Below are 57,671 nucleotides of genomic sequence, written 5' to 3'. Positions count from 1 at the left end.
AGATATGATGCGAATGGTGAACCGAATCCTGAATTTGAATTAAACCAGCCTGTTTATCAAGGAGCTTCCATTTTAATAGCAGGAGAAAACTTCGGCTGTGGATCATCGCGCGAACACGCTCCGTGGGCGCTTGATGATTATGGGTTTAAAATTATCATTGCGCCGTCATTTGCTGATATTTTCCATCAGAACTGCTTTAAAAACGGGATGCTTCCAATCCGCATGCCATATGACAATTGGAAACAGCTAGTCAGCCAGTATGAAAACCAGTCATTGCAAATGACTGTTGACCTTGAAAATCAGCTGATTCATGACAGTGAAGGCAATCAAATTTCATTTGAAGTTGATCCGCATTGGAAAGAGATGCTCATCAACGGCTATGATGAAATTTCATTAACGCTGCTGCTTGAAGATGAAATCAAGCTATTTGAATCGAAAAGAAGCTCTTGGCTTCAAGCCTGAAGAAGCGGCCGGTCTTTGTCCGGCGGCTTTTTTTGCCTGGTGAAACCTTTCATTTCTTGTGTTTGTTCACAGGTGTTGATACACTTGAACAAAATAAATGCCTGAAAGGAATATAGGTATGACGCATGACAAGAAAAACGCAAAAATTATTCCTTTTCCTCATCTAAAAGACCGCCTCGTGGAAAAAGGGATGTCATCACTCAAGGAAAAAAAGTATCAAGAAGCGCTTGAGCTGTTTTCAGAAGCAATGAAATATGATGATACTGAATCTGATCTTCACTTAGGGATGGCCATCTGCTTTTTAGAGCTGGGCGAGCTGGAAGAGGCAAAAAGTGTGTGCGAGAAGATGCTCAAAGAAGGTTATGGCCATTATTTTACGGTTTTGCAGGTGTACATGACCATCTTAATTCAGCTTAAAAAATACGAAGAAGTCAAAAGCACTATTGAAGCCGTTTTGGAAGAAAATCAGCTGCCGGCAGAAAGCGCCGAGCAATTTTACAAGCTGCTTGATTTCAGCCGGAAAATGACCGATCCGGATCGAGAGGACGAGGCTTGGGCTGAAGAATACGAGGATACAATTGACACCGAGAAAGTGCTGGCAAGCCCTGAGGAGCAAATGAATCTCATTCATTCCTTAAAAGACCGTAACGTAGCAAAGTATACAGGATTGCTCAAAACAATCCTTCAAGACCCCTCAGCCCACCCGATTATCAAAACGATGATTGTCATGCTGTTGGCCGAGCATGAGTACAGCAAACCTGTGCACATTAGTAAATTTGGCGAGTCGTTGACAATTGACCCGTCTGAGATTGTCCCGCCTGATGCCGCTCCGATTCTGCACCGTGTTCTCAGGGTGCTGGATGAGACACTTGGAAATGAAAATCCAACCTTATATGCGGCCGTAGAAGAATTGTGGAGAAGACATTTATACGTTTTATATCCGTTCCAGCCGAAATTGCTGTCGGCTGATCTTTGGGCGGCTGCCCTGCATAAAGTCGGCTACGAGATGCACGGGATTGAAATTGAAAGAGAAGAACTTCATATGATGTATGAATTTACCGACAGAGAACTCGATGAAGCTTGCACAATGATAAAAGATATTGAAGAAATTTCTTATTTGTAAATCACGCCATATAGTTGAAAGCGCTATGTGTTATGTTATAATATAGTGGTTGTATTTGTGTATAACGGGTTATAAGAAATACGGTTGGACAGGCTTTGCAGTTCATTATTAACATCTATACATAATGATTCTGATCTTTGGCAGCTTTGTTTTTGTTGGACGAAGCCGAATGATTGCTTTAGAATGGAAGACCGACACAACCTGAATAGATTTTTGGAGGGAAACACATGTCTGTAAAATGGGAAAAACAAGAAGGCAACGAAGGCGTTTTAACGGTTGAAGTTGATGCTGAAACGTTTAAAACAGCACTTGATGATGCATTTAAAAAAGTAGTAAAACAAGTTTCAATTCCTGGATTCCGTAAAGGTAAAATTCCTCGCGGATTATTCGAACAGCGCTTTGGCGTAGAAGCTCTTTACCAAGATGCTTTGGATATTCTTCTTCCTGTAGAATACCCTAAAGCGGTTGAAGAAGCTGGAATCGAGCCTGTAGACCGTCCTGAAATCGATGTTGAAAAAATCGAAAAAGGCGAAAGCTTAATCTTCACTGCGAAAGTAACAGTAAAACCTGAAGTGAAGCTTGGCGACTACAAAGGCTTAGGCATTGAAAAAGACGACACAACTGTAACTGACGAAGATGTTCAAAACGAACTAAAAGCGCTTCAAGAGCGTCAAGCTGAGCTTGTTGTAAAAGAAGAAGGCGCTGTTGAAGAAGGAAACACAGTTGTTCTTGATTTCGAAGGATTCGTTGACGGCGAAGCATTCGAAGGCGGAAAAGCTGAAAACTATTCTCTAGAAGTAGGTTCTGGTTCATTCATCCCTGGCTTCGAAGATCAATTAGTTGGCCTTGAAGCAGGTGCGGAGAAGGATGTTGAAGTGACATTCCCTGAAGAGTACCATGCTGAAGATCTTGCAGGCAAACCAGCTGTGTTCAAAGTGAAAATTCACGAAATCAAAGCGAAAGAGCTTCCTGAGCTTGACGATGAATTCGCTAAAGATATCGATGAAGAAGTGGAAACACTCGCTGAATTAACTGAAAAAACTAAGAAACGTTTAGAAGAAGCGAAAGAAAACGAAGCTGACGCTAAATTGCGTGAAGAGCTTGTTCTGAAAGCTTCTGAAAATGCTGAAATCGATGTGCCGCAAGCAATGGTTGACACTGAGCTTGACCGCATGCTGAAAGAATTCGAACAGCGTCTGCAAATGCAAGGCATGAACCTTGAGCTTTACACTCAATTCTCAGGCCAAGATGAAGCTGCGTTAAAAGAGCAAATGAAAGAAGATGCTGAAAAACGCGTAAAATCTAACCTGACTCTTGAGGCGATTGCGAAAGCGGAAAACCTTGAAGTATCAGATGAGGAAGTTGATGCTGAGCTTACAAAAATGTCTGAAGCATACAACATGCCTGTTGAAAATATTAAACAAGCCATCGGTTCTACTGACGCGATGAAAGAAGATTTAAAAGTTCGCAAAGCAATTGATTTTCTTGTAGAAAACCGTTAATATGGTGCATAATAATAGTAATAATAAAACAGGGCGCGAATCATTCGTGCCTTGTTTTGTACAATTATGAGTTATCTCTTTTTCTTGGGGCAAGATAGTTAATGCAGGGCAGTTTTTTGTCATACATATAGAATGTGCAAGTCAGAAACACATTGTTACCGTCTTTTTGGAAAGTATGGTAAAATGCAATACATACTCGTTTCGTTTCAAGAATCATTTTCTTTTGCTCTGCCGGTAAAAGAAAAAGTGAGACAAGATTAAGGGGTGAAAGAATGTTTAAATTTAACGAGGAAAAAGGACAATTAAAATGCTCGTTCTGTGGAAAAACACAAGATCAGGTTCGTAAGCTTGTAGCTGGGCCTGGTGTATATATATGTGACGAATGTATCGAACTCTGCACTGAAATTGTAGAGGAAGAACTCGGAACAGAAGAAGAAGTAGAATTTAAAGACGTACCAAAGCCTCAGGAAATTCGTGAAATCTTGAATGAATATGTCATCGGCCAAGATCAAGCGAAGAAATCACTTGCTGTTGCTGTGTATAACCACTATAAGCGCATTAACTCCAACAGCAAAGTCGATGATGTTGAGCTTTCAAAAAGTAATATTTCATTAATCGGACCTACAGGAAGCGGTAAAACCCTTCTGGCGCAAACGTTGGCTCGCATTTTAAATGTGCCGTTTGCGATTGCAGACGCTACATCTTTGACTGAAGCTGGATACGTGGGTGAAGATGTAGAGAATATTCTCTTGAAACTCATTCAAGCTGCTGATTATGATGTGGAAAAAGCCGAAAAAGGCATTATCTATATTGATGAAATCGATAAAGTGGCTAGAAAATCTGAAAACCCGTCTATCACACGTGACGTGTCAGGTGAGGGCGTACAGCAGGCATTGCTTAAAATTCTTGAGGGTACAGTGGCGAGCGTGCCGCCTCAAGGAGGACGTAAGCATCCTCATCAAGAATTCATTCAAATTGACACAACAAATATTTTGTTCATCTGTGGCGGAGCTTTCGATGGTATCGAACAAATCATCAAACGCCGTTTAGGCCAAAAAGTGATTGGATTCGGTGCTGACAACAAAGCTGCTGATCTTGAAAAAGAAGATCTTCTTTCAAAAGTGCTTCCTGAAGATTTGCTCCGCTTCGGGTTAATTCCTGAGTTTATCGGACGTCTTCCGGTTATTGCAAGCCTTGAAAAGCTTGACGAAGAAGCTTTGGTTGCGATCTTAACAAAACCGAAAAACGCTCTTGTTAAGCAATTCAAGAAAATGCTTGAGCTTGACAACGTTGAGCTTGAGTTTGAAGAAGAAGCGCTTTCTGAAATCGCTAAAAAAGCGATTGAACGCAAGACTGGCGCACGCGGACTCCGTTCTATCATTGAAGGCATCATGCTTGATGTGATGTTTGAGCTGCCTTCTCGTGATGACATTGAAAAATGTGTGATTACCGGGGCAACTGTGACACACGGAGAGCCTCCTCGCCTTTTATTAAAAGACGGCACTGAGGTTAGCCAAGATAAAACATCTGCATAAAGATAAACACAAACCTCCTGAATGAATCATTCAGGAGGTTTTTTGCATGTAAACTCTTCCGGAAAAACGTTTATTCCCGCCTCCTATGGGAGATACTAGCAATCAGAGGAATGAATTGGATACATAAATTGTTTTTCAGGAGGGACCACCATGAGTTGGACAGGGATCGCGTTATTTATTCAGCTGTTTTTTGGGATCATCATTGGTTTGTATTTTTGGAATTTGCTTAAAAATCAAAGGACACAAAAGGTCACGATAGATAAAGAATCAAAGAAGGAAATGGAGCAGCTTCGGAAAATGCGCGCTATCAGCTTGTCCGAGCCATTATCTGAGAAGGTCCGCCCCAAAAGCTTTCAAGATATTGTCGGACAGGAAGACGGTATTAAAGCATTAAAGGCGGCTTTGTGCGGACCGAATCCTCAGCATGTCATTGTCTATGGACCGCCGGGAGTTGGAAAAACGGCTGCTGCGCGGCTTGTGTTGGAAGAAGCAAAAAAACATAAACAATCACCGTTTAAAGAGCAAGCTGTTTTTGTGGAACTCGATGCGACAACAGCCCGTTTTGATGAAAGAGGAATTGCCGATCCGCTCATCGGCTCTGTCCATGACCCGATATACCAAGGGGCCGGAGCAATGGGGCAGGCTGGGATACCGCAGCCGAAGCAGGGAGCTGTCACTCATGCCCATGGCGGTGTGCTGTTTATTGATGAAATAGGGGAGCTGCATCCTATTCAAATGAATAAAATGCTGAAGGTGCTTGAGGACAGAAAAGTCTTTTTAGACAGTGCGTATTACAGTGAGGAAAATACACAAATTCCGAATCACATTCATGATATTTTTCAAAATGGGCTGCCGGCTGATTTTCGCCTCATTGGCGCAACCACAAGAATGCCAAACGAAATTCCGCCAGCTATCAGGTCCCGCTGTTTGGAGGTTTTTTTCCGCGAGCTTGAAAAGGACGAACTGAAAACTGTTGCCAAAACAGCAGCGGATAAAATTGAAAAAAATATCTCTGAAGAAGGCCTCGATCTTTTGACCAGCTATACGAGGAACGGACGGGAAGCTGTCAATATGATTCAAATCGCAGCGGGGATGGCTGTTACGGAGAATCGGAAAGACATTACCATTGAGGATATTGAATGGGTCATCCACTCTAGTCAGCTTACACCGAAGCATGAGCAAAAAATCGGTGTTGAACCGCAGGTCGGCATTGTAAATGGGCTTGCAGTCTATGGGCCTAACAGCGGATCGCTTCTGGAAATCGAAGTGAGTGTAACCGCGGCTCAAGATAAAGGATCAATTAATATCACAGGAATAGCTGAAGAAGAAAGCATCGGCAGCCAATCAAAATCAATCAGGCGAAAAAGCATGGCGAAGGGTTCGGTTGAAAATGTGTTAACCGTGCTCCGGACAATGGGAATGAAGCCGTCTGATTATGATATTCATATCAATTTCCCAGGAGGGGTTCCGATTGATGGTCCGTCAGCGGGCATCGCGATGGCGGCGGGGATTTTCTCGGCGATACACAAAATTCCTATTGACAATACCGTTGCGATGACAGGCGAAATCAGCTTGAACGGCCTTGTGAAACCTATCGGAGGCGTTATACCGAAAATAAAAGCGGCCAAGCAGTCCGGTGCGAAAAAGGTGATTATCCCACATGAAAATCAGCAGGCGATCTTAAAGCAGATTGACGAAATCGAGATTATTGCAGTGAAGACGTTCCAAGAAGTGCTTGATGAAATTTTAGTGAATCCGCCAACGGAACAAAAACCGTTCCATATTGAAATTAATAAAGAATCCGTTTAAACCCTATTTTTATAATAGGGTTTTTTTCATGAAGGACATCTTTTCCTTTTTCATATCAGAAAGAAAGGGTATACTACGAGGAGACTGCTTTATAGAAAATGGAACCATGCCGTTTATTGTACAAGGATGAAAAAGTTGTATTATAATGGTTCATACTAAAGTCACGGAGGTGTCAGTCACATGGCAGAAGAATTAAAACGCAGCATCCCGCTCCTCCCTTTAAGAGGTTTATTAGTGTACCCGACGATGGTTTTGCATTTAGATGTAGGACGTGACAAGTCGGTTCAGGCTCTTGAACAGGCAATGATGCATGATCATATGATATTTTTAGCCACTCAGCAGGATATTTCGATAGACGAACCTGGTGAAGACGAGATTTTCACTGTCGGCACCTATACAAAAATTAAACAAATGCTGAAGCTTCCGAACGGTACGATTCGTGTGTTGGTGGAGGGCCTCAAGCGCGCCCAAATTGTTAAATATAATGAACACGAGGAATACACGTCGGTTGACATTCAACTCATTCATGAAGATGATTCAAAAGATACAGAAGACGAAGCGTTGATGCGGACTTTGCTAGACCACTTTGATCAGTACATAAAAATTTCTAAAAAAATCTCGGCCGAAACGTACGCCACGGTTACTGATATCGAAGAGCCGGGGAGAATGGCAGACATCGTTGCTTCTCATCTGCCCCTTAAACTAAAGGATAAGCAGGATATTTTAGAAACGGCAGATGTCAAAGACAGGCTGAACAAGGTCATTGATTTTATTAATAATGAAAAAGAAGTGCTGGAGATTGAGAAAAAAATCGGCCAGCGTGTCAAACGTTCAATGGAACGTACGCAGAAGGAATACTATTTGCGTGAACAGATGAAGGCGATCCAAAAAGAGCTTGGCGATAAAGAAGGCAAAACTGGCGAAGTTCAGACGCTGACTGAAAAAATTGAAGAAGCAGGCATGCCTGATCATGTGAAGGAAACAGCCCTTAAGGAATTGAACAGATATGAAAAAATTCCGTCAAGTTCTGCGGAAAGCTCCGTCATCCGCAGCTATATCGACTGGCTGATTGCTCTCCCGTGGACGGATGAAACAGATGATAAGCTTGATTTGAAAGAAGCAGGACGTCTCTTGGACGAAGAGCATCACGGACTTGAAAAAGTGAAAGAACGTATTTTAGAATATTTGGCTGTCCAGAAGCTGACAAAATCCCTGAAAGGCCCGATCCTCTGTTTGGCAGGACCTCCAGGTGTCGGAAAGACATCTTTAGCCAAATCAATTGCAAAAAGCTTGGGACGGAAATTCGTCAGAATCTCACTCGGAGGAGTACGGGATGAATCAGAGATCCGCGGACACAGACGAACCTATGTAGGAGCAATGCCAGGACGGATTATACAAGGGATGAAAAAAGCCGGCAAGCTGAATCCAGTTTTCTTATTAGATGAAATTGACAAAATGTCATCTGATTTTAGAGGAGACCCGTCATCTGCTATGCTTGAAGTGCTTGATCCAGAGCAAAACAGCAGCTTCAGTGATCACTATATTGAAGAAACCTTTGATTTATCAAAAGTGCTGTTTATCGCAACGGCGAACAATTTGGCTACAATTCCAGGGCCGCTCAGAGATAGAATGGAAATTATTAATATCGCAGGCTACACAGAAATAGAAAAACTCGAAATCGTAAAGGATCACTTGCTTCCAAAGCAGATCAAAGAACACGGGCTGAAGAAAAGCAACTTGCAGCTGCGTGATCAGGCGATTCTTGACATTATTCGTTACTATACGAGAGAAGCGGGTGTAAGAAGCCTTGAACGCCAGCTTGCCGCAATTTGCCGTAAAGCTGCAAAAGCCATTGTTGCTGAAGAGCGAAAACGAATTACGGTTACTGAGAAGAACCTTCAAGATTTTATCGGAAAACGCATTTTCAGATATGGACAAGCTGAAACAGAGGATCAAGTTGGTGTAGTGACAGGGCTTGCGTATACAACCGTTGGCGGAGATACGCTTTCGATTGAAGTATCGCTTTCACCGGGAAAAGGGAAATTAATCCTGACTGGAAAGCTCGGAGATGTAATGAGAGAGTCAGCTCAGGCAGCATTCAGCTATGTGCGATCCAAAACAGAAGAACTTGGCATTGAACCTGACTTTCATGAGAAGTATGATATTCATATACATGTACCAGAGGGTGCGGTGCCTAAGGATGGTCCGTCAGCCGGCATTACGATGGCAACAGCACTTGTTTCTGCTTTAACGGGGCGGGCAGTTTCTCGTGAAGTCGGCATGACTGGGGAAATTACGCTTCGCGGGCGCGTGCTGCCAATCGGCGGACTGAAGGAAAAAGCGCTTGGCGCACATAGAGCGGGATTGAAGACCATTATTGCGCCTAAAGAGAATGAAAAAGATATAGAGGATATTCCTGAAAGCGTCAGAGAGGGGCTGACATTTATATTGGCATCCCACCTAGACGAAGTTTTGGAACATGCCTTAGTAGGAGAGAAGAAATGAAAGTCACAAAGTCAGAAATCGTGATCAGTGCAGTAAAACCGGAACAGTACCCTGAAGGAGGGCTACCGGAAATTGCATTGGCCGGAAGATCAAACGTAGGAAAATCGTCTTTTATCAATTCATTAATCAATCGCAAAAATCTTGCGAGAACATCGTCAAAGCCTGGAAAAACACAAACGCTTAATTTCTACATTATCAATGATGAACTGCATTTTGTGGATGTGCCGGGGTACGGTTTTGCCAAAGTGTCAAAGTCTGAGCGTGAAGCTTGGGGCAGAATGATTGAAACCTATATCACGACACGCGAGGAATTAAAAGCAGTGGTACAGATCGTTGATTTGCGGCATGCGCCATCCAATGATGATGTACAGATGTATGAATTCTTAAAGTATTACGGCATTCCTGTTATTATTATCGCTACAAAGGCGGATAAGATCCCGAAAGGAAAATGGGACAAACACGCGAAGGTTGTCCGACAAACATTAAATATTGATCCGGAAGACGAGCTGATTCTCTTTTCCTCAGAAACGAAAAAGGGGAAAGACGAAGCTTGGGGAGCGATCAAAAAAATGATAAACCGGTAGAGAATCCTCTACCGGTTTTATTTATCGTATAGATTTTTTCCGTTTTATCAATAATAACAATAAACTGATTCCAATAAAGACAAACGGCCAATACTCCTTCAGAAGTGCTGTTGGAATATGCGCAGACTCAAGCCACGCCATAATTTGTTTGAAAAAGTACAAAAACAGGGAAAAACAAATCATCGACACAGCCTCATATACATATTCTTTTTTTTGAACGGTTGAAACGAGTAGTGAGAAGCCGATCATAAAGAGAAGCATTTCAAAATCATCCGGCCACCATACCCATTTCGGCTTGGCAAAAAAGTGTAAACCGATCCCGAAGAGAAGCAAACCGATAAAGAAATGGGGTGCAACGGCTTCTTTTTTTCCTTGATATACAAAGGCTGCGCCTAACAGCATGAGGAGAACAGGCCATTGATCCTGTCCTGAAAACAGTTCCGCTTGGCCGCTTTCAAGCCAAGCATATACAGAAGCGGCAAGCAGCAGACAAGGGAATAAAATTGATTTTTGTTTCATGCATATCACCTTCTTGTTTTTTAGAGCTGATGTGTAGTAAATTTCTGCTGTTTTTGGTATTGTCAATAGGAATGCTTCTTTTCCCTGAAGCTTTTTCTAATATAGCATAAGAATTTTAAAATCTGTTCACATTTTGTGAAAGAATCTATGTTATAATTATTATAAATAATGAGTTCTATGTTAGAATAATTATAAATTAAGATTGGGTGTTGGGGGTGTAATTAAAGCGATGCATATACTTGTTGTGGGAGTAGATTATAAATCCGCCCCTATTGAGATACGTGAAAAAGTAAGTTTTCAGCCGAATGAGCTGGCAGACGCAATGGTGCAGCTGAAAGAAGAGAAAAGCATTCTGGAAAACATCATTGTCTCCACCTGCAACCGCACTGAAATTTATGCGGTAGTCGACCAGCTCCATACCGGCCGTTATTATATAAAAAAGTTCTTAGCTGATTGGTTTCAATTAAGCAAAGAAGAGCTGTCACCGTTCTTAACGTTTTATGAGAGCGATGCAGCTGTTGAGCATTTATTCCGTGTAGCCTGCGGACTTGACTCTATGGTGATTGGCGAAACGCAGATTCTCGGACAGGTACGCGACAGCTTTAAAACAGCTCAGCAAGAAAAAACGATCGGGACTATTTTTAATGAGCTGTTTAAGCAGGCCGTTACAGTCGGCAAACGGACTCACGCCGAAACAGACATTGGCTCAAATGCGGTGTCTGTAAGCTATGCTGCAGTTGAACTTGCTAAAAAAATCTTCGGAAATCTCTCAAGCAAGCACATATTGATTCTCGGTGCGGGAAAAATGGGCGAGCTTGCTGCGGAAAACCTGCACGGACAAGGAATCGGCAAGGTCACTGTCATTAACCGAACATACTTGAAAGCGAAAGAGCTTGCTGACCGTTTCTCCGGTGAAGCGAGAAGCTTGAATCAGCTTGAAAGCGCGCTTGCGGAGGCTGATATTCTAATCAGTTCAACCGGTGCAAGTGAATTTGTCGTGTCCAAAGAGATGATGGAAAACGCGAATAAGCTTCGCAAGGGACGTCCGCTGTTTATGGTGGACATTGCCGTGCCTAGAGATCTTGATCCGGCGCTGAATGATCTTGAAGGTGTTTTTCTTTATGATATCGACGATCTGGAAGGCATTGTAGAAGCGAACATGAAAGAGCGGAGAGAAACCGCTGAAAAAGTTGAACTGTTAATTGAAGAAACCATTGTCGAATTTAAACAATGGATGAATACACTTGGTGTTGTGCCGGTTATTTCTGCATTGCGCGAAAAGGCGCTTGCCATCCAGTCAGAAACGATGGACAGCATCGAGCGTAAGCTGCCTCATTTAAGCACAAGAGAGAAAAAACTGTTGAACAAACACACCAAAAGTATCATTAACCAAATGCTGCGTGATCCGATTTTAAAGGTGAAAGAGCTTGCAGCAGATGTTGATTCTGAAGAAAAGCTCGCGTTGTTTATGCAGATTTTTGATATTGAAGAAGCTGCGGGACGTCAAATGATGAAAACCCTTGAAAGCAGCCAGAAGGTCCACTCTTTTAAAAAGGCTGAATCAAAAGCGGGCTTTAGCCCACTTGTAAGTGAGTGAAAGCTGAATGATTGATACTGCAATGGCAAGACTTAATGAGGGGACAATCGTCATTTACGCGTTAAGTGTACTCTTTTATTTTATAGATTTTCTTCAACACAACCGGAAGGCTGGAAAAATGGCCTTCTGGTTGCTTTCTATTGTCTGGACTCTGCAAACCGTGTATTTGGCCTATTTTATGTGGGTGACGGGGCGGTTTCCGGTATTAAATGTCACGGAGGCGCTTTATTTTTATGCCTGGGTGCTTGTCACGCTGTCACTTGTACTGACAAAGCTTTTACGTGTTGACTTTATTGTGTTTTTTACAAATGTTATAGGATTTTCTATGATCGCCATTCACACATTTTCACCGACAGAGCAGCAGTCAGCGGCTTTTTCCGGGCAGCTTGTGTCAGAACTTTTGGTGATTCATATTACAATGGCGATTCTTTCATACGGTGCTTTTTCCCTTTCTTTCGTTTTTTCTGTGTTGTACATGTTTCAATATCATCTGCTGAAAAAGAAAAAGTGGGGAAAATGGCTGTTGAGAATAGAAGATTTATCAAAGCTTGATTATATGGCGTATGTTTTAAATGTGATCGGGGTTCCGATGCTGCTGCTGAGTTTGATTCTCGGCGTCATTTGGGCGTATGTCTCACTAGAAACGCTGTATTGGTTTGACGCCAAAGTGCTTGGTTCGTTTGTCGTCCTGCTGCTGTACAGCTATTATCTTTATATCAGGCTGATTAAAGAGCTGCAAGGAAAGGTCGCTGCACTGTGGAATACGGCTTGTTTTCTCGTGCTGATGATCAATTATTTCCTGCTTGGAAGCCTGTCGCAATTCCATTGGTTCAGTTAAATGATGTCCCAAGCAGATTCGGGAGGAAAGAAATGATGAGAACGATTAAAGTAGGTTCCAGACGAAGCAAACTCGCTATGACTCAAACAAAATGGGTTATCCAAAAACTAAAAGAAATTAACCCTTCGTTTGCTTTTGAAATTAAAGAGATCGTGACAAAGGGTGACCGGATTGTCGATGTCACACTCTCAAAAGTGGGTGGAAAAGGGCTGTTTGTCAAAGAAATTGAACAAGCGCTTTTAAACGAAGAAATTGATATGGCAGTGCACAGCATGAAGGACATGCCTGCTGTTTTGCCTGAAGGCCTTGTGATCGGCTGTATTCCTGAACGGGAAGATCCTCGTGATGCCCTTATTTCAAAAAATCGCGTAAAGCTTTCAGAAATGAAGGAAGGCGCTGTCATTGGCACAAGCAGTTTAAGAAGAAGCGCACAGCTTTTGATTGAGCGGCCTGACCTTACAATTAAATGGATTAGAGGGAATATAGATACGAGACTTCAAAAGCTTGAAACAGAGGATTATGACGCGATTATTTTAGCCGCTGCCGGCCTTTCCAGAATGGGGTGGAAGCAGGATGTCGTAACCGAATTCCTTGAGCCTGAGCGTTGTTTGCCTGCTGTGGGGCAAGGAGCACTGGCGATTGAGTGCCGAGAATCGGATGAAGAGCTGTTGGCGTTGTTTTCTCAGTTTACAGATGAATATACAAAACGGACTGTTTTGGCAGAACGTGCTTTTTTAAATGCGATGGAGGGCGGCTGCCAGGTTCCGATCGCAGGCTACTCCGTGTTAAACGGACAGGATGAAATTGAAATGACAGGGCTTGTCGCTTCTCCTGACGGCAAAATCATTTTTAAAGAAACCGTCATCGGCAACGATCCGGAAGAAGTAGGAAAGCGCTGTGCCGCTCTTATGGCTGACAAAGGAGCAAAAGATTTAATTGATCGTGTAAAACGGGAGCTTGATGAGGATGGAAAATGATTTTCCCCTGAAAGGAAAAACAGTGCTTGTCACCCGGAATAAGGCACAGGCAACATCATTTCAGCACAAAGTGGAGGCGCTTGGCGGAAAAGCGGTTTTGACCTCTTTGATTACGTTTCGCCCCGCTTTGCCGAATGATGTTGCGGAACAGGTGAGAGAGGATCTTGCCGCGCCAGGCTGGCTTGTTTTTACAAGCGTGAATGGGGCAGACTTCTTTTTTTCTTATCTGAAGGAAAATCAGCTTATTCTCCCTGCACATAAAAAAATTGCGGCCGTCGGTGAAAAAACCGCCCGCCGTTTAAAAACGCATAACGTATCGGTTGATGTGATGCCGCAGGACTATATTGCTGAACAATTGGCTGCCGCTCTTAAGCAGCATGCTGAACCGGGAGAGCGGATTACCGTGATGAAGGGGAATTTGTCACGTGATGTGATAAAACAAGAGCTTGTTCCGCTCGGTTTTGAAGTGAAGGAATGGGTTCTCTACGAAACGATTCCGGACGAAGAAGGCATCAAAGCACTGAAGAAGGCTGCGGGTCAATATTCCTTTGACTATGTAACATTTACGAGTTCATCAACCGTACATACGTTTATGCATGTCTTGGGAGAAGAATTAAAAAAGTGGAAGGCGAATGAGACTGCCTGTATCACCATCGGACCTTTAACAAGGGACGCCCTTCTGACGTATGGCATTACATCGTATACACCAGATACATTTACAATAGATGGCATGCTTGAGTTAATGTGCAGCATGTCTAGAGAGGAAGAGAGAATATGAGTCAATCATTTAATAGACACCGCCGCCTGCGGACATCAAATGCAATGAGAGAGATGGTAAAGGAAACACGTTTGCATCCATCCGATTTTATCTATCCGATTTTTGTCGTTGAAGGGCTTGAAGGCAAAAAAGCTGTTCCGTCAATGCCTGATGTTTATCATGTATCATTAGATCTATTGAAGGATGAAGTAGCTGAGCTGGTCAAACTGGGAATTCAATCTGTTATCGTGTTCGGCATCCCGGAAGAAAAGGATGATTGCGGAACTCAAGCGTACCACGATCATGGTATCGTTCAAAAAGCCATCACGGAAATTAAAAAACACTTCCCTGAAATGGTGGTTGTCGCTGACACGTGCTTATGCGAATATACAGACCACGGCCATTGTGGACTTGTCAAAGACGGGGTCATCCTCAATGATGAATCGCTTGAGCTTTTGGCGCAGACAGCTGTCAGCCAAGCGAAGGCAGGTGCGGATATCATTGCGCCATCAAACATGATGGACGGATTTGTTACAGTGATCAGAGAAGCGCTCGATAAAGAAGGATTCGTCAATATTCCAATCATGTCTTACGCTGTAAAATATTCAAGTGAGTTTTACGGTCCGTTCCGTGACGCAGCAAACAGCACACCGCAATTTGGTGACCGCAAAACATATCAGATGGATCCTGCCAACCGTATGGAGGCACTCCGCGAAGCACAATCAGATGTCGAGGAAGGCGCGGACTTTTTGATTGTCAAACCTTCGCTTTCATATATGGATATCATGCGTGACGTGAAAAATGAGTTTACTTTGCCGCTCGTCGCTTATAATGTAAGCGGAGAGTATTCAATGGTGAAGGCTGCAGCTCAGAACGGCTGGATCAAGGAAAAAGAAATTGTGTTGGAAATTTTGACAAGCATGAAGCGCGCGGGTGCGGACCTGATTATTACGTATCATGCGAAAGACGCAGCGAAATGGCTTGCGGAGTAATTTTATTCAGTTGACAGGAGTTGAGGCAGATGAGAAGCTATGAAAAATCAAAATCGGCTTTTAAAGAAGCACAAAAACTCATGCCGGGTGGTGTGAACAGTCCCGTTCGCGCATTTAAATCGGTAGACATGGACCCGATTTTTATGGAGCGCGGAAAAGGCTCGAAAATCTTTGATATTGACGGGAATGAATATATTGACTACGTCTTGTCATGGGGGCCTTTAATTTTAGGACATACGAATGACCGCGTTGTTGAAAGCCTTAAAAAAGTGGCTGAATACGGGACAAGCTTCGGTGCTCCGACAGAAGTGGAAAATGAACTGGCAAAGCTCGTCATTGATCGTGTGCCATCTGTAGAAATTGTACGTATGGTCAGCTCCGGAACGGAGGCTACAATGAGCGCCCTCCGTTTGGCAAGGGGCTATACGGGCCGCAACAAGATTCTAAAATTTGAGGGCTGCTACCACGGACACGGCGATTCCCTCTTGATTAAAGCGGGTTCAGGTGTAGCCACTCTCGGTCTGCCTGACAGCCCTGGTGTGCCTGAAGGCATTGCAAAAAATACCATCACCGTTCCGTACAATGATTTAGAAAGTGTAAAGCTTGCTTTCCAGCAATTCGGTGAAGACATTGCGGGAGTCATCGTAGAGCCGGTTGCCGGAAATATGGGCGTTGTTCCGCCGCAAGAAGGCTTCCTGCAGGGTCTGCGTGATATCACTGAGCAATATGGCTCCCTACTGATTTTTGATGAAGTGATGACAGGCTTCCGCGTCGACTATAACTGCGCTCAAGGCTACTTCGGCGTAACGCCTGACCTGACTTGTTTAGGAAAAGTAATCGGGGGCGGACTTCCTGTCGGCGCTTATGGCGGAAAGGCAGAAATCATGGAACAGATCGCTCCGAGCGGTCCGATCTATCAAGCGGGTACATTGTCAGGCAACCCGCTTGCGATGACGGCTGGATTAGAGACATTGAAGCAGCTGACACCTGAATCCTACAAGAATTTCATCAAAAAAGGCGACAGGCTGGAAGAAGGAATTTCAAAAGCCGCCGAGGCACATGGCATTCCGCATACCTTTAACCGTGCAGGTTCCATGATTGGTTTCTTCTTTACAAACGAACCTGTCATCAATTATGAAACAGCGAAATCATCAGATTTGAAGCTGTTTGCAAGCTATTATAAAGGGATTGCAAATGAAGGGGTATTCCTTCCGCCATCACAATTCGAAGGACTGTTTCTCTCAACGGCCCATACTGATGAAGATATTGAAAACACAATCCAGGCAGCTGAGAACGTATTTGCTGAGATCAGCCGCAGATAAGAGTGAAAACCGGCCTCAAGGACTCCTTGTGCCGGTTTTTTCGTGCGCTCCCACTCATATTTTCTCCAGTTCATACATACACCTTTAGTGACATCTAATTTTAAGGATTAGATGAAAGGAGGATATGAACTTGCCGCAAAATCATCGATTGCAATTTTCTGTAGAAGAATCGATCTGTTTCCAAAAAGGACAGGAAGTTTCTGAACTGCTTTCAATTTCATTAGATCCTGATATCAGGGTTCAGGAAGTAAATGATTATGTATCAATCAGAGGATCGCTTGAACTTACAGGTGAGTACAACATAGATCAAAACAAACATACCGAAGAGATGTATACAGATAAGCGGTTTGTTGAGCAAGTCAGAAAGAGAGAGGATGGAAGTGCGGAACTGGCTCACTGTTTTCCTGTGGATATTACCATTCCAAAAAATAAAGTGAGCCATTTACAGGATGTCTTTGTTTTTATTGACGCATTTGACTATCAATTAACGGATTCGCGCATTTTAACAATTCAAGCTGATTTAGCGATCGAAGGTCTTTTGGATGATACGCAAGACAAAGAACCGGAGATACCTTTATATGAAGCTCCTGAGGCATTCAGGGAGGAAGAGCTTTCAGAGCCGCCGGCACATAATGTAGAAGAACCAGGTGCATCATCGGCAGAGAAAGCAGTTCTTCAGGATGAACCGCCAGAACTTTTTGTCTCAAAAGCAGGGCTCCGTGAAGAACTGGAGACAGAAAAAGCAGAATCTGAGCCGCCTGAATCGGTTGCTTCAGAACCAGAGGCCAGAGAAGATGGAAAAGAGGAAGACGAGGCTGAAGAGCCTGCAGTGATGGAAGCAGAGGTTCGTACAGAAAAAGCAGAATCGGAGCCAGAACCTGCTGCTTCAGAAATAGAGATTCAAGAGATCGTTAAAGCAAAAAAAGAAACGGCAGAGCCGGCAGCTGCAGCAGATGTTCGTGAAAAAGCAGACTCTCCAGCGGAGGATGAGCTTCGTGAACACGCTGGCGCAGAAGAATCGCCTGCATTGGAAGCTGAACTTCATTCAGAGACTGTGGTCAAAGAGGAAAAAGCAGAAACATCTATTCATGAATACGCATTGCGTCAAGAGGCTCAAAAAGAAGAGCCTCAATCGGATCAGGCTGGTACGGCGCTTTGTCAAGAAGAGCCGGAACCGGATGGAGCTTTGGAGAATGTACCAGAGGCCGCTCTCTCCATAGAAGATAGCAGAGAATCAGCTTCAGCTGTATATGCGGAGAATGACAAAGCCGATTTACATTTCCATTTCCATCAAAAAACAGGCTCAGAGGAGGATCAAGAAGAATCGCCTGAACCGGCCTATCGTACCTTCCTGCCCGAACAAGAAGAGGAGGATTCTTTTTATTCAGCGCCTAAGCTGCTGGAGGAGGAAGAACAAGAGGAAGAAAGCTTCGAAATTGAAGTGAGAAAAACACCACCGGCTGAAGAGCCTATGGAAGAAACACCTTTTCAATCCTTCCAGCTGCCTGAATCCTCTGAGACTGAAAGGAAGGAAACGAATGCTGTTCCTAGGGTTTCTCCTGCTGCTGAAACGAAGGAACCTCAAACAAAGGAAAGTGATAATTCTCTTTATCTAACGAAACTTTTTACAAGAGAAGAGGATGAGTTTTCGAGAATGAAAATCTGCATTGTGCAGCAGGAAGATACGATCGAACGTTTATGCGAACGGTATGAAATTACATCCCAGCAGCTGATCAGGATGAATTCTTTAGCCTTGGATGATGAATTAAAAGCAGGACAGATTCTCTATATTCCTCAATATAAAAATAGCCATGCATAAACCGTAAGCGATCGGAAAATGTGGTGAATGAAATGGAAGATACCCAATCGGTTCTTCAGGAATACGGACTGACTGCTCAATTTATTGAGCCTGTCAGTCCTCTTGTTTGGAAAGTGTATACAGACTACGGCGTATTCGCCCTGAAAAAGTTGAAAGAGGGTCGCGGCAGGCAATTTACAGATCATATGGTGGCGATTGAGGAAAAAGGTTTTCGTTCATTTGTTCCTGTATACAGAACAAATAGCGGTGAGTTTTTCTCAGCAGGCAGGCAATACGGAGATACCTACTATTTAATGCCTTGGCTCCAATTTGACCAAGAAGAAGAACGTGATCAGAAACATGCTTATTTATTTAGAGAGACAGCCCGCCTTCACGAAAGAACCATGCAGGAACTAAAGGTTAGGCGTGATGAGATTGAACGGTATTACGGTCAAACGAAAAAAAAGTGGGAACATGATAAGATCTTCTATGAACAGTTTGTGGATAGAGCAGAGAAGGAGTGGTACCTTTCTCCTTTTGAACTTCAGGCCATCACCTATTTTTCAGAAACCATCTCCGCGGTGAACTTTGCGCTGGAGCGGCTGGAGGACTGGTATGAGTCGGCAAAAGAAAAGGATGTTTCAAGGGTTGTAATGAACCACGGCAGCCTGTCTATACACCATTTTCTATATAATGATACCGGGACGGGATATTTTACAAACTTCGAAAGAGCTTCTGTCGGCCCGCCGCAAAACGACCTGCTCGGCTTTTTTACAAAAATGTTCAGAGGCTTTCCGAAAGCTTGTCCGGAATGCGTCGAATGGTTTTATGGATACACGAAATCATTTCCTTTACGTGAAGCGGAAGTCAGTCTATTTCTCAGCTATATGGCTTATCCGCAAGCCATGTACAAGGTGCTGAACGGTTATCAAGCCGGGAAAAGACAGCATGAAAAAGAAGAATGTACACAATTATTAAAGGCGTATTGGCAAATGAAAAATATAGAGCCGTTTGTGATGAAAATTCATCAGATTGAACAAGAGAAAAAATTTCAGGCTGAAAACGAGTCCACGTCTTAATGGCGCGGACTTGTTTGTTTATATCCATTCTAAATGAAGGGCGCAAGCTAAAAAGATTAGGATTGCGAGCAGCAAAACATCAAAGGTTGTCGGAAAGAAAATGGTTCTGATTCCTTGAAAAATCGTAATGGGAATAATCACTTGTGCGGATACAAGCCGAATTTGCCTGACCCATGGCGGCAGCGAATAAGAGCTGAAACGTTTCTTCACAGTGCATCCTCCTCTGCGCATTTACAAGCATCATATGTAAACTTGGGCAATAGGTGCCTGCCTATCTGTATAGAAAGCGGTGTTTTTGGAAAAGATGATTGACGAATCAAAAACACTTTTACTATAATAAAGAACATAAATAATGTATACAATGAGCTGATAAATACACCTGCTTAGAACGGGAAGAGTACAAAAAAGGCGCATGCAGAGAGAGAAGCCGTTTGCTGAAAGGCTTCTTATGCTGTCTGATTGGAAGGTCGCCCGGGAGCATAATTTCTTGAAGGAAGAGTAGAGAAATTCGGGAAACACCCGTTATCCGTTATAAGTGCATGAACTGATAGAGTTCATGAAAAAAGGTGGTACCGCGAAAGAGTTTTTCGTCCTTTTACAGGGATGAAGAGCTCTTTTTTCGTTCTCAGCCATTTTTAAACATGCTGGAGGGTTATGATGGAAACGAATGAACAAACAATGCCGACGAAATATGATCCGGCAGCGGTCGAAAAAGACCGATATGATTTTTGGCTAAAAGGCAAATTTTTTGAAGCGGGCAGTGACCAAGCAAAAGAGCCGTACTCTGTTGTTATCCCGCCGCCAAACGTAACTGGAAGACTACACCTTGGCCACGCATGGGATACAACGCTGCAAGACATTGTAACAAGAATGAAACGCATGCAGGGCTATGATGTGCTGTGGCTGCCTGGCATGGACCACGCCGGCATCGCGACACAGGCTAAAGTGGAGGCGAAACTTCGTGAAGAAGGCAAATCCCGCTACGATTTGGGCCGTGAAAAATTCCTCGAAGAAACGTGGAAGTGGAAGGAAGAGTATGCTGACTTTATTCGCAGCCAGTGGGCGAAATTAGGTCTTGGCCTTGATTATTCCCGGGAACGTTTTACGCTGGATGAGGGCTTAAGCAAAGCGGTACGGGAAGTATTCGTTAAGCTTTATGAAAAAGGCCTGATCTACAGAGGCGAATATATTATTAACTGGGACCCAGCGACAAAGACAGCCCTATCCGACATTGAGGTGATTTACAAGGATGTTCAAGGCGCGTTCTATCATATGAGCTATCCGCTTGCTGATGGGACAGGTTCAATTGAAATTGCGACGACACGTCCTGAAACGATGCTTGGTGATACAGCAGTTGCCGTGCACCCTGAAGACGAACGCTATAAACACCTTATTGGAAAAACGGTGATCCTGCCGATTGTAAATCGTGAAATTCCGATTGTCGGTGATGACTATGTTGATATGGAATTTGGTTCTGGTGCGGTGAAAATTACGCCTGCTCATGATCCGAACGACTTCGAGCTTGGCAACCGCCACAATTTAGAACGCATTCTTGTCATGAATGAAGATGGCACGATGAATGAAAATGCATTGCAATATCAAGGTATGGATCGTTTTGAATGCCGCAAAAAGCTCGTGAAAGATTTACAGGAAGCGGGAGTTCTCTTTAAAATCGAGGATCATATGCATTCTGTCGGCCATAGTGAACGAAGCGGGGCTGTTGTGGAGCCTTATCTTTCTACACAATGGTTCGTGCGCATGCAGCCGCTTGCTGATGCAGCGATTGAACTGCAAAAGAAAGAAGAAAAAGTCAATTTTGTGCCTGACCGTTTTGAAAAAACGTATTTACACTGGATGGAAAACATTCGCGATTGGTGTATCTCCCGTCAGTTGTGGTGGGGCCATCGTATTCCTGCCTGGTATCATAAAGAAACAGGAGAGCTATATGTCGGGCTTGAGGCGCCGGAGGATAGCGAAAATTGGGAACAGGATACAGACGTGCTGGATACATGGTTCAGTTCTGCGCTATGGCCTTTCTCCACAATGGGCTGGCCTGATGTAACAGCTGAAGACTTTAAACGTTACTATCCGACAGACGTTCTCGTGACAGGGTATGACATCATTTTCTTCTGGGTGTCACGCATGATTTTCCAAGGTATTGAATTTACAAACGAGCGCCCGTTCAAGGATGTTTTAATTCATGGCTTAATCCGTGACGAGCAAGGCCGGAAAATGAGTAAATCTCTTGGCAACGGTGTCGATCCGATGGATGTCATTGACAAGTACGGAGCTGATTCTCTGCGTTATTTCCTTGCGACTGGAAGCTCTCCTGGCCAGGATCTGCGCTTCAGCTATGAAAAAGTGGAATCGACATGGAATTTTGCCAATAAAATTTGGAACGCCTCTCGTTTTGCATTAATGAACATGGATGGCATGACGTACGATGAGCTTGATCTGTCAGGCGAAAAATCAGTCGCTGACAAGTGGATTTTAACGCGATTAAATGAAACGATCGAGCACGTGACTCAGCTTGCTGACCGATATGAATTTGGTGAAGTCGGACGCCATTTATATAACTTTATTTGGGATGATTTCTGTGACTGGTATATTGAAATGGCGAAGCTTCCGCTTTATGGAGAAGACGAAGCGGCTAAGAAAACTACCCGCTCCATCCTTGCTTACGTGCTTGATCAAACGATGCGTCTGCTCCATCCGTTTATGCCATTCTTAACGGAGGAAATTTGGCAGCACCTTCCTCACCAAGGGGAATCGATTACAGTAAGTCAATGGCCTGTTGTCGTGCCGGAGCATACCGATACTGAAGCGGCAGCTGACATGAAGCTTCTTGTTGAGCTGATCCGTTCTGTGCGTAATATCCGCAGTGAAGTCAATACGCCAATGAGCAAGCAGGTTGAACTGTATATTAAAACAAGCACAGACGAAATAGCAGCCCGCCTCGAAGCGAACCGTTCATATGTTGAACGCTTTACGAATCCGAGCGTGCTTAAAATCGGCACGGATATCGAGGCTGTTGATAAAGCGATGACGGCCGTTGTCTCAGGAGCAGAGGTTATTCTTCCGCTTGAAGGCTTAATTAATATTGATGAAGAAATTGCCCGTCTGCAAAAAGAATTCGATAAGCTGACGAAAGAAGTCGAGCGCGTCCAAAAGAAACTTGGAAATGAAGGATTTATGAAAAAAGCGCCTGCACACGTAATTGATGAAGAACGTGAAAAAGAAAAAGATTATGTGGCAAAGCGTGACGCTGTTCAAAAACGAATGGCTGAGCTGAAGGGCTAACGAAAAGCCGGGGCGGTTTCTAGAGAAACCGCCTTGTCTTATAAAAGAGGGGATTATCATTGTTTACTGCATATCAAGAAGCGCGCAGCTGGATTCACGGGCGGCTGAAATTCGGGGTGAAACCCGGGCTTGGCCGAATGGAGCAGCTGATGGCGCGTTTAGGACATCCTGAAAAAAAAATCCGCGCGCTCCACGTCGCAGGAACAAACGGTAAAGGATCAACTGTCGCTTTTATCCGTTCTATGCTGCAGGAAGCCGGATATACGGTAGGAACGTTTACATCGCCTTATATCATTACGTTTAATGAACGGATCAGCGTAAACGGGACACCGATTACAGATGAGGAATGGACAGCACTCGTTAATCAAATGAAACCGCACGTTGAAGCCCTTGATCAAACGGAACACGGGCAGCCGACAGAATTTGAAATTATGACGGCCTGTGCATTTTTATATTTTGCAGAATTTCATAAGGTTGATTTTGTTATTTTTGAAACAGGTTTGGGAGGCAGATTCGATTCTACGAATGTAGTAGAGCCGCTTTTAACTGTGATCACAAGCATCGGACACGATCATATGAACATTTTGGGAAACACCATTGAAGAAATTGCAGGAGAAAAGGCCGGTATTATTAAAGAAGGTATTCCAATCGTTACAGCAGTTACCCAGCCGGAAGCTTTACAGGTCATCCGCCATGAAGCTGAACAGCATGCTGCGCCGTTCCAGTCATTACATGATACCTGTGTTATTTTCAATGAAGAGGCTCTGCCTGCAGGAGAACAGTTTTCATTCAAAACGGGCGAAAAATGCTATGAAGATATTCGGACATCCTTGATTGGCACCCACCAAAGACAAAATGCTGCTTTATCCATTTTGGCTGCGGAGTGGCTCAATAAGGAGAGTATTGCCCATATCAGTGATGAAGCGTTAAGAAGCGGGCTTGTGAAGGCTGCTTGGCCGGGACGGTTAGAGCTTGTTCAAGAAGATCCTCCGGTTTACTTAGACGGTGCGCATAACGAAGAAGGTGTTGAAAAGCTGGCGGAAACGATGAAGCAGCGTTTCGCCAATTCACGCATTTCTGTGGTGTTTAGCGCATTAAAGGACAAACCGTATCAGAACATGATTAAAAGACTGGAAACCATAGCTGATGAGATTCATTTTGCTTCTTTTGATTTTCCCCGTGCTTCTCTTGCAAAAGATCTCTATGATGCAAGTGAAATCAGCAATAAAAGCTGGAGTGAAGATCCAGACGATGTGATCAAATTCATAGAAAGCAAAAAGGGCTCACATGAAATTGTGCTGATTACCGGATCTCTTTATTTTATTTCTGACATTCGCAAACGGTTGAAATAAACGCATCAGGTTCCGGCAGAATCGAAAAAAGATTCTGCCGGCTTTTTTATGTGTAAAATTGCATAATCCCGATTGGAGTTCAGGTTTCTCATTTTGCTACAATCAATACCATAACTCAGTGAGTAAAGGTGTGTTGTCTATGCTATTCATTCTTTTTATCTTCGGGCTTATCCTTGGTTCTTTTTACTATACGGCCGGACGCCGTATCCCCTTACATCTATCTATTATCGCGCCCCGTTCATCATGCTCGTTTTGCCGGCGGGCTTTGACCCCTGCAGAATTAATTCCCATCCTGTCATTCCTATTTCAAAAAGGTAAATGTAAAAGCTGCGGGCATAGGATTTCTTTTATGTATCCCGCGGCAGAGCTTGTGACAGCGTGTTTATTTGCCGCCGCAGGAATACGCTTTGGCATGTCGCTGGAATTGTTAACCGCTGTCGTGTTTCTCTCTCTTCTCATTATTGTTGCAGTGACAGATCTTCATTATATGCTGATTCCAAATCGAATATTGATTTTTTTCCTTCCCTTTTTGGTCGCTGCGAGATTGATTTCTCCGCTTGATTCCTGGTATGCAGGCCTGTTAGGTGCTGCAGCCGGATTTCTATTTCTGGCTTTAATTGCCGCAATCACTCATGGGGGAGTAGGGGGAGGAGATATTAAATTATTTGCGGTGATTGGCTTTGTGCTTGGTGTGAAAATGCTGGCGGCTGCCTTTTTCTTTTCTGTTTTGATAGGCGCATTGTACGGGTCGGCAGCTGTTCTGACTGGTAGACTCGCCAAAAAGCAGCCGCTTCCCTTTGCCCCTGCAATAGCGGCAGGGAGTATTTTAACCTATTTATATGGGAACTCTATCATTTCGTTTTATATCAAAATGGCATCGGGATGACTGCTGAAAAATTTGACGAACGTTTTTTGGACAAGACGACAAAAGTCTTGTTCTTTTTTTTTTCGCCTGTGCTAAAGTGTGTAGCATGAAAAGCCGACAAGAACGGTCAAGCAAATGAAGGGAGGAAGCGGAATTGAAAAAAAGAAAGAATAAAAAAAACAGTAAAGCCGCAGAAAAAGCCCTCAAGGTGACGATTAATGGAAAAGAAGAGACAGTTTACGAACAAGAGACGCAAGATACAGAGGCGGATAAAAGCATGACATTTTCAAATTGGGAGGAAAAAAGAAAGGCAGAACAAGAGGTTGCGGCATCCCAGGAACATCCTGATGAAGATGAATTTAATTGGGATTCCGAGGAGGACAAGGTGTTTAAAGAGGACCCTAAAGTTGTACCTCCTTATCAAAAGAAAAAATCAAAGTCTTATGCAAAAGGAAAGACCGGGACTGCCAAACCAGTAAAAAGAGTGGCTGCGACGATTGCCTTCGCGGCTGTCATTGGCACTGGATTAGGGCTATTCGCGTTAAGCATATCGGGGAATAAAGAAGCGTCAGCACCGGCCTCTTTAGAGGATTCTCTAGGCAGCCAAACGGCAAAAGCCGGAGATGCTTCTGCTGATAAACAAACCTCAGGCACAGAAAAACAAGCGGCACAAACTGAAGGTACATACAAAACATACGCTGTGCAAGCCGGGAAATTTTCAAATGAAAAGGGTGCCGAAACGTTAACAAAACAATTGACCGAAAAAGGTTATTCCGCCGTGTCACTGTCAAAGGATGATGGGTATACGTATGTTATTGCAGGCTTAGCAAGTGAAAAGGATGTCTCACAGCAGTTAGGACAGCTTTTAATCGACAGTGATTTTGAAGCTTGGGGAGGTAAGGAGCTTTCTTTATCAATAGAGTCGGATATGACAGATTCTTTTAAGGAAACAGCGGAGCTTGCGACAAAGGCGATTCTCGGCGAAGACATTGCAAAAGCGAGTGTAGAAAAAATAGAAAAGTCGCTTGGTGAAACAAAAGCGTCAGAAACAGGAGAGAAAAAAGCGATTCTGCAGGCATTAAAGGAGTTAGAGGAGCCAAGTGCTGCAGCCGGATGGAAGGCTCAGCAGCAGCTGTTAGCCGTCGTTAAATAAGAGAAAATGCGTGAGCCTTCGTCCTTTAGTGACAGGCTTTTTTTATTTTGTCATGAAAAAGTTATTTTTCTGAAATTGTGACAAGCCCCGTGATTTGGTAGGATAAACGAGTATCTTTTTTTCTTAAGCAAACCCTGAAAGGATGACGAACATGACAAAACCGCTAATACTTGCATCACAATCTCCGCGCAGGAAAGAACTCCTCGATCTTCTCCAGCTGCCCTACTCCATTATTGTCAGTGAAGTAGAAGAAAAATTAAATCGAAACCTTTCACCAGAAGAAAACGTCCAATGGTTGGCAAAACAAAAAGCTAAGGCTGTTGCTGATCTCCACCCGCATGCAATTGTTATCGGTGCTGATACAATGGTATGCCTTGACAGCGAATGCCTCGGAAAACCGCAGGATCAAGAAGAAGCTGCATCCATGCTGCGGAGGCTTTCAGGCCGAAGTCACTCAGTAATAACCGCGGTCAGCATTCAAGCTGAAAATCACAGCGAGACTTTTTATGATAAGACAGAAGTTGCGTTTTGGCCCCTCAGTGAAGAAGAGATTTGGACGTATATTGAAACAAAAGAGCCGATGGATAAAGCAGGTGCATACGGCATCCAAGGAAGAGGCGCGCTTTTTGTAAAGAAAATAGACGGAGATTATTATTCAGTCATGGGCCTTCCTATATCAAAAACAATGAGAGCTCTACGTCATTTTGATATAAAGGCATGATGATTTTATAAACGGGAAGGGAAAGAAAAGGAGTGCTTGGTCATACACGATCTGCCATTAAAACTCAGAGATTTCCCAACGAAAGAAAAGCCAAGAGAACGGCTCCTGAAAGTCGGAGCCGAGAACTTAGCGAATCATGAACTTTTGGCTATATTATTGCGGACAGGGACTAAACACGAATCTGTTTTGGAGCTGTCAAACCGGCTGCTGCGCTCTTTTGACGGGCTGCGTCTGCTGAAGGAAGCATCGGTTGAAGAGCTGTCAAGCATCCCGGGAATCGGTATGGTAAAAGCGATTCAAATACTGGCAGCAGTTGAGCTCGGAAGCCGGATTCATAAATTAGCCAACGAAGAACATTTCGTCATTCGCTCCCCGGAAGACGGCGCTAATCTTGTCATGGAGGATATGCGCTTTTTAACCCAGGAGCATTTTGTCTGTTTATACTTAAATACAAAAAATCAAGTCATCCATAAACGCACCGTATTTATCGGAAGCCTGAATTCATCTATTGTCCACCCGCGAGAGGTGTTTAAAGAAGCGTTTAAACGATCTGCCGCTTCCTTTATCTGTGTTCATAATCATCCTTCTGGAGATCCGACGCCGAGCAGGGAAGATATTGAAGTGACAAGACGGCTGTTTGAATGCGGAAACCTGATTGGCATCGAGCTGCTCGACCATTTGGTGATCGGGGACAAAAAATTTGTGAGTTTAAAGGAAAAAGGATATTTGTAACACTTTTTTTTTCGTCGAATTAAGCTATAATAGAGTTTATGAGTTTTTCCCTTTAGGGTATTTTTGCTTTAAGAAAGGAAGATACATACATATGTTTGGAATTGGTGCAAGAGACCTTGGTATAGATCTTGGAACTGCGAATACGCTTGTTTTTGTAAAAGGAAAAGGAATTGTTGTGAGAGAGCCGTCAGTTGTCGCTTTGCAGACGGATACGAAATCGATTGTTGCTGTCGGAAATGATGCGAAAAATATGATTGGACGGACACCGGGCAACGTGGTGGCTCTGCGCCCGATGAAAGACGGCGTTATCGCTGATTATGAAACAACGGCGACGATGATGAAATATTACATCAATCAGGCCATTAAAAATAAAGGCATGTTTGCCAGAAAACCATATGTAATGGTATGTGTTCCATCAGGTATTACAGCTGTTGAAGAACGCGCTGTTATCGATGCGACAAGACAGGCGGGAGCGCGTGACGCGTATCCGATTGAAGAGCCATTTGCTGCAGCAATCGGAGCCAATCTGCCAGTTTGGGAACCGACTGGAAGCATGGTTGTTGATATCGGAGGCGGTACGACAGAAGTTGCGATTATTTCCCTCGGAGGCATCGTAACGTCTCAATCAATCCGCGTAGCCGGTGATGAGATGGATGACGCGATTATCAACTACATCAGAAAAACATACAACCTGATGATCGGTGACCGTACGGCTGAAGCGATTAAAATGGAAATCGGATCTGCAGAAGCTCCTGAAGAGTCCGATAACATGGAAATCCGCGGACGCGATCTGCTGACAGGTCTGCCGAAAACAATCGAAATTACAGGAAAAGAGATTTCTAACGCTCTACGCGACACTGTATCTACAATTGTTGAAGCCGTGAAGAGCACACTCGAAAAAACACCGCCTGAGCTTGCAGCAGATATCATGGACAGAGGTATAGTGTTAACCGGCGGCGGAGCGCTTCTTCGCAATTTGGACAAAGTCATTAGCGAAGAAACGAAAATGCCGGTCCTTATCGCCGAAGATCCGCTTGATTGTGTAGCGATCGGAACAGGGAAAGCACTGGAGCACATCCATCTTTTCAAAGGGAAAACTAGATAATCGGGAGTTCAATAGAAGAGGTGTAACACGATGCCGAATAAGCGGTTAATGCTATTACTTCTGTGTATTATCATATTGGTGGCTATGATTGGATTTTCGCTGAAGGGCGGCCGCAATACCACCTGGCCTGAGAAAGTGATCGGCGATACGACGGGAGTATTTCAAAATATTTTTCATACGCCTGCCGAATTTTTTGCAGGAATATTTGAGAACATCAATGATTTAAAAAACACATACAAAGAAAACGAGCGTCTGAGAGAAAAGCTTGACGGACAGACACAATATGAAGCCAAGCTTCAAGAGCTTGAAGAAGAAAACAAATCCTTGCGTGCCGAGCTTGGCCATGTCAAATCGATTAAGGATTACAAGCCGATTTTGGCAACGGTCATCGCCAGAAGCCCTGATAATTGGGCGAAACAGGTCACCATTAACAAGGGGACTCAGCAAAACGTAGCGAAAGATATGGCCGTTACGAACGAAAAAGGCGCATTAATCGGCAAGATCAAAAGTTCCGGACTGAACAATTTCACTTCAACTGTTCAGCTTTTAAGCGATACTGACCGCAATAACAGAGTCGCGACGAAAATTTCCGGAAAAAAAGGCAGCAAAGGCTACGGCTTGATCGAAGGGTATGACAAAGAGAAAAAACGTCTTAAGATGACAATTATTGAGCGTAAGGATAAACAAGACGTGAAAAAAGGCGATCTTATTGAAACATCAGGCACAGGCGGTGTTTTCCCAGAAGGGCTGACAATCGGTGAAGTGACTGATATCGAGTCAGATTCCTATGGATTAACGAAGGTTGCTTATGTAAAACCTGCGGCTGACCTTACCGATTTAAATAATGTGATCGTTGTTAACCGTGACGTGCCGACTGTCGATACAGAGGAGGAAGGATCGTGAAACGTTTCCTTCTCCCTTTCGTTATGATGCTTGTTTTTTCTGCGGAAAGCATTTTTACAGATTTGGTGCATTTTCCTTTCGTTACAGACGACCAAGTGCTCGCTCCGCGTTTTTTGATGCTTGTATTGATATTCATGTCGGCTTTTATCAACCAAAAACACGCGATGATTTACGGATTTATATTTGGTTTTCTATATGACATGAACTATACAAGTCTATTAGGTGTTTACATGTTTGGTTTTGCCGGGCTATGCTATTTGGCTTCAAAAGCGTTTAAAGTGCTGCATACAAACGCATTTGTAGTGATATTGATAGCAGTTCTGGCTGTCTGTCTGCTCGAATTTTACGTATTCGGCATTCAGTCTTTGATTCATAAAGATATTATGACGTTTAACGGATTTGTGCTTGACCGGTTTATACCGACAATTTTATTGAATATTGTAGCAGCTCTTATTCTTGTTCTGCCGTTTAGATTATTTTTTATGAGTCTAAAGAAAGAATTGAGAGATGAGTAAAAAGGATTTTATCTTTTTTTGACGAAATGAGTATGTTGTTGAGGTGAATATTGTGAAGACCAAAAAGCAGCAATATGTAACGATAAAAGGAACAAAGAATGGGTTAACATTGCATCTGGATGATGCGTGTTCTTTTGATGAGCTTCTCGATGGTCTTCAGAATATGCTGTCAATTGAACAATATACCGATGGAAAAGGCCAGAAAATCAGCGTCCATGTTAAGCTGGGAAATCGCTTTTTATATAAGGAGCAAGAGGAACAGCTGACTGAATTGATTGCGTCAAAGAAAGATTTGTTTGTTCATTCTATTGACAGTGAAGTCATTACTAAAAAAGAAGCACAGCGGATAAAAGAGGAAGCCGAAATTATTTCTGTTTCAAAAATTGTCCGTTCAGGCCAGGTGCTGCAGGTAAAAGGCGACTTGCTCCTGATCGGTGATGTGAATCCCGGCGGAACAGTCAGGGCCGGAGGGAACATTTTTGTTCTGGGCTCCCTGAAAGGAATCGCGCACGCCGGTTTTAACGGAAATAATCAAGCGGTCATCGCCGCCTCTGAAATGCTGCCGACACAATTAAGAATCAATCATGTGTTAAATCGCTCCCCAGACCACATTCAAAAAGGGAACGAAATGGAATGTGCTTATTTAGATACAGACGGAAATATGGTCATTGAACGCCTTCAACATTTGGCTCATTTAAGACCTGATCTAACAAGGCTTGAGGGAGGAATGTGAATTGGGTGAGGCTATCGTAATAACTTCGGGAAAAGGCGGAGTAGGTAAAACAACAACATCTGCGAACCTCGGTACCGCCTTAGCCATTTTAGGGAAGCGCGTATGCTTAGTGGATACTGATATAGGACTGCGCAACCTTGATGTTGTAATGGGTCTTGAAAATAGAATTATTTACGATCTTGTAGACGTTGTAGAGGGCAGATGCAAAATGCATCAGGCGCTCGTAAAAGACAAACGTTTTGATGATCTGCTCTATTTAATGCCTGCTGCTCAAACGAGCGATAAGACAGCTGTTGCTCCTGAACAAATTAAAAACATGGTCCAAGAGCTCAAACAGGAATTTGACTATGTCATCATAGACTGTCCTGCGGGAATCGAGCAAGGGTACAAAAATGCCGTTTCCGGAGCTGATAAAGCGATTGTGGTCACTACGCCTGAAATCTCAGCCGTTCGTGATGCTGACCGTATTATAGGGCTGCTGGAGCAAGAAGAAAATGTTGAATCGCCGCGGCTTGTTGTAAACAGAATCAGAAATCACCTGATGAAAAACGGTGACACGATGGATATCGACGAAATCGTACAGCATCTGTCGATCGATTTGCTCGGAATCGTGGCTGATGATGATGAAGTCATTAAAGCTTCCAATCATGGCGAACCGATTGCGATGGACCCGAAAAACCGCGCTTCCATTGCATATCGAAATATTGCCCGCCGTATTTTAGGTGAATCTGTTCCTTTACAAGTGCTTGAAGAGCAAAACAAAGGAATGATGGCTAAGATTAAGTCATTTTTCGGCGTAAGATCTTAATGTGATAGAATCAAAGAGAAGAATCTGACAAAGCAAATGCTGTGTCAGGTTTTTTTGTTTTTGTCTGCTTTGTTCCTGACTAAACCGAATATTTGCCATGGACAAGACATATGATGTACAAACCCAACGAATGCAAAGGATGATGGCAATGAGTCACAGAGCAGATGAAATCAGAAAACGATTAGAGAAAAGAAGAAAACAGCTTTCCGGCTCAAAACGTTTCTCTACTCAGACAGTTTCTGAAAAGCAGAAACCCCCGTCCTGGGTGATGGTAACGGATCAGGAAAAGCATGGAACACTTCCGGTCTACGAAGATAACATGCCAACATTCAACGGAAAACACCCATTGGTGAAAACAGATTCAATTATCCTGAAATGTCTTCTTTCGGCCTGCCTTGTTCTCGTTTCGGCTATAGCCTATAAAACAAACATTGGACCTGCCAGCCAGATTAAACCCGCAGTTGCCAAAACTTTCGAAACTGAATTTCAATTTGCTTCGGCAAGCCATTGGTTTGAAACGAAATTTGGAAATCCGCTTGCTTTTCTGGCTCCTGAACACAAAGATAAGGAACAGCAGGTTGAAGTAAGCAAAGATCTGGTCGCGCCTGCATCCGGGAAAGTACAGCAGGATTTTCAGAACAATGGGGAAGGAATTAAAGTTGAAACAAGCAGCGATACGATTGATAGCGTAAAGGAAGGCTATGTGGTTGAAGTCAGCAAAGACAGCCAGACGGGATTGACGGTTAAGGTGCAGCATGCTGACAACACCTACAGTATTTATGGCGAGCTCAAAGATGTGGATGTTGCTTTATATGATTTTGTGGATAAAGGCAAAAAGCTTGGTTCAATTAAGCTTGATGATCATAATAAAGGGGTCTATTATTTTGCCATGAAAGACGGCGATAAATTTATTGATCCGATTCAGGTGATTTCATTTGAATAAATGGCTCGACCTTATCTTAAAGATCCATGTGCATCCTTTTCTTTGGATTATTGCGGCGCTGGGGCTGCTCACAGGCCATATGAAAGCATTATTATGTCTGCTCCTGATTGTATTGATTCATGAGCTGGGGCATGCTGCTCTGGCTGTGTTTTTTTCTTGGAGAATCAAGCGTGTATTTTTGCTGCCGTTTGGCGGAACGGTTGAAGTGGAAGAGCACGGGAATCGGCCGTTAAAGGAAGAATTTGCGGTCATTATTGCCGGCCCTCTTCAGCACATCTGGCTTCAGGTTGCTGCCTGGATGCTTGCAGAAGCCTCAGTGATTCATCAGCATACCTTTGAACTCTTCACCTTTTATAATCTTTCTATTTTATTTGTCAATCTACTGCCGATTTGGCCGCTGGATGGCGGAAAACTGTTATTTTTATTGTTTTCCAAACAGCTGCCCTTTCAAAAGGCTCACCGGCTCAATCTAAAAACGTCGCTCTGCTTCTGCCTGTTGCTCGGGTGCTGGGTTTTATTTGTGATTCCTCTGCAAATCAGCGCATGGGTTTTGTTTGTCTTTCTGGCTGTTTCTTTGTTTGAGGAATATAGGCAAAGGCACTATATCCATGTGAGATTTCTTCTTGAAAGGTATTATGGGAAAAACCGGGACCTTGAGAAACTTCTGCCGCTGACAGTAAAGGCGGAGGATAAAGTCTATCACGTGATGGCCGAGTTCAAACGCGGCTGCAAACATCCAATTATTATTGAGAAATCAGGCGAGAAGCTCAGCCAGCTTGACGAGAATGAAGTGTTGCACGCTTACTTTGCCGATAAGCGGACGAATTCCTCCATGGAGGAACTGCTGCTGCCTTACTAAAACTGATTGACAAACGCCTTGTATTTTGATATATTTTTTAATGTTATGGATGTAGCACCATTGCTACAACCGCTCAGTACAGGTGTTAAGAGCTTTTACAGCCCCCTGGTATCTGGCGAGTCTTAGTCTAATAGGAGGTGCAGAGAATGTACGCAATCATTAAAACAGGCGGTAAACAAATCAAAGTTGAAGAAGGCCAAACTGTTTACATCGAAAAACTTGCTGCTGAAGCAGGTGAAACAGTTACTTTTGAAGACGTTTTGTTTGTTGGCGGAGACAACGTGAAAGTCGGCAACCCTACAGTTGAAGGCGCGACAGTAACGGCTAAAGTTGAAAAACAAGGCCGCGCGAAAAAAATCACTGTTTTCAGATACAAAGCAAAGAAAAACGTTCATAAAAAACAAGGTCATCGTCAGCCTTACACTAAATTGACGATCGAAAAAATCAACGCGTAAGCATGATTCAGGCAACAATCAGAAGGTCTCATGATAAAGGCATATTGTCTTTTGAAATGACGGGCCATGCGAATTTTGCTGAACATGGACAAGATCTTGTTTGTGCCGGAGTGACAGCCGTTGTGTTTGGAGCCGTTAACGCGGTCATTGTGCTCGCAGGCTTCGAGCCGCTTCTTGATATAGGAGAGGACGGGGGTTATTTTTATTTTGAATTTCCTGAATCTCTTGATCCGGATGCGCGCCAAAAAGCTCAGCTGCTGATTGAAGGCATGATTGTTTCGCTAGAGACAATCGAACGAGATTACAAAGACAACTTGCGTGTGACCACAAACATAATATAGGAGGTGAGCTACATGCTTAGATTAGATCTTCAGTTTTTCGCTTCTAAAAAAGGAGTAGGTTCTACAAAGAACGGACGTGACTCTGAGGCTAAACGTTTAGGTGCTAAACGTGCTGACGGTCAATTCGTAACAGGCGGTTCTATCCTTTACCGTCAACGCGGAACAAAAATTTACCCAGGTGAAAACGTGGGCCGCGGCGGAGATGACACTCTATTTGCGAAAATCGACGGAACTGTTAAATTCGAACGTTTCGGCCGTGACCGCAAAAAAGTGAGCGTATATCCTGTAGCTCAATAATGATTCAAAAAACTCCGGTCGTTGATGACTGGAGTTTTTTTTGCAATACGCGGAGTAAACACCTAGAATGAAATGCAGAGTATGTGCGAGCAGACCCCGCCAAGAATGAGAATAAACATCTCAAACCCACTGGATATGTTCCCCAAGCAGTAATACATAAAATGTTCTGCCTGGCTGCAAATCAACCAAAGCGCCAGAAAAAAGGAACATGATATTTCTGGGAAAAACAATTGTTTTTCTAACAAAGCCTTCTCTGTTATAATTCATAATACACACTTATACAGACTCCTAAATAAGAAATTAAATGATTGGGAGTGCGAAAATGAAGGATGTTTCAAAAAATCAAGAAGAAAATATAAGCGACACGGCATTAACAAACGAACTGATTCATCTGCTTAGCCATTCCCGGCATGATTGGATGAATAAGCTGCAGCTGATTAAAGGAAACTTAAGCTTACAGAAGTATGATCGCGTCTTTGAAATGATTGAAGAAATGGTTATAGACGCAAAGCACGAATCAAAGCTCTCAAACCTGAAAACACCGCATTTGGCGTTTGATTTTCTTACATTTAATTGGAAAACCCATTATATGACGCTTGAATATGAAGTTCTTGGAGAAATTAAGGATTTGTCGGCTTATGACCAAAAGCTGGCGAAACTGATGAGAAAGCTGTTTGATTTGTTTGATCAAGCGGTCAGCAGAGAGAGTGAAAACCATTTAACGGTTTCGCTCCAAACAGATCATCCTGACAGACAATTGATTCTATACCTTGATTTCCACGGCGCCTTTGCCGATCCATCTGCTTTTGATGATATTCGGCAGAATGGATATGAGGAAGTTGATATCATGCGTTTTAAAATCACAAGTCACGAATGTCTGATTGAAATTGGATTGGACTAGCGGAGTTTTTAACGGTTAGAACGGAGGACATTATGTTTGTAGATCAGGTCAAAGTATATGTAAAAGGCGGCGACGGCGGCAACGGGATGGTTGCGTTTCGCCGTGAAAAATATGTGCCGAAAGGCGGCCCTGCCGGCGGCGACGGAGGAAAGGGAGGAGACGTCGTTTTTGAAGTGGATGAAGGTCTCCGCACCCTGATGGATTTTAGATACAAAAAACACTTTAAAGCGATTCGCGGCGAGCATGGCATGTCCAAAAACCAGCACGGACGAAATGCTGATGATATGGTCATTAAAGTTCCGCCGGGCACCGTTGTGACAGACGATGATACAAAACAGGTCATCGCTGATTTAACAGAGCACGGACAGCGGGCTGTCATTGCAAGAGGCGGAAGAGGCGGAAGAGGGAATAGCCGCTTTGCTACACCGGCTAATCCCGCGCCTCAGCTTTCAGAAAACGGCGAGCCGGGAAAAGAACGCTACATTGTTCTTGAATTAAAAGTGCTTGCAGATGTCGGACTTGTCGGGTTCCCGAGCGTAGGAAAATCGACGTTGCTGTCTGTTGTCTCATCTGCAAAACCGAAAATTGCGGACTATCACTTTACAACGCTTGTGCCGAATCTCGGTATGGTTGAAACGGATGACGGACGCAGCTTTGTAATGGCAGATTTACCAGGACTGATTGAAGGCGCACACCAAGGCGTCGGACTTGGCCATCAGTTTTTGCGCCATATTGAACGGACACGAGTTATTGTTCATGTCATTGACATGTCCGGCTTAGAAGGCCGCGATCCGTATGATGATTATGTCACGATTAATCAGGAACTGAGCGAGTACAATCTGCGACTCACTGAGCGTCCGCAAATTATCGTTGCAAATAAAATGGACATGCCGGAGGCTGCAGAAAATCTTGAAGCCTTTAAAGAAAAACTGACGGATGATTATCCGGTATTCCCGATCAGCGCGGTGACAAGAGAAGGCCTTCGCGAGCTTCTGTTTGAGGTTGCCAATCAGCTTGAGAACACACCGGAGTTCCCGCTGTATGATGAGGAAGAGCTTACACAAAACCGTGTCATGTACACGATGGAAAATGAAGAAGTGCCATTTAACATTACACGCGATCCAGACGGTGTATTTGTGCTTTCAGGAGATAGCCTTGAGCGATTATTCAAGATGACTGATTTCTCACGTGATGAATCGGTTAAACGGTTTGCGAGACAGATGCGCGGAATGGGTGTTGATGAAGCACTCAGAGAACGCGGAGCCAAGGATGGAGATATTATCAGGCTTCTTGAATTTGAATTTGAATTTATTGATTAATGAAAGTTGGCTGAGAAGAGAGCCTGGTGTCAGGCTCTCTATTTTAAAGGGGAGATGCAAATGAAAGAGGAGACATTTTATCTTGTCCGTGAAGATGTATTGCCCGATGCAATGAGAAAAACGTTGGAAGTCAAAAAGCTGCTTGATCGAAAAAAAGCAGACTCAGTAGCAGATGCCGTTCAAAAGGTTGATTTAAGCCGAAGTGCATTTTATAAATACAGAGATGCTGTTTTTCCATTCTACACTATGGTTAAAGAACAAATTATCACACTTTTCTTTCATTTAGAGGACAGGTCAGGTGCGTTATCTCAGCTCCTTCAGGCGGTAGCTGATTCTGGTAGCAACGTTCTTTCCATTCACCAGACCATTCCGCTTCAAGGGAGAGCAAATGTGACACTGTCTATCAGTACGTCTGCAATGGAAGAAGACATTCATACATTAATGAATAAGCTCAGGAAGTTTGATTTTGTAGAAAAGGTTGAAATATTAGGTTCAGGTGCATAAGGGAGAGAAAATCGTCATGAAAGTCGGTTATTTAGGTCCAGCAGCTACATTTACACATCTAGCAGTCAGTTCTTGTTTTCAAAACGGCGCCGAACATGTGGCTTACCGCACCATTCCGGAGTGTATAGATGCGGCAGTTGCAGGCGAAGTTGATTTCGCTTTTGTTCCTTTGGAAAATGCATTAGAAGGATCAGTAAATCTGACAATAGACTATTTAATACATGAACAGCCCTTGCCAATCGTGGGTGAAATGACGTTGCCGATTCATCAGCATTTGCTCGTCCATCCCTCTAGAGAGAATGCGTGGAAAGAGCTCGACAAAATTTACTCACATTCACACGCGATTGCGCAATGCCATAAATTTCTCCATCGTCAATTTCCTTCCGTTCCATATGAATACGCCAATTCTACCGGGGCGGCAGCAAAGTTTGTCAGTGACCATCCCGAGCTGAATATCGGGGTCATTGCCAATGATATGGCAGCTTCTACATACGAATTAAAAATCGTGAAACGGGATATACAGGATTATAGGGACAATCATACAAGATTTGTTATCCTGTCCCCGGATGAAAACATATCTTTTGAAGTGAATTCAAAATTGAGTTCCAGGCCGAAAACGACCTTAATGGTCATGCTTCCGCAGGATGATCAGTCGGGGGCGCTGCATAGAGTGCTGTCTGCATTTTCTTGGAGGAATTTAAACTTGTCAAAAATTGAGTCACGTCCGACTAAAACGGGATTAGGCCATTATTTCTTTATTATTGATATTGAGAAAGCATTTGATGATGTATTGATTCCAGGAGCCATGCAGGAGCTTGAAGCGCTTGGCTGCAAAGTGAAGCTTTTGGGTGCATACCAGTCCTACCAATTATAAAAAAGCCCTCTAGAGGGCTTTTTTTAGTCTTTAATTAAAATGCCGGCTTCTTCGAGTGCTTGGCATGCTTGATCGATGCGGTGTTCATCAGATGCTGTCAATGTATGTAGATGCACGCCGTCGGTCAGCTGTGACAAGTAGGCAGCATTCGTAGAATTGATTTTTTTAATGAAATGGCTAACTTCCTTCCGGGTGCCTACTTGGATGGCTGCAGTTAAATCTCCGTAAACGGGATGCTCAATTTTTACGTCTTTCACTGTAACGCCTTCGTCCACGATGAGCTGCAGTTCCTCTTCTGTCCGTTCAGGACTGTGCAGACATGCTATGATCCTTTCCGCCTGCTGGTGCTGCTGAGCGGCCGCATCCATGTATACATATCCTTGGCTTGTGGCGATAATCGGTTCATTTTTCGCTTTCAAGAGCGATATATCCTGTACAATAACCTGTCTTGAAACGTTTGCTTTTTTTGCGAGTTCTCCTCCTGTCAGAGGTGATGTAGATTCCTTCAGCCACAGAAGAAGCTGGTCACGCCTGTTGGCGCCCATAAGCTTTAATTCCTCGGTCAATATCAAATTCTCCTTTCTTTTGTTCCCAAAGCATTGTAAACGTATGTAATAACTGATCCAGCTGGTCAGCTGTTGTATGCCTGCCAAAAGAGATGCGGATAAATTGCAGAGCCTCTTGTTCCGTTTTTCTTAATGCTTTCATCGTTGCTGACGGACCGTGGTAACCGGCAGAACAAGCGCTGCCCGTTGAAATGCAAATATTGCTCCGATTACATTCTAACATAACATATTGTCCTTCAAATGAGTGAAAAAAACACCCTACAATATGCGGAAGACATTCTGTTTGTGAAGTATCTGCCGCAAGGGTTACAGGGAGAGACCGCATACGGATTTGGTCTAGAAAGTATGTTCTTAATGCCTTATTGCGGGATATCTGTTTTTCCATTTCGCTTACGATCCATTCCGCCGCGGCAGTGAAGGCTCCGATCCCGGGAACATTTACGGTGCCGGCTCTGAATCCTCGTTCGTGAGTAGTGAGAGGATAAACGGGTTTCCAAGGGACATCCGGCCGGATATAGACCGCACCCACTCCTTTAGGTCCATGGATTTTATGGCTCGATATTGAGAGTGCATCTACTCCCAAATCTTCTGTATTGATAGGAATTTTCCCAAACGTTTGAACAGCGTCGCAATGAAGAAGAATACCCCTGTTATGCAGGTATGAAGACAGACGTTGAATGGGCTGAATGATCCCGGTTTCAGAATTGGCATGCTGAATCGATATCAAGCCTGTCTCCGGACGGATATGAGCTGCTAATATTTTCTCGGTAATAAGCCCGTATTCATTCGGTTGAATGATGGTGACATCAAATCCATGCTGTTCCAGATATGCAGCACAGTTTTGAATAGACTGATGCTCCATGGCGGTCGTAATAAAATGTCTTTTCGTTTTTGGCAGGCCGTTTAGCAATGATTGAATGGCCAGAAAATTAGATTCAGTGCCGCCGCTTGTAAAATAGATGCCGCTTGCTTCACCGCCAATGATGTTGGCGATTTTTTCACGGCAGTACTCCAGTATGTGATTTGCTTTTCCTCCTGCATCGTGCAGGCTGCTTGCATTTCCGTACATATCCATGCTGAGCTTCTGATATACGTTAAGAGCCTCCTCACAAATCGGCGTTGTCGCTGCATAATCTAAATAAATCATCCGGTCTTCCTCCATCCGTTCTCCATAAAAAACTCTTGAGTTTATTTTATCCTTGTGTAAATATAGGTGTCAAGACAGGTGTAAACAACAGGAGGGTGACATATGTCTAAAAAGACGATTACAGTCATCGGTTCAGGGGCGGCGGCACTTTCTTTAGCGGCAGCTTTCCCGCCGTCATACGAAGTGACTGTTATCACAAAAAAAAGCGCCAAAAACAGCAATTCTGTCTATGCACAAGGCGGGATTGCTGCGGCCTATACAAAAGATGACTCGATTGAAGCCCATCTGGAGGATACGTTATACGCAGGGTGCGGCCATAATAATCCAGCTATTGCAGCAGATGTGTTACATGATGGAAAAATGATGATTCAAAGCCTATTGGAGCGTGAATTTCCATTTGACCGCAATGAACGAGGCGATGTTTGTCTCGGAAGAGAAGGAGCCCACTCATACAACCGTATATTTCATGCGGGCGGAGACGCAACAGGCAGGTTGCTTGTCGATTATTTGCTCAAACGGATCGACAGCAAAATTAAGTTAATCGAGCATGAAACGGCAGCAGAGTTGCTTATAGAGGATGGCCGCTGTATCGGCGTTATGACAAAAGACTGCAAGGGGCGGCTCAAGGTAAGGCATGCAGACGAAGTTGTGCTGGCTGCCGGCGGCTGCGGAAACCTGTTTCTTCATCATACGAATGATCCCTCTGTCACAGGTGACGGTCTTTCTCTTGCTTACAGGGCCGGAGCGGAAGTAACGGATTTAGAGTTTACACAGTTTCACCCGACACTGCTTGTGAAAAATGGTGTTTCCTATGGGCTTGTTTCAGAAGCTGTCAGAGGGGAAGGCGGATGTTTAGTAGACGAAAACGGCCGCCGGGTTATGGCTGAACGGCATCCTTTAGGTGACCTGGCTCCAAGGGATGTTGTCTCACGGGTTATTCATGAGGAAATGGCAAAAGGAAATCACGTTTATATTGACTTCAGTGCGATTTCTGATTTTGAAGCGCGTTTCCCTACCATCACCGCCATTTGTGAAAAAGCAGGGGTTGATATCCATAGTGGAAAAATCCCTGTTGCTCCGGGAATGCACTTCTTAATGGGAGGTGTTTCAGTTAATCGCTGGGGAGAAACGACAGTACCGGGGCTTTATGCGATTGGCGAGACTGCATGCTCTGGTTTACATGGAGCAAACCGGCTTGCGAGCAATTCCTTATTGGAGGCGCTGGTGTTTGGAAAAAGAGCAGCAGAGCATATTATGCAAAAACCGGTTTATAACAGGCAATATCAAGCGACTCCCAAAAACGTATTCTACGAGGTGCCGGATATAGAGGTGCATGAACTGCAAAGCAAAATGACAAGCCACATGTCTATTCTGCGGGAACAAAGCAGTTTGATTGAGCTTAGCATCTGGCTTCATACGCTGCCTTTTCAAAAAATGAATGTGAAGGATATCACAATTCGGCAGCTGGAGCTTTCTCATTTATGGCAAACTGCAAAGCTGATGACGTTTTCTGCGCTTTTACGGGAGGAAAGCAGGGGGGCACACTTCCGCACCGATTTTCCTCATGCTGAGGTGAGCTGGCAGGGAAGACAAATTGTCCATACAAAAAAAGGAACGAAGATCAGAATAAACGAGGGGATTTGGAACAATGAATCATTTACAGCTGAAAAAATTACTGAATCACTTTTTTCTTGAGGATATTGGGTCAGGGGATCTTACATCGCAGTCTATTTTTGGAGAGCAGAGCTGTGAAGCGGAGATTGTTGCAAAGTCAGAGGGGATCTTTGCAGGGGCTGCGGTGATAAAAGAAGGCTTTGCTTTATTAGATAAAAATGTTCAAATCATTTTACACAAAAAAGATGGGGACATTTTGCGAAAAGGTGAAGTGATTGCAGTATTACGAGGTCCGGCGGCAGCGCTTCTTTCAGGAGAGCGGGTCGTATTAAATCTTATTCAGAGGCTGTCAGGAATTGCGACGATGACAAGAGAGGCTGTCCACAGGCTGGATGATGAACAGATTAAAATTTGTGACACGAGAAAAACAACACCGGGGCTGAGAATGCTGGAAAAATACGCTGTCAGAGCGGGTGGCGGGTATAATCATCGATTCGGCTTGTATGACGGTGTCATGATTAAAGACAATCATATTGCTGCATGCGGCTCTATTTTAGAGGCATGCCAGAAAGCTCGTCAGGCCGTGGGGCACATGGTAAATATCGAAGTGGAAATTGAAACGGAGGACCAGCTTCGAGAAGCAATTGAAGCAGGAGCAGATGTTATTATGTTTGACAACTGTCCGCCAGATACGGTCCGTCATTTTTCAAAGCTCACACCGGATCATATAAAAACTGAAGCCTCTGGCGGGATTACGTTAGAATCTTTGCCTGCTTTTAAAGGGACGGGTGTGAATTATATTTCCTTAGGATTTCTGACTCATTCCGTCAAAAGTTTAGATATCAGCATGGATGTTACGTTATCAAATGAATCTGTGGAGGAATGCCGTTATGTCAATTCTTGATGTGATCAAACAATCGAATGATATGATGCCGGAAAGTTACAAAGGACTGTCAAGAAAGGATATGGAAATGCGTGTTGCTGCCATTAAGGAAAAGTTCGGCAGCAGGCTCTTTATACCAGGCCATCATTATCAAAAGGATGAAGTGATACAATTTGCTGACCAAACCGGCGACTCCCTGCAATTGGCCCAAGTAGCGGAAAAAAACAAAGAAGCGGATTACATTGTATTTTGCGGCGTTCACTTTATGGCAGAGACCGCTGATATGCTGACAGGCGAGCAGCAAACGGTTGTCCTGCCAGATATGAGAGCTGGATGTTCTATGGCTGACATGGCTGACATGCAGCAAACCAATAGGGCATGGGAGAAGCTTCAGCATATATTTGGAGATACGATCATACCTTTAACTTATGTGAACTCCACTGCGGAGATCAAGGCATTCGTCGGAAAGCATGGCGGAGCAACTGTGACTTCTTCGAATGCGAAAAAAGTGCTTGAATGGGCGTTTACACAGAAAAAAAGAATTTTATTTTTGCCTGATCAGCATTTAGGGAGAAATACGGCTTATGATCTGGGCATTGCGCTTGAAGATATGGCGGTGTGGGACCCGATTACAGATGAATTAGTGACTGAATCCGAGCATACGAATGTGAAAGTGATTTTGTGGAAAGGGCATTGTTCTGTTCATGAGAAATTCACCACTAAAAATATCCATGATATGAGAGAGCGTGACCCCGACATTCACATCATTGTGCACCCGGAATGCTCCCACGAAGTCGTGACACTAAGCGATGATAGCGGATCAACTAAATATATTATCGACACAATCAACCAGGCTCCGGCGGGAAGCAAGTGGGCAATCGGGACAGAAATGAATCTTGTCCAGCGGATCATTCATGAGCACCCTGATAAACAAATCGAATCACTCAACCCTGACATGTGCCCTTGCCTGACAATGAACCGAATCGATCTGCCGCATTTGTTGTGGTCGTTGGAACAAATTGAAAAAGGAGAGCCTTCAGGCGTCATTAAGGTGCCAAAAGCCATTCAGGAGGATGCACTCCTTGCCCTGAATCGAATGCTTTCGATCACGTAGATCAGAAATATTTCCCTTCCTGTACTCATAACTTCTTTTGTTCAGGCATATGTTGTGAAGAAACATATTGTAAGCACAGCTGAACTGTTCACGTTTTGCATAGGAGGGGAAAACGTTGAAAATCCATATCGTTCAAAAAGGCGATTCGCTCTGGAAAATAGCTGAAAAGTACGGAGTCGATGTTGAGGAAGTGAAAAAACTCAATACACAGCTTAGTAATCCAGACTTAATCATGCCTGGAATGAAAATAAAAGTGCCGTCAGAAGGCGTCCCGGTCAGAAAAGAGCCAAAAGCGGGCAAAAGTCCTGCGGCCGGGAATGTGAAGCAAGAACATCCATATGCGAAAGAGAAGCCTAAATCCGTTGTCGACGTAGAAGACACAAAGCCGAAAGAAAAGAAGTCTGTGCCGTATGTCCCGCCGATGCCTAATTTGCAGGAAAATGTGTATCCTGAAGCTGATGTGAACGAGTATTATGATATGAAACAGCTTTTCCAGCCTTGGTCGCCTCCTAAACCGGAGGAGCCGAAAAAACATCATGACGGAAATATAGATCATATGTATCATATGCAAGATCAATTTCCACAACAGGAGGCTATGAGTAATATGGAAAATGCAAATTATCCGAATATGCCTAATATGCCAAAGGCGCCAGAAGTAGGCGGTGTAGAAGAAGAAAACGTTCATCACACAGTTCCGAATATGCCGGCTGTTCAGCCTTATTTTCATTATCCGGCTCATTTTGTACCGTGTCCGGTGCCTATTTCGCCAATTCTTCCAGGATCCGGATTATGCTATCCGTACTATCCTGCACAAGCTTATCCAATGTATCCGATGCATGGATACCAGCCAGGCTTTGTATCGCCTCAGTATGATCCGGGTTATGAAAACCAGCATCATGAAAACAGCCACCACGGACATTACGGTTCATACGGTGATCCGCATTACGCATCTCCGGCTTATGGATCTCCGTATGGACATATGCCTTATGGCCCTTATTATGGCACTCCCCAAGTAATGGGAGCGTACCAGCCTGCTGCGGCTCCTGGTTACATGCCGTACAAAGATCATGACGACTGCGGCTGTGACGGTGATCATCAGCCATATTTCTCTGCGCCTGGCCACTCGGGACTGGGATCTTATGGAAGTCCTAATATGCCATATGGCACAGCTAACCCAAATCCAAACCCATATTCGGCAGGAGTTTCTATGCCAATGACGAATCAGCCTTCTGTAAACCAAATGTTTGGCCGGCCGGAAGAAGAAAATGAGTGATCGTTCGGAACGATGTAAATCGTTCCTTTTTTTGTTTTCAAGCAGATCACTGCCAAATGGACAGAACTGACACGCTTAACATGCCCCCCGGACGCACATGATAAAAACGAGCAAACATGCTCAATTCGTCCACGGGGGGTTTTTCCATTGGGTAAAAAAATGACGATCGCTAGCTTGATTCTTATGACAGCCGGCTTAACAGCATGCGGAGCAAACGATAATAATGCGATGAATGATACGCGCAATAACGGCAATACCCGTCCAATCGGATATTATACAAATGAAAACGATGCTGACAGACAGGGAGACGGAATCGACCACGATGGTCCTGTTTCTGAATTAATGGAGGATCAGAACGACGGTAACCGAAACACCACGAATGTAAATAACCGTGACCGTGTTACTGCCGACGATCGCGTTCCTCTGGCTACTGATGGAACATATAACAACACGAATAACCGAAACATGAATCGGAATGTGGCGTACAACGGGTATGACAACCAAGAAAACAGAAGACTGGCGGCCAAAATTGCCAACCGTGTGAAACAAGTGAAAAACGTCAATGACACACAAGTGATGGTATCGGATGACCGAGTAGTTGTCGCAGTCAGAAGCCACAGGGATTTCACAAAGTCTGACAGAGATAATGTCGCAAAAGCTGCTCGCAACTATGCGAATGGCCGTGACGTCCAAATATCGACAGATAAAGGGCTGTTCAGAAGACTTCATAAAATGAACACCCGCTAAAGATGAAAGGCTGCCGGAAGATAGTGATATTCGGCAGCCTTTTTCTTTGCATCAGCGAATAATACCCATTAAAGTGTACATAGAAAAAGGAAAAGCAGGTGAAAACATGGCAGGCCATTCAAAGTGGAAAAACATACAAAAGAGAAAAAATGCACAGGATGCAAAGCGCGGGAAAATATTTATGAAGCTTGCGAAAGAAATCTATGTGGCAGCGAAAGAAGGCGGAGCGGATCCGGAAGCAAATTCAGCATTGCGTCTTGTTATCGAAAAAGCAAAGGGCGCCAATATGCCAAATGAAAATATAGACCGGGCCATTAAAAAAGCTGCGGGAGGCCAAGATGGAAGCAGCTATGAAGAAATCACCTACGAAGGCTACGGTCCTTCAGGGATTGCCGTCATGGTTGAATGCGTAACAGATAATAAAAACCGAACGGCGTCAAATGTGCGAACTGCCTTTAATAAAAATGGCGGAAGCCTGGGAGAAAGCGGATGTGTAGCCTTTTTATTTGAACGGAAGGGATTCATTACGATAGACCGGACTAAACAGCAAATAGAAGAAGATGAACTCATGCTTGATGTGCTGGAAGCAAGAGGAGAAGAGCTGCGGGCTGAAGAAGACCTATATGAGGTTTTAACAGAGCCTGAGCATTTTGAAGAGGTAAAAACAGCGCTCAAATCGAAATATCCAATTTCTTCAGCGGAGGTGACCATGCTCCCCAAAACCTATGCAGATGCCGATGACCAGGCTGTTGAGAAACTGGAAACATTAATAGACATCCTTGAAGATGATGATGATGTTCAAGAAGTGTATACAAATTATCGCTCATAAAAAACCGGCACGATGTCATATCGGGCCGGTTTTTAGTTTGTTTAAGAGACACGTTCATTTTCGTTAGTGTATTCTTTCTCCCAGAAATCAGCGTTTTTGATACCCAGCGCTTTCGGATCAAAGACCGGGTTTAAGCCCTGCTTCTTTTGGCGTTCATAATCCTTTAAAGCGAGAAGCGCCGGTTTGGCAAGCAGCACAATGGCAATGACATTCAGCCATACCATAATGCCAAGCCCTGCATCGCCCAATGCCCAAGCAAGTGAAGCTGTTTTCACAGTCCCATAGAACGTGGCGGCTAAAATAATCAGTTTTAAGCCGAGCATTGCCCATTTGCTTTCTCTGCCCCGTGCTAAATAAGCAATATTTGTTTCTGCGATATAGTAATACGCCATAATTGTTGTAAATGCGAAGAAGAATAAAGCGATGGCAACAAAGCCTGCACCAAATCCGGGGAGAACACTGTCAATTGCCGCTTGTGTGAAACCAGGTCCTGCTTCTACGCCTTTAAGGTGATGGACGATAAAGGAACCATCTGCAGCCTGGGTATTGTACATACCGGTAAACAAGATCATGAAAGCTGTAGCGGAACATACAAACAAGGTGTCGATATAAACAGAAAATGCCTGAACCAGCCCCTGCTTGACCGGATGAGAAACTTCTGCAGCGGCTGCCGGATGCGGCCCTGTTCCCTGGCCGGCTTCGTTTGAGTAAATCCCACGTTTAACACCCCAGGAAATCGCCATGCCAATTAAGCCGCCAAAAGCGGAATCCAATGCAAAAGCGCTTTTGAATATCAACGAGATCACAGCAGGCAATTCAGACACGTTCATGACAATAATAATCAAAGACAGCAGGATATATCCAAGGGCCATAAAAGGAACAATCATTTGCGCCGCATTAGCAATTCGTTTGACGCCGCCAAAAATAATAAACCCTAATAATAAAACGAGAGCACACCCTGTAATGAAAGGAGAGATGCCGAATGCATTTTTGACCCCGGCCGCAATGGAGTTGGACTGTACGCCCGGCATCAGAAGGGCCATTGCAATCAGCGCAGCAGCGGCAAATAAGACGGCAAACCACTTAATGCCTAAGCCTTTTTCTATATAATAAGCAGGGCCGCCCCGATATTGACCGTCTTGTTTCACTTTATAAATTTGGGCAAGCGTTGATTCAACAAAGGCACTCGCCGCCCCGATAAAGGCAATCGCCCACATCCAGAACACAGCGCCGGGTCCGCCGAATGCAATTGCTGTCGCCACTCCTGCGATGTTTCCTGTACCCACTCGGCCGGACAGCGCAATTGATAATGCTTGAAAAGAAGAAACGCCAGCTTCAGAGCTCTTTCCTTTAAACATCTGAACAATCATTTCTTTCAAATGTCTGACTTGTAAAAAACGGGTCATAATTGAAAAGATCAATCCAATTCCCAATAAAATATAAATGACGGGGGTACTCCATAAGATCGCGTTTAAACTAGCAACAATATCTGCCATCAAGCTTCCTCCTCACTTCCATTCGAATACATGTATAAAAAGGATTTTGGGCTAATCGAACTATTTCTACAATCGATTTGTCACATTATATGACTGATAATTATCAATAAGAAGAGGAAGGAAAAAAGAAAAAACGCGGCGTATCGATTACGCTGCGTTTTTCTGCAGAGGCCGACTTAGGGCATTTGTTATAAAATTCTTGCAACAATTAGCCTAGTTCAGTCAATCCGTATATAAAAGAACAAGCGATCACAATTGCTTGTTTTTCTTATTCATGTATCGTCACCTCACTTGTGCCTGAGGCGGTTCTTCACGGATCCAATGATCATCTTTTCGCCAATCATACGTTTCATCAGTATCGAGGTGTAATGTCTGATTGCCGATTTTCACTGTGTTGTGATTGATCCATGTCACTGCTGGACGGCTGTCCGGATAATTCCAATAGATTGTTCTCTTAACAAGTGTTTTTTCATTTACAAGTTCACCTCTGGCCGCATCTAAGCTTAAGGTGTTTTCGGATACGTAAGTGTTTAACGTATAGCTGCCGTCAGGCGATTCAACCGATTGGACGAGGTTTCCTTTCGGAACGTTTTTTAGTGAAAATAACATCCAATAAACGGCGCCGCTAAAGAATACCAGCAGCATAAACATCAACGGGACTTTACTGCGTGTCTTGATGTGACTCTCTCCCTTTTTTTCTCTCATTTTACCATATATCGGATTCATATGATCTTTACATTTCTTTAAAATTAACTCAATAAAGCAATGATATGATGAAATAAAACCAATAAGGGTGAGGGGAGACAGAAAATGAAGAAAACGTATTGTCATTCCGGAGAGAAGGACTCAGAAGCGGTCTACTTAACTGTGAGAGGCTATCGAATTAAGCTGTCGCCTGAACAAATGAAACTGATTTCTACCGTAAGATAGTAAACATACAGAACAAAGGCAGCCACACAAGCGGCTGCCTTTTTGATTTAAGAATACTTTCTTTTCCGCTGTGCGAAATGCCTTTGAAACCAATCTTTCTTATATAAAAATGCGATGATCTCCAGCCAAAAACCCGGAATCTTTTTGGGGAATATCGGTTTTTTGTAGAGTGAATGATATGCTGATTTTAAGTCGTCCCACTGCGTGCATGTTTTTGTCTGCTCAAATCTCGCAACATCAATCACCCGCACCGCTCCGGTTTCTGTCAATATCAGATTCCGCAAATGAATGTCTGACGGGTTCAGTCCGGCTGCCCGGGCGTCAGAAAGCGCTTCTTCAACCTGCTGAATCATGTTATCACTGATTGCAATGCCTTTCTTCAGACAGTTATAAAAGGTTTCACCTTTAATATATTCCATAAGAATAAATGAATCGCCAGTTTCGTAAATGTCAGGATAGAATGCGGACCCGGCTAATTTTTCATAGATCGCGGCTTCTTTGACTGCTGTCGCTTGATACTCCGGAAAAAATACTTTCAGCGCCATTTTCCGGCCGCCTTCTGTTAAGGCAAACACATAGGCGCTTCTACCCTTGCCGATTAGTGTTAATTCCTCGGATTTCTCTTTGACTTTATCAAATCTGCTGTTTTTGCGGTATATGACTGAATGGGCCAGTTCCTCTGCTTTTGTCAGCATTTCATTCACCTTCTTTGCTCTATTTTATGCAGTCGTTTATAGGAAAATCATAAACTGTTCAGGAAAAAGAGCCTAATTCTAGTGTATCTGGTCTTGGAGAAGAAGGCTACTTATAAGCATAAATTGTGATAAAAGAGACATAGAGCGTTTATTTCCATTCTTGAAAAGCGCTTACAAATGGGATAGTATTAATTTTAAATAAAGCGCTTTCGTGAATATTCAAGGGGGAACATGCGATGACAAAACAGATTGTGACAGGGATTATCGGTGCAGGCCGCATCGGCAAACTTCATGTTCAAAATATAAGCCGGATTCCTCACATGAAATTAAAAGCAATCTCTGATATTCAGGCGAGCCGTATAAAAAGCTGGGCCGACAGTCATCAGATTGAATACATAACTTCTGATTATCGTGATTTATTACATGATCCTGAAATTGATGCTGTTTTTATTTGCTCACCTACAGCCGTACATGCTCAGATGATCAGAGAAGCAGCCGAAGCGAAAAAGCATATTTTTTGTGAGAAGCCAGTTAGTTTCTCTCTAGATGAAACAAGAGAAGCGCTTGCGGCCGTCCGGAAACATGGAGTAACACTTCAAGTCGGTTTTAACCGCCGCTTTGATCCTCATTTTAAGAAAATCAAAACAGTTGTTGAAAATGGTGAAATCGGTACACCTCACTTATTAAAAATCACGTCTCGGGACCCAGAACCCCCGAATATAGATTATGTCCGTATGTCAGGCGGCTTGTTTATGGATATGTCAATCCATGATTTTGATATGGCCAGATATATTATGGGAAGCGAAGTGACAGAAGTGTATGCAAAAGGGGCGGCTCTGGTGAATCCTTCTTTTGCGGAGCTTGGGGATATTGATACAGCTGTTATTACGCTGACTTTTGAAAACGGTGCCATGGCCGTGATTGATAACAGCCGCCAAGCAGTGTACGGATATGACCAGCGGGTAGAAGTTTTCGGGACGAAAGGCTCTGCAGCGGCGGACAATAGCAGGCCGACGACGGTTGAAGTGTCAACCGCTGATTTTGTGATGAAGGATAAACCGCATTTCTTTTTCCTTGAACGCTATAAGGATGCGTATGAGGAGGAGATTCTCCGTTTTGCAGAAGCGATCGGCACAAATCAGGAGACTGCCTGCACCGGCAATGACGGTTTACAGGCCGAACGGATTGCAAGAGCAGCACAGCAATCGCTTGCTTTTGGCATGCCTGTCAGTATTGAGCACACTGAAAAAATCGCTTTTTAATCAAAAAGGATTACAATTCCGCAAGCTTGGGTATATACTCCATTGATACTTTAAGTAGGCGGTGGAGAAAATGAATACAGTACATGCTAAAGGAAATGTTTTGAACAAAATCGGAATTCCTTCTCACATGGTTTGGGGTTATATTGGCGTTGTCATCTTTATGGTTGGAGACGGCCTCGAACAAGGCTGGCTGTCTCCTTTTCTCGTGGATCATGGTCTCAGTATGCAGCAATCCGCATCGTTATTTACCATGTACGGCATTGCTGTCACCATCTCGGCTTGGCTTTCAGGAACGTTTGTGCAAACGTGGGGGCCGAGAAAAACGATGACGATCGGATTGCTTGCGTTTATCCTCGGTTCGGCCGCTTTTATCGGCTGGGCGATTCCTCATATGTATTATCCGGCTCTCTTAGGCAGCTATGCCCTTAGAGGCTTGGGATATCCGCTGTTTGCATACTCTTTTCTCGTGTGGGTATCATACAGCACCTCTCAAAAAATTCTCGGAAAAGCTGTCGGCTGGTTTTGGTTTATGTTTACGTGCGGCCTTAACGTACTCGGCCCGTTCTATTCCAGCTATGCGGTTCCTGCCTTTGGAGAAATCAATACGCTTTGGAGTGCATTGCTGTTTGTGGCGGCAGGCGGATTTCTGGCCTTATTTTTTAACAAAGAAAAATTTACCCCAGCAAAAAAACAAGATCAGCCGAAATGGAAAGAACTGTCGAAGGCATTTACAATTATGTTTGAAAACCCTAAGGTCGGCATCGGCGGAGTGGTCAAAACGATTAATGCAATAGGACAATTTGGGTTTGCCATCTTTCTTCCGACTTATTTAGCACATTACGGGTATTCGGTCTCGGAATGGCTGCAAATTTGGGGGACGCTGTTTTTTGTGAATATTGTGTTTAATCTTATTTTTGGCGCAGTTGGAGATAAACTTGGCTGGCGCAATACCGTCATGTGGTTTGGCGGTGTCGGATGCGGCATTTTTACGCTGGCGCTTTATTACACGCCTCAGCTGATCGGGCATCAGTATTGGGTGATGATGATGATCGCCTGCTGCTACGGCGCGGCATTAGCCGGCTACGTTCCATTAAGCGCTCTTTTGCCGACGCTTGCGCCTGATAATAAAGGCGCTGCCATGTCAGTGTTGAATTTGGGATCTGGTTTGTGTGCGTTTATCGCGCCGGGTATCGTGAGCCTTTTCATTGGACCGCTCGGTGCAGGCGGCGTAATTTGGATCTTTGCGGCATTGTATTTTTTCAGTGCTTTTCTGACGCAATTCTTGACAATTCCTGAGCAAGGAACAGAGGTGTATACGGAGGAACGGTTTATCAGGGAAAATGTGCAGACAAATTTTGATAAAACGGTTAAGCAGTAGCCTCTTTGGTCAAACTAATCATAAACGTGTGCAAAGAGGTGTAGAGGGTGAAACGATTCAGCACGGCGTATCTTTTGCTGGGCATTCTTTGCTCAGCCGCAGTATTTCAAATAGGCGCTCCTTCCCGCGCGCTTGGCGCGGAAGTGGAGCACTATGAACCGCTGCAGGTGCATGTGCAGCTTGAAAAGGTGTATTTGGACGGCGATGTCAGCATTGAGCATAAGCGTGAAAAAGTGCTTTCCATGGATGATTTTTGGGCGGCTTATGCCGGATGGACGCTTGTGGAACAAAAAAAGGGATATGTGCTCTTCCGGAAGCAAATGGACGATATTTCTCCGCTCAGCAAAGTGAACGGGTATATCGGTGTATCGGATAATGGAGTGATTTCCACTTTTCATGGGCGGCCTGAGCCAGCTTCCGAACCCATTCAGTCTTTTTTTCAAATTGATTTAGAAAGGCTGGAAAGCCACATGCAAAAAAATCTGTTGAAAGGCATTCCATTTCGGACAAAAGCGGAGTTTGAGGATGTCATCGAACATATTAAGACATACAGCGGGTAACGTCATCTGATTGAAGACATGTATTCATGTCTTTTTTTTCGTGAAAGAATGAGAGAGAAGCGAACGTATGTTAACTTTTCTATAAGACTTTGGCTGTTTTTATGGTACAATGAAGAACAGTCAAAGAGGTGAATGTGCGTGATTGAATTTGTTAAAGGGACGATTGATTATGTATCTCCCCAATATATCGTCATAGAGAACGGAGGCATCGGCTATCAGATTTTTACGCCGAATCCGTTTATATATAAGGAGAGAAACCAAGAAACGATTTTTACATATCATCATATCAGAGAGGATGCTTTTTCGCTTTACGGTTTTTCAACGAGAGAGGAGAAGGCGCTCTTTACAAAGCTGTTAAACGTGACCGGAATTGGGCCGAAAGGAGCACTTGCCATCTTGGGCTCGGGTGATCCGGGAGCGGTCATCCAAGCAATTGAAAATGAGGATGAAGCTTTTTTGGTCAAGTTTCCTGGAGTAGGAAAGAAAACCGCACGCCAGATTATTCTAGATTTAAAAGGAAAGCTGGCAGATGTTGTGCCTGAAATGATTGAAAATCTGTTTAATCATGAAGAAAGGCTTGAAAAGCAAACAGCGGAAACGGCTCTCGAAGAAGCACTTGAAGCCCTCAGGGTTCTCGGATATGCTGAAAAAGAAATCAAAAAGGTGCTTCCTCACCTTAAAGAAGAAATTGGGCTGACAACAGACCAATATGTGAAAAAAGCATTACAAAAACTATTAAAGTAAGGTGATGTTCATGGATGAACGGCTCGTCTCAAGTGAAGCAGACAACCATGAATCAGTAATAGAGCAAAGCCTGAGGCCGCAAAATCTGGCACAGTATATCGGACAGCATAAGGTGAAAGAAAATTTACGCGTGTTTATAGATGCGGCGAAAATGAGACAGGAGACGCTGGATCATGTTCTTCTGTACGGACCGCCCGGACTTGGGAAAACAACGCTGGCTTCCATTGTTGCAAATGAAATGGGAGTGGAATTGCGGACGACATCAGGGCCTGCGATTGAAAGGCCTGGTGATTTGGCTGCTATATTAACGGCGCTTGAACCGGGAGATGTATTATTTATTGATGAAATACATAGGCTGCACAGATCGATTGAAGAGGTGCTTTATCCTGCAATGGAAGACTTTTGCCTGGATATTGTGATCGGCAAAGGCCCTTCTGCCCGCTCAGTGCGGCTTGACCTGCCGCCGTTTACGCTGGTGGGAGCTACGACGAGGGTAGGGCTATTGACGGCTCCTTTAAGAGACAGATTCGGCGTCATGTCACGCCTTGAATACTATACACAAGAAGAACTGGCCGATATTGTCACGAGAACTGCGGATGTATTTGAGGTTGAGATTGATAAACCGTCTGCTCTTGAAATTGCAAGGAGATCTAGAGGTACGCCGCGCGTGGCGAACCGCCTGCTGAGAAGGGTGCGCGATTTCGCCCAAGTCCTGGGTGACAGCCGGATTACGGAAGACATTTCTCAGGATGCGCTGGAGCGGCTTCAGGTTGACCGTCTCGGTTTGGATCATATTGATCATAAGCTGTTGATGGGCATGATCGAAAAATTTAACGGCGGGCCAGTGGGCCTTGATACGATTTCCGCTACGATCGGCGAGGAATCGCATACGATTGAAGACGTATATGAACCATATCTGCTGCAAATTGGATTTATCCAAAGAACGCCGCGTGGAAGGATCGTGACACCGGCCGTTTATCATCATTTCCAAATGGAGGCTCCCCGATATGACTGAGTTTCCTAAGATCATGATGATTCTTGGTGCTGTTTTGCTTATCATCGGAGCAGTTTTACATTTTGTCGGCAAGCTGCCGGGAGATATTTTTGTGAAAAAAGGAAATGTCACGTTTTTCTTCCCGGTTGTCACTTGTATTATCATAAGTGTGGTATTATCAATTTTGCTTAATCTTTTCGGCAGAATGAAATAACAAAAGACTAGAATAAAGGTGAAGTTATCATGAAAGTCGATTTATTTGATTTTGAACTACCGGAACGTTTAATTGCACAAGTACCGTTGGAGCAGCGCGATGCTTCAAGGCTGATGGTGCTTGATAAACATACAGGAGAGCTGACTGACAGCTCGTTTAAACACATTATCAGCTTTTTTAACGAAGGAGATTGTCTTGTGCTGAACAATACCCGTGTGCTGCCTGCGCGGTTATTCGGCACAAAAGAGGATACCGGTGCGAAAGTGGAGCTTCTTTTGTTGAAACAAGAAACCGGCGATAAATGGGAAACACTTGCGAAACCGGCGAAACGGGTGAAAATAGGAACCGTTGTCACATTTGGAGACGGAAGATTGAAGGCAGTTTGCACGGAAGAGCTCGAGCATGGCGGCAGAAAAATGGAATTTCAATATGACGGTATTTTCTACGAGGTGCTGGAATCCCTTGGAGAGATGCCGCTTCCGCCATATATCAAAGAACAGCTTGATGACAAAGAGCGCTACCAGACCGTGTATTCAAAAGAAATCGGCTCTGCCGCTGCACCTACAGCAGGCCTTCACTTCACGGAAGAAATTTTACAGCAGCTGAAAGATAAAGGTGTGCAAATTGAGTTCATCACACTCCACGTTGGCCTTGGAACATTTCGCCCTGTGAGTGCCGATGAAGTGGAAGAGCATAATATGCATGCAGAGTTTTATCAAATGTCGGAAGAAACGGCTGCGGCTTTAAACAAAGTAAGAGAAAATGGCGGCAGGATCATTTCTGTCGGCACGACCTCGACACGCACGCTTGAAACGATTGCTGGGGAACATGACGGGCAATTTAAAGCATCGAGCGGCTGGACATCTATTTTTATTTATCCAGGCTATGAATTTAAAGCCATTGACGGAATGATTACAAACTTCCATTTGCCGAAATCGTCATTGATTATGCTGGTCAGCGCGCTTGCTGGAAGAGAAAACATTCTGCGTGCCTATAACCATGCGGTGGAAGAGGAATACCGTTTCTTCAGCTTCGGAGACGCGATGCTGATTATCTAATTTGAGAACAGGAGGCCTCATTAAAAGTGGCTGAACAACCAATACGCTATGAATTTATAAAAGAATGCAAACAAACAGGAGCGCGGCTGGGCAAAGTGCATACGCCTCACGGCTCCTTTGAAACGCCGGTTTTTATGCCGGTTGGCACACTGGCGACAGTCAAAACAATGGCGCCTGAAGAGCTGAAAGCAATGGATGCGGGCATCATTTTAAGCAATACCTATCATCTATGGCTGCGTCCGGGTCACGATATTGTCAAAGAAGCGGGCGGGCTTCATAAGTTTATGAACTGGGACCGCGCCATTTTAACAGATTCAGGCGGTTTTCAGGTCTTTTCTTTAAGCAAGTTTCGTAATATAGAGGAAGAGGGCGTCCATTTTCGCAACCACCTAAATGGGGACAAGCTGTTTTTATCTCCGGAAAAAGCGATGGAGATCCAAAACGCACTCGGCTCCGATATTATGATGGCGTTTGACGAATGTCCGCCATACCCGGCAGAATACGATTACATGAAACGGTCAGTTGAGCGGACAAGCCGCTGGGCGGAACGCTGTCTGAATGCTCACAATCGTCAGGATGAACAAGGGCTGTTTGGTATTGTCCAAGGCGGAGAATATGAAGATCTGCGCACACAAAGTGCGAAGGACTTGATTTCCCTTGATTTTCCGGGATATGCTATAGGCGGATTGTCTGTAGGTGAACCGAAGGATGTCATGAACCGTGTACTCGAATTTACAACACCGCTCTTGCCGAAGGATAAACCGAGATATCTGATGGGAGTAGGTTCTCCGGATGCACTGATCGACGGAGCGATCCGCGGGGTCGATATGTTTGACTGTGTGCTGCCTACACGGATTGCAAGAAACGGCACAGTGTTTACTGCTGAAGGACGACTCAATATGAAAAATGCGAAATTTGAAAGAGACTTCCGTCCGATTGATGAAGAGTGTGATTGCTATACATGTAAAAACTACACTCGCGCGTACATTAGGCACTTGATTCGCTGCAATGAAACATTCGGCCTTCGATTAACAACTTACCATAACCTTCATTTTCTGTTACACTTAATGGAGCAGGTAAGACAGGCTATTCGCGAGGATCGTCTGGGTGATTTCAGAGAAGAGTTCTTTGAGCGTTACGGCTATAACAAGCCAAATGCGAAAAGCTTCTAAATAAACATAACAGGCTTACAGAAAGGGGTGAAAATGATGACTGGCACTTTAGGTACATTGGTTCCTATTATTTTAATGTTTGCGGTCCTTTACTTCTTGCTGATTCGTCCTCAGCAAAAGCAGCAAAAGGCTGTACGCCAAATGCAGGAAGAACTGAAAAAAGGCGATTCAGTAGTGACAATCGGGGGATTGCACGGTACTGTTGACTCGATCGATGAGAGCAAAGTCGTAATTAAGACTGGTGAAAACACACGTCTTACGTTCGACCGCCGCGCGATCAGAGAAGTTTCTGCTGCTGAATAACAGCAGGAGCTATACATAGCAAACAAAAAAAGAGCGGGTGAGCCCGCTCTTTTTTATGTGGAAGACCTGTTTCCCCTTATGTTTACGCCGAAAATCCCGCCCAGCATGCACACCCCTAAAAACCCCAGATGGAAGAGCAGCTGTTCTGCCGTAAATGTCTTTCCAAATCCTAAATACTGAAACAATAAAATAATCAGAGAAAAACTTAAAGCAGTCAATGCGCCAATCATCCAGCCTCTTTCCTTGCCTTTCCCGCCTGAAATGAATCCGCCAATAAATAAAGAGAGAAATGAGATAGCGGTGATCAGCCAGTTAAATGATGACTCTTCCAGCGAGGTTGCGGTCAATAAAAGTGAAACCGCTAAACTTGTCAGGAGCATGGCTGAAAATATGGCGATTAAGCCGTAAAGAATGCCTTTTCCAACTTGTTTCGTTTCCTCCATGATTGTCTCCTCTCTGCCTGTATTAAAAGGCTTCTGTTCTTTTTGTACAAAACCGTCAGACATGCTGATGGCTCGTCTTTGTAAAAATGTATTCCCTTAACCCTTGAATTAGACGTAAAAGATTTATGAAATACAATCGGTTTTTCTTACATAAATTGTTCGTTTTGTTG

The 57,671-nt window shown here is 44.0% G+C and carries 59 protein-coding genes, 1 pseudogene and 2 other annotated features (1 of these 62 only partly in view); of the genes and pseudogenes, 51 read left to right on the top strand and 9 right to left on the bottom strand.

Features of this window, described 5'->3' with window-relative positions:
• The 7 genes from leuD to yihA all read left to right on the top strand — a co-directional run.
• On the top strand, nucleotides 1-462 hold the 3' portion of the coding sequence (gene leuD, locus JQX68_RS14235) for a 3-isopropylmalate dehydratase small subunit (protein ID WP_014664869.1). The gene continues 138 nt to the left of window position 1, outside the view; the window shows 462 of its 600 coding nt (coding positions 139-600); the start codon falls outside the window, past its left edge; its stop codon occupies nucleotides 460-462.
• Nucleotides 463-580: 118 nt separating this feature from the next.
• Nucleotides 581-1,585 (top strand): DNA damage checkpoint antagonist DdcA, encoded by a 1,005-nt coding sequence (gene ddcA / locus JQX68_RS14230; protein WP_134975245.1) that lies wholly within the window; start codon nucleotides 581-583, stop codon nucleotides 1,583-1,585.
• 227 nt (nucleotides 1,586-1,812) lie between these two features.
• The gene (tig, locus tag JQX68_RS14225) at nucleotides 1,813-3,087 is read left to right on the top strand and encodes a trigger factor (RefSeq protein ID WP_014664866.1); all 1,275 of its coding nucleotides are present in this window, start codon (nucleotides 1,813-1,815) and stop codon (nucleotides 3,085-3,087) included.
• A 272-nt stretch (nucleotides 3,088-3,359) separates the two neighbouring features.
• A complete protein-coding gene (clpX, locus tag JQX68_RS14220) occupies nucleotides 3,360-4,622 on the top strand; it encodes an ATP-dependent protease ATP-binding subunit ClpX (RefSeq protein WP_003229613.1) in 1,263 nt (420 codons plus the stop codon).
• A 150-nt stretch (nucleotides 4,623-4,772) separates the two neighbouring features.
• Nucleotides 4,773-6,431, top strand: a complete 1,659-nt coding sequence (gene lonB / locus JQX68_RS14215; protein ID WP_040082257.1) for an ATP-dependent protease LonB — start codon at nucleotides 4,773-4,775, stop codon at nucleotides 6,429-6,431.
• A gap of 180 nt (nucleotides 6,432-6,611) precedes the next feature.
• Nucleotides 6,612-8,936, top strand: coding sequence for an endopeptidase La (gene lon / locus JQX68_RS14210; RefSeq protein WP_147772320.1), 2,325 nt, complete (start codon nucleotides 6,612-6,614; stop codon nucleotides 8,934-8,936).
• Nucleotides 8,933-9,520, top strand: a complete 588-nt coding sequence (gene yihA / locus JQX68_RS14205; protein WP_014114673.1) for a ribosome biogenesis GTP-binding protein YihA/YsxC — start codon at nucleotides 8,933-8,935, stop codon at nucleotides 9,518-9,520. Before lon ends, yihA begins: the two co-directional genes overlap by 4 nt.
• Nucleotides 9,521-9,541: 21 nt before the next feature.
• Here yihA and JQX68_RS14200 read toward each other — a convergent pair whose 3' ends face one another.
• Nucleotides 9,542-10,039, bottom strand: coding sequence for a hypothetical protein (locus JQX68_RS14200; RefSeq protein WP_015714465.1), 498 nt, complete (start codon nucleotides 10,037-10,039; stop codon nucleotides 9,542-9,544).
• A 229-nt stretch (nucleotides 10,040-10,268) separates the two neighbouring features.
• On the opposite strand from JQX68_RS14200, the gene hemA reads away from it, so the two are divergent.
• The 8 genes from hemA to cotN all read left to right on the top strand — a co-directional run bounded on the left by hemA (nucleotide 10,269) and on the right by cotN (nucleotide 19,399).
• Nucleotides 10,269-11,636 carry a glutamyl-tRNA reductase gene (gene hemA, locus JQX68_RS14195; protein ID WP_014664862.1) on the top strand — a complete coding sequence of 456 codons (1,368 nt, stop codon included), beginning with the start codon at nucleotides 10,269-10,271 and terminating at the stop codon, nucleotides 11,634-11,636.
• Nucleotides 11,637-11,643: 7 nt separating this feature from the next.
• Complete coding sequence (locus JQX68_RS14190) at nucleotides 11,644-12,474, top strand: cytochrome c biogenesis protein (RefSeq protein WP_003222575.1); 831 nt, start codon at nucleotides 11,644-11,646, stop codon at nucleotides 12,472-12,474.
• 32 nt (nucleotides 12,475-12,506) lie between these two features.
• Complete coding sequence (gene hemC, locus JQX68_RS14185; protein ID WP_080478258.1) at nucleotides 12,507-13,451, top strand: hydroxymethylbilane synthase; 945 nt, start codon at nucleotides 12,507-12,509, stop codon at nucleotides 13,449-13,451.
• Complete coding sequence (gene hemD / locus JQX68_RS14180; RefSeq protein ID WP_071581541.1) at nucleotides 13,441-14,229, top strand: uroporphyrinogen-III synthase; 789 nt, start codon at nucleotides 13,441-13,443, stop codon at nucleotides 14,227-14,229. Before hemC ends, hemD begins: the two co-directional genes overlap by 11 nt.
• On the top strand, nucleotides 14,226-15,200 hold the full coding sequence (hemB, locus tag JQX68_RS14175) for a porphobilinogen synthase (RefSeq protein ID WP_071581540.1): 975 nt from the start codon (nucleotides 14,226-14,228) through the stop codon (nucleotides 15,198-15,200). The genes hemD and hemB overlap by 4 nt, the downstream gene beginning before the upstream one ends.
• A 29-nt stretch (nucleotides 15,201-15,229) precedes the next feature.
• The gene (gene hemL / locus JQX68_RS14170) at nucleotides 15,230-16,522 is read left to right on the top strand and encodes a glutamate-1-semialdehyde 2,1-aminomutase (protein ID WP_147772319.1); all 1,293 of its coding nucleotides are present in this window, start codon (nucleotides 15,230-15,232) and stop codon (nucleotides 16,520-16,522) included.
• Nucleotides 16,523-16,652: 130 nt separating this feature from the next.
• Nucleotides 16,653-18,341 (top strand): LysM peptidoglycan-binding domain-containing protein, encoded by a 1,689-nt coding sequence (locus JQX68_RS14165; protein WP_147772318.1) that lies wholly within the window; start codon nucleotides 16,653-16,655, stop codon nucleotides 18,339-18,341.
• A gap of 32 nt (nucleotides 18,342-18,373) precedes the next feature.
• Complete coding sequence (cotN, locus tag JQX68_RS14160; RefSeq protein ID WP_147772317.1) at nucleotides 18,374-19,399, top strand: spore coat protein CotN; 1,026 nt, start codon at nucleotides 18,374-18,376, stop codon at nucleotides 19,397-19,399.
• Nucleotides 19,400-19,417: 18 nt separating this feature from the next.
• On the opposite strand, the gene JQX68_RS14155 is transcribed toward cotN, so the two are convergent.
• A complete protein-coding gene (locus JQX68_RS14155; RefSeq protein ID WP_003222590.1) occupies nucleotides 19,418-19,609 on the bottom strand; it encodes a hypothetical protein in 192 nt (63 codons plus the stop codon).
• A gap of 165 nt (nucleotides 19,610-19,774) precedes the next feature.
• Nucleotides 19,775-19,997 (top strand) — a binding site (T-box leader).
• 59 nt (nucleotides 19,998-20,056) lie between these two features.
• On the opposite strand from JQX68_RS14155, the gene valS reads away from it, so the two are divergent.
• The 16 genes from valS to rpmA all read left to right on the top strand — a co-directional run bounded on the left by valS (nucleotide 20,057) and on the right by rpmA (nucleotide 34,481).
• On the top strand, nucleotides 20,057-22,699 hold the full coding sequence (gene valS, locus JQX68_RS14150; RefSeq protein WP_014664855.1) for a valine--tRNA ligase: 2,643 nt from the start codon (nucleotides 20,057-20,059) through the stop codon (nucleotides 22,697-22,699).
• A 59-nt stretch (nucleotides 22,700-22,758) separates the two neighbouring features.
• Nucleotides 22,759-24,051 (top strand): bifunctional folylpolyglutamate synthase/dihydrofolate synthase, encoded by a 1,293-nt coding sequence (locus tag JQX68_RS14145; protein ID WP_147772316.1) that lies wholly within the window; start codon nucleotides 22,759-22,761, stop codon nucleotides 24,049-24,051.
• 139 nt (nucleotides 24,052-24,190) lie between these two features.
• Nucleotides 24,191-24,937 (top strand): prepilin peptidase, encoded by a 747-nt coding sequence (locus JQX68_RS14140; protein ID WP_136654296.1) that lies wholly within the window; start codon nucleotides 24,191-24,193, stop codon nucleotides 24,935-24,937.
• 133 nt (nucleotides 24,938-25,070) lie between these two features.
• Nucleotides 25,071-26,069, top strand: coding sequence for an SPOR domain-containing protein (locus tag JQX68_RS14135; RefSeq protein ID WP_147772315.1), 999 nt, complete (start codon nucleotides 25,071-25,073; stop codon nucleotides 26,067-26,069).
• A gap of 151 nt (nucleotides 26,070-26,220) precedes the next feature.
• Nucleotides 26,221-26,790 (top strand): Maf family nucleotide pyrophosphatase, encoded by a 570-nt coding sequence (locus JQX68_RS14130; protein WP_040082267.1) that lies wholly within the window; start codon nucleotides 26,221-26,223, stop codon nucleotides 26,788-26,790.
• Nucleotides 26,791-26,826: 36 nt separating this feature from the next.
• Nucleotides 26,827-27,522 (top strand): RadC family protein, encoded by a 696-nt coding sequence (gene radC / locus JQX68_RS14125; RefSeq protein WP_014664850.1) that lies wholly within the window; start codon nucleotides 26,827-26,829, stop codon nucleotides 27,520-27,522.
• A gap of 91 nt (nucleotides 27,523-27,613) precedes the next feature.
• Nucleotides 27,614-28,627: a cell shape-determining protein MreB gene (gene mreB, locus JQX68_RS14120; RefSeq protein ID WP_003229650.1), complete on the top strand. Its 1,014-nt coding sequence runs from the start codon at nucleotides 27,614-27,616 to the stop codon at nucleotides 28,625-28,627.
• Nucleotides 28,628-28,657: 30 nt separating this feature from the next.
• The gene (gene mreC, locus JQX68_RS14115) at nucleotides 28,658-29,530 is read left to right on the top strand and encodes a rod shape-determining protein MreC (RefSeq protein WP_040082268.1); all 873 of its coding nucleotides are present in this window, start codon (nucleotides 28,658-28,660) and stop codon (nucleotides 29,528-29,530) included.
• Nucleotides 29,527-30,045 (top strand): rod shape-determining protein MreD, encoded by a 519-nt coding sequence (mreD, locus tag JQX68_RS14110; protein WP_014664848.1) that lies wholly within the window; start codon nucleotides 29,527-29,529, stop codon nucleotides 30,043-30,045. The genes mreC and mreD overlap by 4 nt, the downstream gene beginning before the upstream one ends.
• 52 nt (nucleotides 30,046-30,097) lie before the next feature.
• Complete coding sequence (gene minC, locus JQX68_RS14105) at nucleotides 30,098-30,778, top strand: septum site-determining protein MinC (RefSeq protein ID WP_014664847.1); 681 nt, start codon at nucleotides 30,098-30,100, stop codon at nucleotides 30,776-30,778.
• 1 nt (nucleotide 30,779) lies between these two features.
• Nucleotides 30,780-31,586, top strand: a complete 807-nt coding sequence (gene minD / locus JQX68_RS14100; RefSeq protein ID WP_014664846.1) for a septum site-determining protein MinD — start codon at nucleotides 30,780-30,782, stop codon at nucleotides 31,584-31,586.
• A gap of 148 nt (nucleotides 31,587-31,734) precedes the next feature.
• A complete protein-coding gene (gene spoIVFA, locus JQX68_RS14095; RefSeq protein ID WP_014664845.1) occupies nucleotides 31,735-32,529 on the top strand; it encodes a stage IV sporulation protein SpoIVFA in 795 nt (264 codons plus the stop codon).
• A complete protein-coding gene (gene spoIVFB / locus JQX68_RS14090) occupies nucleotides 32,522-33,388 on the top strand; it encodes a stage IV sporulation intramembrane metalloprotease SpoIVFB (protein WP_014664844.1) in 867 nt (288 codons plus the stop codon). Before spoIVFA ends, spoIVFB begins: the two co-directional genes overlap by 8 nt.
• Before the next feature lie 57 nt (nucleotides 33,389-33,445).
• Nucleotides 33,446-33,521, top strand: a sequence feature (ribosomal protein L21 leader region).
• Between the two features lie 13 nt (nucleotides 33,522-33,534).
• Complete coding sequence (gene rplU / locus JQX68_RS14085; protein ID WP_010330275.1) at nucleotides 33,535-33,843, top strand: 50S ribosomal protein L21; 309 nt, start codon at nucleotides 33,535-33,537, stop codon at nucleotides 33,841-33,843.
• 2 nt (nucleotides 33,844-33,845) lie between these two features.
• Nucleotides 33,846-34,184: a ribosomal-processing cysteine protease Prp gene (locus JQX68_RS14080; protein ID WP_014477547.1), complete on the top strand. Its 339-nt coding sequence runs from the start codon at nucleotides 33,846-33,848 to the stop codon at nucleotides 34,182-34,184.
• A gap of 12 nt (nucleotides 34,185-34,196) precedes the next feature.
• Nucleotides 34,197-34,481 carry a 50S ribosomal protein L27 gene (gene rpmA, locus JQX68_RS14075; protein WP_003222623.1) on the top strand — a complete coding sequence of 95 codons (285 nt, stop codon included), beginning with the start codon at nucleotides 34,197-34,199 and terminating at the stop codon, nucleotides 34,479-34,481.
• Between the two features lie 120 nt (nucleotides 34,482-34,601).
• Here the strand turns inward: rpmA and JQX68_RS14070 are convergent.
• Nucleotides 34,602-34,726 (bottom strand): annotated as a pseudogene (locus JQX68_RS14070) (hypothetical protein).
• A gap of 77 nt (nucleotides 34,727-34,803) precedes the next feature.
• Between JQX68_RS14070 and spo0B the strand changes: the two are divergent.
• From spo0B to pheA, 4 genes are read left to right on the top strand one after another with little or no spacing between them, the layout of a single operon-like run.
• On the top strand, nucleotides 34,804-35,382 hold the full coding sequence (gene spo0B / locus JQX68_RS14065; RefSeq protein ID WP_014664842.1) for a sporulation initiation phosphotransferase Sop0B: 579 nt from the start codon (nucleotides 34,804-34,806) through the stop codon (nucleotides 35,380-35,382).
• Nucleotides 35,383-35,414: 32 nt separating this feature from the next.
• The gene (obgE, locus tag JQX68_RS14060) at nucleotides 35,415-36,701 is read left to right on the top strand and encodes a GTPase ObgE (RefSeq protein WP_014664841.1); all 1,287 of its coding nucleotides are present in this window, start codon (nucleotides 35,415-35,417) and stop codon (nucleotides 36,699-36,701) included.
• 60 nt (nucleotides 36,702-36,761) lie between these two features.
• On the top strand, nucleotides 36,762-37,205 hold the full coding sequence (gene thrR, locus JQX68_RS14055; RefSeq protein WP_003222630.1) for a transcriptional regulator ThrR: 444 nt from the start codon (nucleotides 36,762-36,764) through the stop codon (nucleotides 37,203-37,205).
• A gap of 16 nt (nucleotides 37,206-37,221) precedes the next feature.
• Nucleotides 37,222-38,079 (top strand): prephenate dehydratase, encoded by an 858-nt coding sequence (gene pheA / locus JQX68_RS14050; protein WP_040082272.1) that lies wholly within the window; start codon nucleotides 37,222-37,224, stop codon nucleotides 38,077-38,079.
• A gap of 23 nt (nucleotides 38,080-38,102) precedes the next feature.
• Here pheA and JQX68_RS14045 read toward each other — a convergent pair whose 3' ends face one another.
• Together JQX68_RS14045 and JQX68_RS14040 are read right to left on the bottom strand one after the other, a co-directional pair.
• Complete coding sequence (locus JQX68_RS14045) at nucleotides 38,103-38,645, bottom strand: transcription repressor NadR (RefSeq protein ID WP_069149991.1); 543 nt, start codon at nucleotides 38,643-38,645, stop codon at nucleotides 38,103-38,105.
• Entirely contained in the window at nucleotides 38,605-39,792 is a 1,188-nt protein-coding gene (locus JQX68_RS14040; RefSeq protein ID WP_136654294.1) for an IscS subfamily cysteine desulfurase, read from the bottom strand. Before JQX68_RS14040 ends, JQX68_RS14045 begins: the two co-directional genes overlap by 41 nt.
• Before the next feature lie 102 nt (nucleotides 39,793-39,894).
• Between JQX68_RS14040 and nadB the strand changes: the two genes are divergently transcribed.
• The 6 genes from nadB (at nucleotide 39,895) to JQX68_RS14010 (ending at nucleotide 46,252) form a co-directional block, all read left to right on the top strand.
• Nucleotides 39,895-41,487 carry an L-aspartate oxidase gene (gene nadB / locus JQX68_RS14035; protein ID WP_040082275.1) on the top strand — a complete coding sequence of 531 codons (1,593 nt, stop codon included), beginning with the start codon at nucleotides 39,895-39,897 and terminating at the stop codon, nucleotides 41,485-41,487.
• Nucleotides 41,441-42,310 (top strand): carboxylating nicotinate-nucleotide diphosphorylase, encoded by an 870-nt coding sequence (gene nadC, locus JQX68_RS14030; RefSeq protein ID WP_014664836.1) that lies wholly within the window; start codon nucleotides 41,441-41,443, stop codon nucleotides 42,308-42,310. Before nadB ends, nadC begins: the two co-directional genes overlap by 47 nt.
• The gene (gene nadA / locus JQX68_RS14025) at nucleotides 42,297-43,403 is read left to right on the top strand and encodes a quinolinate synthase NadA (RefSeq protein WP_147772313.1); all 1,107 of its coding nucleotides are present in this window, start codon (nucleotides 42,297-42,299) and stop codon (nucleotides 43,401-43,403) included. The genes nadC and nadA overlap by 14 nt, the downstream gene beginning before the upstream one ends.
• Before the next feature lie 115 nt (nucleotides 43,404-43,518).
• Nucleotides 43,519-44,676, top strand: coding sequence for a spore coat assembly protein SafA (gene safA, locus JQX68_RS14020; RefSeq protein WP_147772312.1), 1,158 nt, complete (start codon nucleotides 43,519-43,521; stop codon nucleotides 44,674-44,676).
• A 147-nt stretch (nucleotides 44,677-44,823) separates the two neighbouring features.
• Nucleotides 44,824-45,423: a spore germination protein SgpA gene (gene sgpA / locus JQX68_RS14015; protein WP_136654292.1), complete on the top strand. Its 600-nt coding sequence runs from the start codon at nucleotides 44,824-44,826 to the stop codon at nucleotides 45,421-45,423.
• Nucleotides 45,424-45,529: 106 nt separating this feature from the next.
• Nucleotides 45,530-46,252 carry a YebC/PmpR family DNA-binding transcriptional regulator gene (locus JQX68_RS14010; protein WP_147772311.1) on the top strand — a complete coding sequence of 241 codons (723 nt, stop codon included), beginning with the start codon at nucleotides 45,530-45,532 and terminating at the stop codon, nucleotides 46,250-46,252.
• Between the two features lie 41 nt (nucleotides 46,253-46,293).
• Here the strand turns inward: JQX68_RS14010 and JQX68_RS14005 are convergent, their stop codons facing one another.
• Together JQX68_RS14005 and JQX68_RS14000 are read right to left on the bottom strand one after the other, a co-directional pair.
• A complete protein-coding gene (locus tag JQX68_RS14005) occupies nucleotides 46,294-47,748 on the bottom strand; it encodes an alanine/glycine:cation symporter family protein (RefSeq protein ID WP_147772310.1) in 1,455 nt (484 codons plus the stop codon).
• A gap of 282 nt (nucleotides 47,749-48,030) precedes the next feature.
• The gene (locus tag JQX68_RS14000) at nucleotides 48,031-48,357 is read right to left on the bottom strand and encodes a DUF5412 family protein (protein ID WP_231560773.1); all 327 of its coding nucleotides are present in this window, start codon (nucleotides 48,355-48,357) and stop codon (nucleotides 48,031-48,033) included.
• A 201-nt stretch (nucleotides 48,358-48,558) separates the two neighbouring features.
• Between JQX68_RS14000 and JQX68_RS13995 the strand changes: the two genes are divergently transcribed.
• Nucleotides 48,559-48,678, top strand: coding sequence for a hypothetical protein (locus JQX68_RS13995; RefSeq protein WP_014664829.1), 120 nt, complete (start codon nucleotides 48,559-48,561; stop codon nucleotides 48,676-48,678).
• 47 nt (nucleotides 48,679-48,725) lie between these two features.
• Here the strand turns inward: JQX68_RS13995 and JQX68_RS13990 are convergent, their stop codons facing one another.
• Nucleotides 48,726-49,373, bottom strand: a complete 648-nt coding sequence (locus JQX68_RS13990) for a phosphotransferase (protein ID WP_014664828.1) — start codon at nucleotides 49,371-49,373, stop codon at nucleotides 48,726-48,728.
• Between the two features lie 236 nt (nucleotides 49,374-49,609).
• Between JQX68_RS13990 and iolG the strand changes: the two genes are divergently transcribed.
• The 9 genes from iolG to yajC all read left to right on the top strand — a co-directional run bounded on the left by iolG (nucleotide 49,610) and on the right by yajC (nucleotide 57,058).
• Nucleotides 49,610-50,635, top strand: a complete 1,026-nt coding sequence (gene iolG, locus JQX68_RS13985) for an inositol 2-dehydrogenase (RefSeq protein WP_014664827.1) — start codon at nucleotides 49,610-49,612, stop codon at nucleotides 50,633-50,635.
• A 70-nt stretch (nucleotides 50,636-50,705) separates the two neighbouring features.
• On the top strand, nucleotides 50,706-52,013 hold the full coding sequence (locus JQX68_RS13980; RefSeq protein WP_147772309.1) for an MFS transporter: 1,308 nt from the start codon (nucleotides 50,706-50,708) through the stop codon (nucleotides 52,011-52,013).
• A gap of 47 nt (nucleotides 52,014-52,060) precedes the next feature.
• The gene (gene bofC, locus JQX68_RS13975; RefSeq protein WP_040082284.1) at nucleotides 52,061-52,573 is read left to right on the top strand and encodes a sporulation cell-cell signaling protein BofC; all 513 of its coding nucleotides are present in this window, start codon (nucleotides 52,061-52,063) and stop codon (nucleotides 52,571-52,573) included.
• A 138-nt stretch (nucleotides 52,574-52,711) separates the two neighbouring features.
• Nucleotides 52,712-53,317 (top strand): Holliday junction branch migration protein RuvA, encoded by a 606-nt coding sequence (ruvA, locus tag JQX68_RS13970; RefSeq protein ID WP_014664824.1) that lies wholly within the window; start codon nucleotides 52,712-52,714, stop codon nucleotides 53,315-53,317.
• A 10-nt stretch (nucleotides 53,318-53,327) separates the two neighbouring features.
• On the top strand, nucleotides 53,328-54,332 hold the full coding sequence (ruvB, locus tag JQX68_RS13965; RefSeq protein ID WP_014664823.1) for a Holliday junction branch migration DNA helicase RuvB: 1,005 nt from the start codon (nucleotides 53,328-53,330) through the stop codon (nucleotides 54,330-54,332).
• Complete coding sequence (locus JQX68_RS13960; RefSeq protein ID WP_014664822.1) at nucleotides 54,325-54,525, top strand: DUF2905 domain-containing protein; 201 nt, start codon at nucleotides 54,325-54,327, stop codon at nucleotides 54,523-54,525. Before ruvB ends, JQX68_RS13960 begins: the two co-directional genes overlap by 8 nt.
• A gap of 29 nt (nucleotides 54,526-54,554) precedes the next feature.
• On the top strand, nucleotides 54,555-55,583 hold the full coding sequence (queA, locus tag JQX68_RS13955) for a tRNA preQ1(34) S-adenosylmethionine ribosyltransferase-isomerase QueA (RefSeq protein WP_069149980.1): 1,029 nt from the start codon (nucleotides 54,555-54,557) through the stop codon (nucleotides 55,581-55,583).
• Nucleotides 55,584-55,609: 26 nt separating this feature from the next.
• The gene (gene tgt / locus JQX68_RS13950) at nucleotides 55,610-56,755 is read left to right on the top strand and encodes a tRNA guanosine(34) transglycosylase Tgt (protein ID WP_014664820.1); all 1,146 of its coding nucleotides are present in this window, start codon (nucleotides 55,610-55,612) and stop codon (nucleotides 56,753-56,755) included.
• 36 nt (nucleotides 56,756-56,791) lie between these two features.
• Entirely contained in the window at nucleotides 56,792-57,058 is a 267-nt protein-coding gene (gene yajC, locus JQX68_RS13945) for a preprotein translocase subunit YajC (protein ID WP_003237527.1), read from the top strand.
• 53 nt (nucleotides 57,059-57,111) lie between these two features.
• On the opposite strand, the gene JQX68_RS13940 is transcribed toward yajC, so the two are convergent.
• Complete coding sequence (locus JQX68_RS13940) at nucleotides 57,112-57,501, bottom strand: TIGR04086 family membrane protein (protein ID WP_032728255.1); 390 nt, start codon at nucleotides 57,499-57,501, stop codon at nucleotides 57,112-57,114.
• Nucleotides 57,502-57,671: the final 170 nt, after the last annotated feature.

This window comes from Bacillus sp. LJBS06 (genome assembly GCF_016924995.1).
Classification (GTDB): domain Bacteria; phylum Bacillota; class Bacilli; order Bacillales; family Bacillaceae; genus Bacillus; species Bacillus stercoris.
The sequence above is the reverse complement of the archived record's forward strand: the minus strand, read 5'-3'. Positions and strand labels throughout refer to the sequence as shown.

Bases quoted from the DNA above. Each gene is read 5' to 3' on its own strand.
- hemA (WP_014664862.1), top strand. From the start codon at position 10,269: ATGCATATACTTGTTGTGGGAGTAGATTATAAATCCGCCCCTATTGAG.
- JQX68_RS14140 (WP_136654296.1), top strand. From the start codon at position 24,191: ATGCTATTCATTCTTTTTATCTTCGGGCTTATCCTTGGTTCTTTTTAC.
- spo0B (WP_014664842.1), top strand. From the start codon at position 34,804: ATGAAGGATGTTTCAAAAAATCAAGAAGAAAATATAAGCGACACGGCA.
- JQX68_RS14010 (WP_147772311.1), top strand. From the start codon at position 45,530: ATGGCAGGCCATTCAAAGTGGAAAAACATACAAAAGAGAAAAAATGCA.
- nadC (WP_014664836.1), top strand. From the start codon at position 41,441: ATGAATCATTTACAGCTGAAAAAATTACTGAATCACTTTTTTCTTGAG.
- lonB (WP_040082257.1), top strand. From the start codon at position 4,773: ATGAGTTGGACAGGGATCGCGTTATTTATTCAGCTGTTTTTTGGGATC.
- queA (WP_069149980.1), top strand. From the start codon at position 54,555: ATGAAAGTCGATTTATTTGATTTTGAACTACCGGAACGTTTAATTGCA.
- clpX (WP_003229613.1), top strand. From the start codon at position 3,360: ATGTTTAAATTTAACGAGGAAAAAGGACAATTAAAATGCTCGTTCTGT.
- ruvB (WP_014664823.1), top strand. From the start codon at position 53,328: ATGGATGAACGGCTCGTCTCAAGTGAAGCAGACAACCATGAATCAGTA.
- rplU (WP_010330275.1), top strand. From the start codon at position 33,535: ATGTACGCAATCATTAAAACAGGCGGTAAACAAATCAAAGTTGAAGAA.
- rpmA (WP_003222623.1), top strand. From the start codon at position 34,197: ATGCTTAGATTAGATCTTCAGTTTTTCGCTTCTAAAAAAGGAGTAGGT.
- JQX68_RS13990 (WP_014664828.1), bottom strand. From the start codon at position 49,373: ATGCTGACAAAAGCAGAGGAACTGGCCCATTCAGTCATATACCGCAAA.
- hemL (WP_147772319.1), top strand. From the start codon at position 15,230: ATGAGAAGCTATGAAAAATCAAAATCGGCTTTTAAAGAAGCACAAAAA.
- mreB (WP_003229650.1), top strand. From the start codon at position 27,614: ATGTTTGGAATTGGTGCAAGAGACCTTGGTATAGATCTTGGAACTGCG.
- hemC (WP_080478258.1), top strand. From the start codon at position 12,507: ATGATGAGAACGATTAAAGTAGGTTCCAGACGAAGCAAACTCGCTATG.
- cotN (WP_147772317.1), top strand. From the start codon at position 18,374: ATGGAAGATACCCAATCGGTTCTTCAGGAATACGGACTGACTGCTCAA.
- thrR (WP_003222630.1), top strand. From the start codon at position 36,762: ATGAAAGAGGAGACATTTTATCTTGTCCGTGAAGATGTATTGCCCGAT.
- nadA (WP_147772313.1), top strand. From the start codon at position 42,297: ATGTCAATTCTTGATGTGATCAAACAATCGAATGATATGATGCCGGAA.
- hemB (WP_071581540.1), top strand. From the start codon at position 14,226: ATGAGTCAATCATTTAATAGACACCGCCGCCTGCGGACATCAAATGCA.
- obgE (WP_014664841.1), top strand. From the start codon at position 35,415: ATGTTTGTAGATCAGGTCAAAGTATATGTAAAAGGCGGCGACGGCGGC.
- spoIVFA (WP_014664845.1), top strand. From the start codon at position 31,735: ATGAGTCACAGAGCAGATGAAATCAGAAAACGATTAGAGAAAAGAAGA.
- hemD (WP_071581541.1), top strand. From the start codon at position 13,441: ATGGAAAATGATTTTCCCCTGAAAGGAAAAACAGTGCTTGTCACCCGG.
- JQX68_RS13960 (WP_014664822.1), top strand. From the start codon at position 54,325: ATGACTGAGTTTCCTAAGATCATGATGATTCTTGGTGCTGTTTTGCTT.
- yihA (WP_014114673.1), top strand. From the start codon at position 8,933: ATGAAAGTCACAAAGTCAGAAATCGTGATCAGTGCAGTAAAACCGGAA.
- JQX68_RS14040 (WP_136654294.1), bottom strand. From the start codon at position 39,792: ATGATTTATTTAGATTATGCAGCGACAACGCCGATTTGTGAGGAGGCT.
- JQX68_RS14005 (WP_147772310.1), bottom strand. From the start codon at position 47,748: ATGGCAGATATTGTTGCTAGTTTAAACGCGATCTTATGGAGTACCCCC.
- JQX68_RS14080 (WP_014477547.1), top strand. From the start codon at position 33,846: ATGATTCAGGCAACAATCAGAAGGTCTCATGATAAAGGCATATTGTCT.
- JQX68_RS13980 (WP_147772309.1), top strand. From the start codon at position 50,706: ATGAATACAGTACATGCTAAAGGAAATGTTTTGAACAAAATCGGAATT.
- tig (WP_014664866.1), top strand. From the start codon at position 1,813: ATGTCTGTAAAATGGGAAAAACAAGAAGGCAACGAAGGCGTTTTAACG.
- mreC (WP_040082268.1), top strand. From the start codon at position 28,658: ATGCCGAATAAGCGGTTAATGCTATTACTTCTGTGTATTATCATATTG.
- ddcA (WP_134975245.1), top strand. From the start codon at position 581: ATGACGCATGACAAGAAAAACGCAAAAATTATTCCTTTTCCTCATCTA.
- nadB (WP_040082275.1), top strand. From the start codon at position 39,895: ATGTCTAAAAAGACGATTACAGTCATCGGTTCAGGGGCGGCGGCACTT.
- JQX68_RS14190 (WP_003222575.1), top strand. From the start codon at position 11,644: ATGATTGATACTGCAATGGCAAGACTTAATGAGGGGACAATCGTCATT.
- pheA (WP_040082272.1), top strand. From the start codon at position 37,222: ATGAAAGTCGGTTATTTAGGTCCAGCAGCTACATTTACACATCTAGCA.
- lon (WP_147772320.1), top strand. From the start codon at position 6,612: ATGGCAGAAGAATTAAAACGCAGCATCCCGCTCCTCCCTTTAAGAGGT.
- JQX68_RS13995 (WP_014664829.1), top strand. From the start codon at position 48,559: ATGAAGAAAACGTATTGTCATTCCGGAGAGAAGGACTCAGAAGCGGTC.
- JQX68_RS13940 (WP_032728255.1), bottom strand. From the start codon at position 57,501: ATGGAGGAAACGAAACAAGTTGGAAAAGGCATTCTTTACGGCTTAATC.
- yajC (WP_003237527.1), top strand. From the start codon at position 56,792: ATGACTGGCACTTTAGGTACATTGGTTCCTATTATTTTAATGTTTGCG.
- iolG (WP_014664827.1), top strand. From the start codon at position 49,610: ATGACAAAACAGATTGTGACAGGGATTATCGGTGCAGGCCGCATCGGC.
- JQX68_RS14200 (WP_015714465.1), bottom strand. From the start codon at position 10,039: ATGAAACAAAAATCAATTTTATTCCCTTGTCTGCTGCTTGCCGCTTCT.
- valS (WP_014664855.1), top strand. From the start codon at position 20,057: ATGGAAACGAATGAACAAACAATGCCGACGAAATATGATCCGGCAGCG.
- JQX68_RS14130 (WP_040082267.1), top strand. From the start codon at position 26,221: ATGACAAAACCGCTAATACTTGCATCACAATCTCCGCGCAGGAAAGAA.
- JQX68_RS14000 (WP_231560773.1), bottom strand. From the start codon at position 48,357: ATGTTATTTTCACTAAAAAACGTTCCGAAAGGAAACCTCGTCCAATCG.